The sequence below is a fragment of the Elusimicrobiales bacterium genome, assembly GCA_041651175.1.
Classification (GTDB): Bacteria; Elusimicrobiota; Elusimicrobia; order Elusimicrobiales; family Elusimicrobiaceae; genus JAQTYB01.
The window spans coordinates 1-57,671 of the sequence record JBAZJT010000012.1 but is presented as its reverse complement, the minus strand read 5'-3'; the positions used below and the strand labels follow the sequence as shown (position 1 = coordinate 57,671).

The following is a 57,671-nucleotide window of genomic DNA, read 5'->3' as shown; positions in this document are numbered from 1 at the left end:
CCAGGGCCGCTACGTCTCCTCCGGCACGTATGTGGCTGAGCTTGACGCCGCCGACACCCTGGACCCCACCAAGACCACGATGTCCCATGTCAGTTTCCTGCTGGACCAGTTCAGGCTTACCGACTTGTCGGTGACGCCGCTGCTTGGCAGCGCCACCTCTCAGGCGGGTATTTCCTACATGCCCAGCCAGACGATGAATACCGATATACGGATTTATCCGCCCGGCACGCAAATTCCCACGGATACATGGCCGCCGCCTTATGTGATAAATTCCACCGCGCCGGTCAAGACTTTCAATAACGTGCGCCCCGGCAGGCTCAAGGCCACGGAATACTGGGACGGCATGTCAGGCAACGTGCCGCTGCCGGACGGGCTGTATCCGGTGGTCGTGCTGGCCTACAGCACCGCGCCGGTTGCGGTCTTTGACCCCACCGGCGTAACCAGCGTTTCCGTGCCGTATTATTACGCGACGGACCGCGTGGTGCAGATGATTTCCATAGCGCGCGGGCCGCTGTATGTCCGCGACGTGGCGATGACGTCTTCCGTGGCGGGCTCCTCGCCGGCGATGTCCAACCTCAATCCGTTCACTTTCAGCTACTCCTACAACAGACCCTGCGTGGTTGACCTGCAGATACGCACTTCCACCGGCGCGCTGGTGCGCGACCTGTTAAAGGACTATAAACCGGGCGATACGTACCAAAGCACCGTTTACTGGGACGGCCTTGACGACGCCGGACGGTATGTCTCCTCCGGCACTTATGTGGCGGCCCTTTTCGCCTACGATGTTTTCTTCCCGACTCAAACGGCCACATCTTACACGCAATTCTCGGTTGACATGTTCAGGATAACCGACCTGGAAACCACGCCGCTTCTGGGCGGGACGACGTCTCAGGGAACGGTGTCCTACATGCTCAGCCAGACCATGAATACCGATGTCATCATCTACCCTCCGGGCACGCAGGTGCCGACTGACGGGGCCTGGCCCCCCGCAGTTTCCACCCCGCCGGTGATGTCGTTTAACGGCGTGCGCCCGGAGCGGCTGAAGGTTACGGAATTCTGGGACGGGGTGTCCACGACCACGCATACCTCCATGCCGGACGGGTTGTATCCCGTCGCCGTGCTGGCCTACAGCACCGCGCCGGTGGCCGTTTACGACCCGTTTTCCAACACCATAAGCACGGTGCCGTACTATTATGCCACCGACCGCGCGGTGCAGATGCTTACCGTTTCGCGCGGGCCGGTGTATCTTAACGATTTGTCCATGACGGCGACCACGGTGGGGTCCTCCCCCGCGGTTTCAAACGTGGCGCCGTTCACCATAAAGTTCTCGTACAACAAGCCGTGCTCCGTGGATGTGCGCATAATCACCTCCACCGGCGCGCTGGTGAGGGATTTGATTATCGGCTACAGGCCGGCGGACGCCTACCAAAGTTCGGTCATCTGGGACGGGCGGGACGATTTGGGGCGCTACGTGTCGTCCGGCACATACGCGGCGGAGGTTACCGCCTACGATTCCCTGTTCCCCGCGAAGACTTTCACGGCCTATACCTACTTCCTGGTGGACCAGTTCAGGATCACCGATATATCCGTGTTGCCGCTGCTCAGCGGCGCCACCGCGCAGGGCGCGGTGTCCTACATGCTCAGCCAGACGATGAACACCGATATACGGATATATCCGCCCGGCACACAAGTGCCGACCAACGATGTCTGGCCGCCGGTTATTTCCACCGCGCCGGTCATGGTGTTCAACGGCGTCCGGCCCGAGAAGCTGAAGGTTACCGAATTCTGGGACGGCATTTCCACCTTTACCCACACCATACAGCCGGACGGGCTTTATCCCGTGGTCATAACGGCCTACAGCACCGCGCCGGTGGCGGTTTACGACGCGTTCTCCAACACCATAAGCACCGTCCCCTATTACTACGCGACGGACCGCACGGTGTATATGATGACGGTGGCCCGCGGGCCGCTTTATCTCCATGACGTGGCCATGACCTCGTCGGTGGCGGGTTCTTCGCCGGCGCTTACCAGCCTGGCGCCGTTCACCTTCAATTTCTCCTACAACCGGCCGTGTTCGGTTGATGTGAAGATACTGACCTCCACGGGCGCGGTTGTGCGGGATTTGATAGTCAATTACAGGCCGGCGGATTCATACCAGAGTTCGGTCATATGGGACGGGCGGGACGATCTGGGCAGATATGTCTCTTCCGGCACTTATATGGCCGAGCTTACGGCTTATGATGTCTTTTTCCCGACGCAGTCCGTGCGCTCGTACACATACTTCAACGTGGACCAGTTCCGCCTTGGCGATGTCTATGTCTCTCCGCTTCTGGGCGGCACCACGGCGCAGGGGTCGGTGTCCTATCTGCTCAGCCAGACGATGAACACCGACATACGGATATATCCGCCCGGCACGCAGATAGCCACCAACGATGTATGGCCGCCCGCCATCACCACCGCGCCGGTCATGTCGTATGCGGGCGTGCGCCCGGAACGGCTGAAAATAACCGAATTCTGGGACGGCGTTTCCACCACCACCAACACGACTCTGCCGGACGGGCTCTATCCGGTGCTGGTTATGGCCTACAGCACCGCGCCGGTGGCAATTTATGACCCGCAGGCCAATACAATAACGCAAGTCTCGTCTTATTACGCCACCGACAGGGTGGTTCAGATGCTGACTGTCTCGCGCGGGCCGGTTTACCTGAGCGACGTGTCCATGACTTCCACGGTGGCGGGTTCCTCTCCCTCGCTGAATTATCTGCCGCCGTACACCGTCAAGTTCTCCTACAACCGGCCCTGCGCGGTGGACGCGCGCATAATCACCTCCACCGGCGCGCTGGTGCGCGACCTGGTAATAGGCTACAAGCCGGCGGACACGGCGCAGAATTCCATAGTGTGGGACGGCAAGGATGATTTGGGACGCTACGTTTCCTCCGGCACATACGCGGTAGAACTGAAAGCCTACGATGTCCTGTTTCCGGAGAAAGTATTCACCGCCTACACTTACTTCATAGCGGACCAGTACCGCATAACGGACATAGCGGTGTCCTCGCTGCTGGGCGGTGCAACCGCGCAGGGGTCGGTAACCTATCTGCTTGGCCAGACCATGGCGACCGACATACGGATATATCCGCCAGGCACGCAGATAGCCACAAACGGCGCGTGGCCGCCCGCCATCACCACCGCGCCGGTGATGACATACACCGGCATAAGACCCGGCAAAATGCGCACGACCGAGTTCTGGGACGGCATTTCCACAACCACGCACGTCACTCTGCCGGACGGTTTGTATCCGGTGCTGGTGATGGCCTACAGCACCGCGCCGGTAGCCATATACGACACCGCCGCCAATACCGTGACCCAGCCGGCGCTCTATTACGCCACCGACCGCGTGGTGGAGATGATGACTGTTTCCCGCGGGCCTGTATATCTGAGCGATGTGGCGCTGGCTTCCAGCGTGGCCGGTTCCTCTCCCGCGCTTACCAGCCTGGCGCCGTTTACCATAGGGTTTTCCTACAACAGGCCGTGCGCGGTGGATGTGCGCATAATCACCTCCACCGGCGCGCTGGTGCGGGACCTGGCCATAGGCTACAAGCCGGCGGACGCGACGCGCGGTTCCGTTTCCTGGGACGGACGGGATGATTTGGGCAGATATGTTTCCTCCGGCACATACGGGGCGGAGATTACCGCCTACGACGCGCTGTTCCCGGAAAAAACCTTCACCGCCTATGTGTATTTCCCGGTGGATCAGTTCAGGATAACGGACATCGCGGTTTCTCCGCTGCTCAGCGGGGCCACCGCGCAGGGGGCGGTGTCATATCTGCTCAGCCAGACTATGAATACAGATGTGCGGATATATCCCCCCGGCACGCAGATTCCCACCAATGGCGCGTGGCCGCCGGTCATATCCACGCAGCCGGTGATGGTATTCAACGGCGTGCGCCCGGAGAGGCTGAGGGTAAACGAATTCTGGGACGGCGTCTCCACCTTTACCCATGTCATTCAGCCGGACGGACTGTATCCGGTGGTGGTGATGGCCTACAGTACCGCGCCGGTGGCCATCTACGACCCGGCTTCCAACACTATAACCAGCGTCCCGTATTACTACGCCACGGACCGCGTGGTGCAGATGCTGACCATAGCGCGCGGCCCGCTGTATCTCAATAATGTGGCCATGACTTCCACGGTGGCGGGCGCCTCTCCGACATTGTCCAACCTGCCGCCGTTCAATTTCTCGTTCTCTTACAGCAGGCCGTGCAGCGTGGACGTGCGGATACTGACTTCCACCGGCGCCCTCGTGCGCGATTTGGTCAGCGGCTACAATCCGGGCGACACCTATCAGAGTTCCGTCGTCTGGGACGGGCGGGACGACCTGGGCAGGTTTGTCTCCTCCGGCACCTACATGGCGGAACTGATAGCCTACGACGTGTTCTTCCCCACGCAGTCGGTGCGTTCCTATACGTATTTCATAGCGGACCAGTTCAGGATAAGCGACGTGTCCGTTGCGCCGCTGCTGGGCGGGGCTACCGCGCAGGGCGCCGTGTCCTACCTGCTTGGACAGACCATGGCGACCGACATACGGATATATCCGCCGGGAACGCAGATAGCCACAAACGGCGCGTGGCCGCCTGTGGTCTCCACCGCGCCGGTGATGACCTATTCCGGCGTGCGCCCCGGCAGGCTGCCGGTGAGCGAATTCTGGGACGGCGTTTCCACGACCACAAATATCACCCAGCCAGACGGGCTGTATCCGGTGGTGGTGCTGGCCTACAGCACCGCGCCCGTCGCCGTATACGACACCGCCGCCAATACCGTAACCCAAATGTCTTCCTACTGTGCCACGGACCGGATTGTGGGGATGATGACGGTTTCGCGCGGGCCGATATATCTGAGCGAGATGTCGGTGCTGTCAACGGTGGCGGGTTCAACGCCGTCGCTTGGCAATCTGCCGCCGTATACCGTGAAATTCGCCTATAACCGGGACTGCGCGGTGAACGTGCGCATTATCACTTCCACGGGCGCGCTGGTGCGCGACATAACCGCCGGCTATAAAGTCGCGGACGGATCCCAGAGTTCCGTGGTATGGGACGGGCGGGATGATATGGGCAGATTCGTCTCCTCCGGCACATATGCATTTCAGTTGACGGCTTACGACTCTCTCGCTCCGGCGAAAGTATTCACGGCCTACAGCTACTTTGTGGCGGACCAGTTCCGCATAGTGGATGTGGCGGTGGCGCCGCTGCTGGGCGGGGCGACGGCTCAGGGCTCCATCACTTATCTGATGGGCCAGACCATGAACACCGACATACGGATATATCCGCCGGGCACGCAAATTCCCACAAACGGCGCGTGGCCGCCCGCCATTTCCACCCAGCCGGTTATGGTGTTCAGCGGCGTGCGCCCTGAAAAATTGCGGGTGACGGAATTCTGGGACGGTGTCTCCACCAATACCCACACGATGCAGCCGGACGGGCTCTATCCCGTGCTGCTGACGGCCTACAGCACCGCGCCGGTGGCCGTCTACGACCCGCAGGCCAACACAATCACGCAGGCCGCGTCCTATTACGCTACGGACAGAATTGTGCAGATGCTGACTGTTTCGCGCGGGCCGGTGTATTTAAGCGATGTGTCCATGACTTCCACGGTGGCAGGCTCGTCGCCGGCGCTCAGCTATCTGCCTCCGTATACCGTGAAGTTCTCGTATAACAGGCCGTGCGCGGTCAGCGTGAAAATCGTAACATCCACCGGCGCGCTGGTGCGCGAGATTGTCAGCGGCTACCAGCCGGCGGACGCGACGCAGGGCTCAGTTTCCTGGGACGGGCGGGACGATCTGGGCAGATTCGTCTCCTCCGGCACATACGGCGCGGAACTGACGGCCTACGACACGCTGTTCCCGGACAAGACTTTCACCGCCTATGTCTATTTCCAGGTGGACCAGTTCAGGATTTCAGACCTGGCGATTTCGCCGCTGCTTAGCGGGGCCACGGCGCAGGGCGCCATCTCCTACCTGCTGAGCCAGACGATGAACGCCGACATCCGGATTTATCCGCCCGGCACGCAGATACCCACAACCGGCGCGTGGCCGCCTGCCATTTCCACCGAGCCGGTGATGATATTTGACGGCGTGCGCCCGGAAAAGATGAGGGTAACCGAGTATTGGGACGGCGTCTCCACAAACACCCATGCCGTGCAGCCGGACGGCGTGTATCCGGTTGTGATAATGGCCTACAGCACCGCGCCGGTTGCGGTGTACAACCCGCTTTCCAACAGCATAAGCACGGTTCCCTATTACTACGCGACCGACAGAATCGTGCAGATGCTTACCGTGGCGCGCGGCCCGCTGTACCTGCGCGACGTGTCCATGACGTCGTCTGTAACCGGCTCGTCGCCGGTGCTGGCCAATCTGCCGCCGTTCGGGCTGACGTTCTCGTACAACCGCTCCTGCACGGTGGACGCGCGGATACTGACCTCCACCGGCGCGCTGGTGCGCGACATAATAAACGGCTACAGGCCGGCGGACGTGTACCAGAGCTCCGTTTACTGGGACGGGCGGGACGATGCCGGCAGGTTCGTTTCCTCGGGCACTTATATAGCCGAGCTTATCGCCTACGACGTGTTCTTCCCCACGCAGTCGGTGCGCTCGCAGACCTATTTCATCGCGGACCAGTTCAGGCTGGGGGATGTGTCGGTGTCGCCGCTGCTGGGCGGCGCCACCGCGCAGGGGTCGGTAACTTATCTGCTCAGCCAGACCATGAACGCCGATATACGGATTTATCCGCCCGGAACCAAAATAGCCACCGGCGGCGCGTGGCCGCCCGCGATTTCAACCGAGCCGGTGATGGTGTATACCGGCGCGCGCGCCGGAAGGCTGCGGACAACGGAATTCTGGGACGGCGTGTCCACCCACACCAGAACGATGCAGCCGGACGGCATTTACCCCGTGCTGATGACGGCCTACAGCACCGCGCCCGTCGCCATCTACGATACCGCGGCCAATACGGTAACCGAGGTGAACTCCTATTACGCCACCGACCGCGTGGTGGAGATGATGACCGTTTCCCGCGGGCCGCTCTACATAAGCGATGTTTCCATGACCGCTACGGTTGTGGGCGCTTCGCCGTCCATATCCAACCTGGCGCCGTTTACGTTCAGATTCGCGCTCAACAGGGCGGCGGTGGTGGATTTGAAGATTCTCACCTCCACCGGCGCGGTGGTAAAGGACCTGCTGGTCAGCTACAAGCCGGTTGACTCCTACAACGTGTCCGTCCAGTGGGACGGCACGGACGATTTGGGCCGCTACGTCTCCTCCGGCACATACACGGCGGAAATTTCCGCATACGACGCCCAGTTCCCGGAAAAGACCGCCGCCTCGTACACCTATTTCCTGGTGGACCAGTTCAGGATTATAGACGCATCTGTTACCCCGCTGCTGGGCGGCACGACGTCGCAGACGGCCATCTCGTACCTGATGAGCCAGATGATGAACACCGACATCCGCGTCTATCCGCCCGGGACCGCAATTCCGTCGGCAGGCGCCTGGCCGCCGGTCATAGCCACGGCGCCGGTCAAGACGTTTAGCAGCGTCCGCCCCGGCAGGCTGAAGGTAACCGAGCTCTGGGACGGCTATTCCGGCGACGTGATGCTGGCCGACGGCCTCTATCCCGTGGTGATGATGGCCTACAGCACCGCGCCCGTGGCGGTTTACAATCCGGCTTCCAACATAATCAGCACGGCCACGTACTATTACGCCACCGACAGGGTGGTGGAGATGCTGCAAATTTCGCGCGGGCCGCTGTATCCCAGCGACTTTGCGGTTACGGCTTCGGTGCTGGGCTCGTCGCCGGAGATAGCCAATCTGCCGCCGTACAGCTTCCGATTCGCCTATACCCGCCAGTGCGCGGTGGGGCTGCGCATTCTGACTTCCACCGGCGCAGTGGTGCGCGACCTTACCAACGGCTACAAACCCACCGACTCCTTCCAGGCATCCGTCAACTGGGACGGCATAAACGACAACGGCTATTTCGTCTCTTCCGGCACATACACCGCAGAGCTTGTGGCCTACGACACCACATTCCCGGACAAGGTTACCAAGTTCTACTTCAACTTCCTGGTGGACCAGTTCAGGATAACCGATGTCAGCGCCACGCCGCTGCTGGGCGGCGCGTCGGCGCAGGCGTCCATCACCTACATGCTCAACCAGACGATGAATGCCAATATCTACATTTACCCGCCGGGCACCGCCATCCCGACCGCCGGCGTCTGGCCGCCTTCCATAACTACCGCTCCGGTGATGACTTTTATCGGCGTGAAACCCGGCAGATTCAAGATAACCGAGTACTGGGACGGCATCCGCAACCAGGTGATGGAGCCGGACGGGCTGCATCCGGTGGTCATACTGGCCTACAGCACCGCGCCGGTGGCGGTCTATAACCCGGGCGCCAACCAGATTGTTTCCGTGCCGGCCTATTACGCAACGGACAGGATAGTAGCTATGCTGCCGGTAACGCGCGGCCCGGTGTTCCTCAACGATGTGAACATCCTGCCCACCGTGCCCAATCTGGCCAATTCAAGCGACACGGTCAAGCTGCCGCCGTACCAGGTATCGTTCACCGTAACGCGGCTGTCGTCTGTCACCATAAGCGCCATAGACATCACCGGCGCGCGCTGCACGGCGCCCAAATTCGTCAACAACATCTGCAAGCACATAAACGCGGGCTCGCTATACGACGCCGGAGTCATGAACCGCGAATACTGGGACGGCACAGACGATTACGGCCAGCCGGTTTCCATAGGCGCGTATCAGATTCAGATAGTGGCCTACAACTATCCGGGCGAGAATTTGCAGCAGGCCACCACATACCAGAATCCGATAGACGTAAATCCCTTCCAGGTCTACGACATCGGCATCGGCGACATAACCGCCAGGGTAAGCAGCGGCACGGTGGCTTATCAGTTGTCGCTGCCCATGAAGACGGCGGTGCAGATATTCAAGCCGGGCATCAAGATTGATCCGGCCACCGGCGCGCCGCGCGACCCGCTTGGCAATGCCGCCACGCCGATAAAAGTGCTAAGCGGCATACAGCCGATGCAGAGCGTGGTGCACGACATCTGGGACGGAACCGACACATCGCTGCGGCCGGTTCCCGACGGCAATTACGTGTTTCGCATAGTAAGTTCCACAGACAGCCGGCTTGTGGACTGGGTAACCGGCGATATCTGCAAACTGGGAGATTCGTGCTACAAGGATATCCGCTATGTGGCCGACATCAAGGCCTACACAACGCCGCTGGTGCTTACCGTCTCCCGCGGGGCGGGGGTAACGGGGGACGTGTGCGACTATTTCGGAGAGAACACTGTTTTCTATCCCAATCCGCTGCGTCAGTCCAAGGGCTGCTTTGACTTCGGCAATTTCGTGCCCGTTCAGGGAGATTATTCGCTGCGCATTTACAACATAGCCGGCGAGAGCGTGTATTCCAGGCAGTGGTACGGCGTGCAGCCGTGGACGCAGTTGTGGACGGAGTGGAACCGCGTCAACGACACCGGCAACCAGGTCGCGCGCGGCGTTTACTTTGCGGTGCTGCAGTTAAAGAGCTCAACCGGCAGCAGGCAGGTGTGCCAGGTGGTCAGAAAGCTGTTGCTGCCGGATAATACGGGGCCGACACCCCCGTCCGGCTACAAGTGTCCGAGGTTTACGTATACGCTGCAATAGGGGTTTGGCGGCACTATGGCAAAACCGGTGATTTTAAAAATTGCGGCTGCCGCGGCGGCGGTGGCGCTGGCCTGCCAGGCCGTTATGGCCGGGGGCGGCGCGGGCAGCGGCGCGGGCGCGTTTATGAAGCTGCCCATAGGCAGCGCGCGCGGCACCGCGCTGGGCCATTCCTATACCGCGCTGGCGGAAGGGGCGGACGGGCTGTCCTGGAATCCCGCCGCGCTGGCCACCGTTTCGCAGCGGGAACTGGCGTTTTCGCACATAAGCTGGTTCCAGGATTACGGCGGCAATTACGCGGCTTATGCGCAGCCGATGGGCTCGTGGGTTGTGGGCGTCAATTTCGCGTATCTGAGCATAGACAATTTCGACGTGCGCGACATCTACGGCATGGGCGGCAATACCGAAACCGTGTCGGTCAACAACACGTTCGGTTCGGTCGCGCTGTCGCGCGCGTTTTTCAAGGAAAAATTCATGCTGGGAGGAGCGCTAAAGCGCGTCTCCGAGGGCAATGACGGCAGCAACTATTCCAGCATGTGCTTTGACCTCGGCGCCAAGGCCAGGCTTTTTGACAGGCTGCTGCTGGGCATGTCGCTTCAGAATCTGGGCGCCACCGGAGATGTGGTGCAGATGATGCGCACCGGCGCGGCTTGGGTGATAAACGATTACATCACCGTCTCCGGAGAGATAGAGACGCCCTCCGACAGCAGAACCCGCAAAGGCTTCGGCGCCGAGATAACCCTGCCGGAAAGCCTTATCCAGGTGGGCAAATTCTCTTTACGCGCCGGCTATTTTGACAACGACGACACCGGCGAAAATTACGATGACGGGATGCTCAAGACACTGGGGCTCAACCGCATATCGGACATTTCGCTGGGGGCGGGATTTTACTCCAATGAACTGGCGGGCTACGGCATCGGGATGGATTTCGCGGTCGCGCCCTATGGCGCTCTGGGCAAGGCCACCCAGATTTCGGTGAAGATCGCTTTTTGACTTTATGAGTATAGTAGGGTATATTATAACTGGCCTGCGCGCCGCGGCGGACAGGAGACCGCGTGGGCAGACGACGGTGGAATATCTGCTGACCACCGTCGCGCTTGTGATAACGTTCGCCGCGATGTACCGCTTTTTCGGCTGGTATCTGCTGGGCGCGTTCAAAGGCGGCGCGCGTATAGTTTTGACGATGTACAAGCAGGACCCGTGGTGATTTTGCGGGATATTAACCAGAGAGGTGTGTATGAAAAAATGGCTTAAGAGCGAGCGCGGTCAGAACACTGTGGAATACTTGCTGATGCTTACAGTCATCGTCGGTGTGGTGCTTATCGCCGGAGCTGCCATAAAACGGTTTATGCCCGGTCTGTTCGCGCAGATTCAGAACATGATAACCGGTGCGGCCGGTTCGCTGGGCGCTGGCGGCGGGCAATAGTTGCGGGGGCGGCTGCGCCCCACGGTGGCAGAGCTATTTATGAAAAAGATAGGCAGGCGCGGACAAAACACTGTGGAATATCTGCTGATGCTTACGGTCATTGTCGGCGTTGTGCTTATCGCCGGAGCGGCGCTTAAAAGGTACATACCCAAGCTGTTTCTGGAAATATCGGCGATGATAACCAATGCCGCGGTTACCAACGCCTCGGCCGGGACGGGAAACGCCGTTAGCACGCAGTAACCCGTCCGGCGGGGAGACTTATGCCCGTCGCCGCATTCAATTGCAGTCTCGGCGCGCCTATTACCGGCGCGCTGGCGCGCGCGCGGCGGCGCGGGCAGACGGTGGTGGAACTGCTGCTTATACTGCCGATTTTCGTGCTGATGATGTTTTTCATCATGGAGATAGGCAATATAGCGTTCCAGACCATACTGGTGCATCACTGCGCCTACGAGCTTGCCAGGATAGGCTCGCTGGTGGCGGGGCCGAATCAGGGCTCGTCGCGCGTGGCCTCTTCCAACATAAGCCTGGCGCGCGGCAAAATGTACGCTGCGCTCAAGCAGATGTTCCCCGCCGGCGGAACGCAGTTGGGCGTCAAGACGGAGGCCACCGGAGTGGACCCGCAGGTTACGGTGGGCGCGCATCTTAACGAGGATATAGTGGTTTCGCTGACATATAACGCGAAGCTTGTTTTTCCGGGGCCGAACGTGATTCTGGCCTCTTCGGGCATGAGGGGGCGCAAAAGGATAACCGCGACGGTGCGCATGCCCATAGAAAAACCGGTGTTTGACTGATAAGGGGCGCGCGCGCCTCAACATCAAGGAGCTGGTGATGGAAAAGAAAGGGATGCTGATTCCTCTTATTCTGGCGATTGGCGCCGCGATGATATACTGGATGGTGCTTACCAGCAAGGAAAACGCGCTGCGCCAGTCTTATACCATGAAGAAAGTGATAGTGGCCAACGCGGATTTGCCACCGCGCACCGTCCTCAAGGAAGATTTGATAGCGGTGGAAGACGTCCCGGCCCAGTACATGCAGGCGGACTCGTATGAGGTGGTCTCTTTCGCGGACGTAAAAAAGCTGGTCAACCTCGTTACCGCCGTGCGCATCCCCAAGGGCAACCAGATAACCCAGTACGCGCTGATGGAGCTCAGCCCCGAATCCGGACTGAGCGTGAAAATACCGCCCGGATTCCGCGGCTCCATACTTTCGGCGGACAATGACATTCTCAAACTTGTCAAACCCGGCGACAGGGTGGATGTGCTGGTTACCTTTGACGCCGTGATGGCAGACGGGCGCAAGGAAAAGGTTACCGCCACCATACTTCAGAATGTGCTGGTGCTGGGGGTGGGCAGCAACCTGGGCCAGGGGATGGATGCCAAGCTGGCCGCTTCAAAAGAGAAGAAAGAGGAGACAGAGGCCGCTTTCGCCGAGCGCGGCTCCGTCAGCATTGCCCTTAACCCGATAGAGGTGCAGTATCTGGCGCTGGCGCAGGAAGTGGGCAAAATCGCCATAGTCGTGCGCGGTCTGGGCGACACCGAAATGCACGCCATGGAAATGGCCAGCTTCAAGAAGCTCTTTACGCCCAAGTAACATGAAAAAATACCGCTCCGCGAAATTGCTGCTGCCCGTGCCGCTTATAGCGGCATGGGCGGCGGCGCTTGCCGCGCCGCAGGCATCGGCGCAGGACGCTCCGGGCGCGGACATCGTGGCCGTCAGCGCGGATGTCGTTGAAATATCCGGCTCCGAGCAAACCACAAAGGGCTTCACCTGGAACCAGCAGTTTGATTTCGCCGAAACCTCCATACCCGGCATATTCAGAATCGGCGATTTTGAACGCAAAACCGGCCTTGCCACCTCGCTGAAGCTGATGGAGCAGGAAGGCAGGGCGCAAATCCTCTCCAATCCCAAAGTGCTGACAAAAAGCGGCACGCAGGCCAATTTCGTGGTGGGCGGAGAGATACCGATTCCCTATACCAACAATCAGGGCGTCGGCGCCGATTACAAGAAATACGGCGTCATACTGAATATCCTGCCCGTCGTCATGCCGGAGAAAAAGAACGCCATAGACGTGCAGCTTCAGCTTGAAGTTTCCAACCCCGATTATTCCAAGACTGTTACGGTGCAGAACACCACGGTGCCTTCCATGGTAACCCGCCAGCTCCAGACCGAGGTGGAGCTTAAAAGCGGCGAGACCATGGTGCTGGGCGGCCTCAAGCAGAGCACGCGCAACGTGTCGGTCTCGCGCGTGCCGTTCCTGGGCAAAATACCGCTGCTGGGGCTGCTGTTTAAGCAGACCGACGTGGTGGAAACCCAGACGTCGCTGTTTCTGTTTGTAACGGTGGAGCTTGTGAAATAGTATGGTTGACACGCCAACGCAAAGTTCGGCGGCGCAGTCCAAGATAATAGTTTTCGCCGGTCCCAAGGAGGGGGTGGGCAAGACCACCATAGCCCTCAACCTCGCGCTGGCATGGGCGGGCATACAGCGCAGGACGGTGCTGATTGTCCCGCTGGACCCGCTGGCCCGCTGCGAGCATGCGCAGTTTCTGGGGCTTAACCCGCCTTCGGTGGCGGATCTGGTGCGCAGCCTGGGCGCGCAGTCGCTCACCATAGCCGGCGGCCTGCTAAAAGGCAAAATCCCCATCTCGCAATGGGGGGTGGGCGTGCTGCCGCTGGCCACCAAACGCTCCGACATACAGAAAATTTCGCCCCGCGTGATGCTGCCGATGCTGTCCAAGCTGTCCCAGACTTTTGACATTTTTCTGGACGTTGAATCCAATTTCCCGATGCAGACCTTCGCCTTTGACATCTCCGACATAGTGATGTGGGTGACGGAGCCGTCGCGCGCGCACCTCAACGCCACCGTGGGCATGTTCCAGGATTACCGCGAGATGCATTTCCCTCTGGACCGTTTTGAGGTCATCTGCAACCGCTACGACCTGCCCGGCTCCATAGAGCCGGAGGAGATAGAGAAATTTTTCAACCAGCTCAACAAGAAAGTGCTGGTGTTCCTGCCGTGGGAGGAAAGCATTCCGTTCCTGGCCAACCAGCTCAAGCTGGAGGTGGTGGAGCAGCCGCAGTCGCTGTGGGTCAAGGGGCTGCGGATGCTGCTTAGCCGCGTTCTCAATGTTCAGCCGATAGAAAAAAACTGGGCTTCCGCCGTTTCGGACGAGGATTTTACCCAGGCAGCCAGCGCGCTGTGGGCCACGCCCAAGTCTATCGGCGGGGGCGTGCATGTGGTGCCCCAGCAGTCGCAGAGCGCGGCGCAGGAGCAGGCCCAGTCCGCCTCGTCGGCGCCGCTGGTGGCGGTGCCGGCGTTCTGGGAGGAATTGAAACAGCAGGTGCACCGCGACGTCATCAAGATGCTTGAGATAGAGCATATCAGGATAAGCGACAATGCCGCCGCCAATGCCGAAACCCGCGCCAAAGTCTCCAGCATAGCCGACCAGCTGCTGGGCAAGCAGCCCAATCTCCAGCTCAGCCGCGAGCAGCGCATACGTTTTGTCAGCGAACTGATGGACGAAATCCTGGGACTTGGCCCGCTGGAAGAGCTGATGCGCGACCCGTCCATATCGGAAGTCATGGTGAACGCGCCGGACAGGGTCTACACGGAACGCTCAGGCAAAATAGTCCATACCAAGGTTCACTTCCGCGACGAGGACCATATAGTCCAGGTGATAAAAAGAATAGTCTCGCCGCTGGGCAAGCGCATAGACGAATCCGTCCCGCTGGTGGACGCCCGGCTGGGAGACGGCTCGCGCGTTAACGCCATCATAAGGCCGCTGGCGGTTTCCGGCCCCACGCTTACCATACGCCGCTTCTCGCAGAAACCGCTGGGACCGGAGGATTATTACCGGCTCGGATCCATCAGCCGCGAGGCGATGGACTTCCTGAAGGCCTGCGTGTTGCTGCGCAAGAACATCATAGTCAGCGGCGGCACCGGCACCGGTAAAACCACTTTTCTTAACGCGCTCTCCAGCTATATCCCGGAGGACGAGCGCATCATCACCGTGGAAGACACCGCGGAACTGCGTCTTCAGCAGAATCACTGGATACGTCTTGAAAGCAGGCCGCCCAACATAGAGGGAAAGGGCGAAATCACCATACGCGACCTTGTAAAGAACTGCCTGCGCATGCGCCCCGACCGCATAGTGGTCGGGGAGTGCCGCGGCGCCGAGGCGCTGGACATGTTGCAGGCGATGAACACGGGCCATGAAGGCTCGCTGACCACCATCCACGCCAACAACCCGCGCGACACTTTCACCCGTCTTGAGGCGATGTGCCTGCTGGCCGGCGCGGAACTGCCCATCTGGGCGCTGCGCGAGATGATATGCTCCGCCGTGCACATGGTGGTGCAGCTCACCCGTTTCGGCGATGGCTCGCGCAAGGTTACCTATATCACCGAGGTTACGGGCCGCGAGGAGAACCAGATTCTGACGCACGATATTTTCCGTTACACCCAGGTGGGCGTGGACGAGCGCGGCAAGGTCATAGGCAAATTCTCGCCCACGGGCGACCCGCCCAAGTTCTATCCCGAATTCGCGGCCAAGGGCATACAGGTTCCGATAGACGCCTTCTGGACCGACGAGCAGAAGAAGGTCCGCCGGAGATGAGAATGCAGATTCGGGTTCAGGTCCTGGCGCTGGCGTGGCTGGCCGCGTTTGCTGTCGCCGCCGGAGCGCAGATATTCGGAGCCGACGCCGGACGGCAGGCGCGCTACAACAATGTGGACTGCGCCGCCAAGAAGATGCAGCTTTTCTTCTACTACTACGATCCCGCCCGCAAGGCCGAATTCAACGATTTCACTCTTGTCTGCGGCGGAGGGCAGTACCGCTATCACATTCCCCGCTGGTTTGAGGACAATCTTCCTTCCATGATGTCCAAAAAAGCCTGGCGGGACCCGGTGGAGGGCGATTTGAGCGAAGCCAACCTCTGGCAGACCCCCATTTCGCTGCTTTACTCGTTTTTCGACCTGACAAAACGCACCTTCCCCGCGCGCGACAAGTTTGAAGGCGGCCAAGGCATACCGCCGGGCCTGCTGATAAAGGAATACGCGGACATAAGGGTGCGCTACCAGATGTCGCTGGACCGTATTTACCGCGCGCACCAGCATGACGCGATGAATGGCCGCGGCAGGACGCTGATGTCGTATTACGATTCCATCATGCGCCAGATGGAAGCCGTGGCGGAATCTATTTCCAGCAACAATAACACCCGCTTCAACAATGCCGTGAACATGACCGCCACGTTCAGCCAGGGTGCGTTTTCGCAGCTTTTCGGGCCGCCTCGCCACCAGAAAGTGAAGGTGGAGCCGTCCCCTCTGGACGAATATATTCCCGTCGCGCTCAAGCTGCTGGGCGTGCTGGTTATCTTTTTCGGCGTGCGCAAGGTGATAGGCAAGGACGACGAGGGCTTCAACCGCCTGGCCGAGGATTACATGACCCGCGTTACCGCCTGGACGGACGCTTTCAACAGGCAGTTCCTGCGCGTCAGGGTGCAGTATCTGGTGATGACGCCGGTGGTGGTGTTCATGATAGGCGGCGCGTTTTCCGGCAGCCTGCTGGCGTTTTTCGGCCTTACCGGCATGGGGCTCTATCTGGGGCTGCATATGCCGATGTGGGTGCTGAACTCGCTCAAGCTGCGGCGCGGCAGAAAGATAGACGTCCAGCTCATGGACGCGATAATACTGCTTTCAAACTCGCTCAAATCCGGTCTGGACATAGTGCAGGGGTTTGACCTTGTGGCGCGCGACCTGCAGGCGCCCATTTCCGAGGAGTTCGGGCTTGTCATTAAAAACTACCAGCTCGGCGCCACCTTTGAGCGCGCGATGGAAGGCATGGAGGAGCGCGTCGCCAGCCGCCTGCTGGCCTATATGATACGCGCCATAGTGCTTCAGCGCCAGGTGGGCGGCAACCTCACCAAGATTTTCGAGCGCATAGTGGACTATATTCGCGAGGAAAGCAAGCTGGAGGAGAAGGTGAAATCCCTCACCGCCCAGCAGAAAATACAGTCCATAGTGGTGGGCATAATGCCCTGGATAATGCTGGGCATAATGTTCATGTTCCAGGGCGAGCTTATGTCCAAGTTCTATTTCACCCCGATAGGCGCGGGCGTATTGTTTTTCTGCGCGGTGTGGATAGCCATAGGCATGAAAGTGGTGCAGAGCCTGGGCAACATAAAGGTGTAAATCATGGGGCAGCTTGACGCGGCATATGTGGTGATGCTGGTGCTGGCGGTTATCAGCACGATGGCGGTTTTCGTGCTGGTGCAGCGTTTTTTCGCGCCGCCGCCCAAGGACGAGGCGTCGCTTAGCGACCTGGTCAAGGAAAAAGCCGTAAAAGGCACCTCCGTCTTTGACAAGCTGGATCCCGACGGCGGAATGCTGGACAAGATAGACCTGTTCCTGGCAAAGCGCATGGGCATGCAGACCAAGCTGGAAACCATGCACATGCTGCTGGGCAGCCCCACCAAGCCGGACGCGCTGCAAATGCTGCACCTCAAGGAAATTGTGGGGGTGGTGGTGCCGACGGTGGCGGTGCTTATAACCGGCTCGGCCTATTTTATCGCCCTGGCGCCGCTGGGATTCATGTTCCCGGACCTGATATTTCTTGGCAGGATTCAGAAGCGCCAGGAGGAGATTCTGGGCAACTTCCCGACGCTGGTGGATCTGGCGGCCCTTATCATAGAAGCCGGCATAGACTACATGACCGCTTTTGAGAGGATTATAAAAACCACACCCGTCAGGACCGCGCTTGAATTTGAGGTGGAGATGATGCTGCACGAGGTGCAACTGGGCCGTTCCCGCCGGGAGGCGCTGCGGCGCATGGCGCTGCGCACCGGGCTGCAGGAAGTGCGCTCTTTCGTGGGCCTCATCATACAGTCCGACGAGCTGGGCACCAGCCTGGTGGACCTGATGCGCAATTTCTCGTCCGACATGCGCTTCCGGCGCATCAACCGCGCCGAGCGGCTGGCGGCGCAGGCTTCCACAAAGATGTTAATTCCGCTTTTCGTGTTCATATTTCCGACGGTGTTTATACTCATGCTCGCGCCCATGGTAAGCGATCTGCTAAAGGGAGGAATGCCGTTTTAATATATGGGTTTTCCCCGCTTCGCGCGCGCTGTGCTGATTGCCGCCGCCGCCACGGCGGCGGTTGCCGTTTGCGCGCGCGCCTCCGCGCCCGCGTCCGGCGGCGCTACCAGCATGGAGGGGTTGTTTCTGGGGCTTAGCAAGCTGGGGCTTGGCTCGGTGTCGGGACTTGAGGAAAAGAGGCAGTTTCTCACCACGGTTCAGCTGGAGAAGCAGAAGATACAGCGTAAAATGCTGGAAGGCATTTATGCCGACGCGCTGGAGTATTACCGCCGTGGCGACTGTGCGCGGGCGCAGGAACTGGCGGGCAAAATCGCCGCCATAGATCCTTCCTACACCGATGCCCAGGTGCTTGCGCAGGCCTGCACTGTTATCGGCCCCGTAGGCACGGCGGCGGCCAGACGCGCGCTGATTAAAGCCAGGATGGACGAGGCCACGGCACTCCACGAATCCGGCAGAAAGGTGGAGGCCGCCAACAAGCTGGAGGAACTGCTCAAGCTGTCCCCCGGGGACAAGAAGGCGCTGGAATTCCTTCGTCAGATTCGCGGGGAAATCGCGGCGGATTATGTGGCGCGCGGCCAGCAGTGCTACCAGCGCGGCGACATGCGTTGCGCCCTGAACCACTGGTATAACGCGTTGCTTATGGATTCGGACGACGGAAGCCTGCCCCCCCGCATAGCCTGGGCCGAAAGCGAGCTGCGCCGCCAGATGGCCGACACCAGGTTCAAAGCCGCGCTGGAGCTTTACGGCAAGGGCAAATACCTGGAATCTTATGCCACGCTCAAAACCGTGCTTGATTATTCCCCGGGCGACGGCCGCGCCCAGAAGCTGGTGGCCCAGGTGCGCGACGGGATTTCCGGAACATATGTGGACGAGGGCAGGAAGTTCTACGCCGCGCGGCTTTACACTCGCGCCATCGGCAGCTGGGGCAAGGCCAGGGACTGGGGTTATGATTCGGCCTATGTGGGGCAGCTTATAGCCCGCGCCAGGGAGCAGATGCAGCGTGAGGAAGAGTACCGCAGGGAAAAGGCCGAAAAGGCCAAGCGCGACGCCGAGGAGGCCGCCGAACGCGAGCGTAAGGAAGCGGAAGAGGTCGCCAAGCAGGATATTGCCGGACAACTGGGAGAAAACGCCGCCGGAGTGGAAAAGACGGGTGGCCCGGCCGGGGGCGTAAGCGAGGAGAACAGGCGCGCCTCCTCCCAGCATTTCCAGAACGGCCTGAAATTTTTCCAGGACGGCGATTACGAGAAGGCCCGCAACGAATGGACGCTGGCCAAGCAACTGGATCCCGGCAGTTCCGACGCGGACGCCGGTCTCAAGCGCGTGGACCAGATGTACGGCGGCGGGCAATAGGTGCATAAATGAAGCTTTCCGCGAAATGGTTCGTATGGTTCGGGCTGGTGGGCATTTATGTGATGGTGCTTGGAGGGGTGTTCTATTACAACCTCTTCAAGTGGACTTTTGACGAAAAACTCAAAAACGACGTTATAGAGATGGCGCGCCTCAAGACGGCGGATCTTACCGCCGGGCTCATACGCAGCCCGCGCGTCATCACGCTGGACGAGTACGACGTGATGAACTGGTTCCGCAACGACAACCGCATCGCCGAGATAATCTATATCAGCGGCGCAGGCTCCATACGCTGGCACAAGCATGCCAAATACATAGGCATGATGCTGGATGATTATGAAAAGGAGATAGGGCTGGCAACCAACGCCGTTTCGCAGGCGTATTATTCGGGCAATCCGAAAGTGTATCTGGTGCGCGGGCAGCCGTTTTACGAGATAGCAATTCCGCTGCGCGCGCGCGAAAACGTGATAATCGGCGTGCTGGATCTGCTGGTTTCGCGCGAAGGGTCGGAGCGGATTATAAGCTCCGCCATGCGCAAGTACATAGTGGGCGCGGCGGGGGTGCTGCTTTTGCTTGGCATTCCGCTTTACCTGTTTTTAAGCCATTATGTGATAACGCCGCTGTCCGTGCTGCGCGACAGCATAGACAACATCTCCACCAAGAGCTTTGAAATCAAATTCGCCCGCCGCCGCGACGAAATAGGCGAACTGGCCGAGTCCGTGGCGCTGTTTCTGGACAAGGTGCGCGTGGAGCTAAGCGACATAACCGAGCGGGACCGGCAGCGCCACGCGCACGAGCAGGCCTGGTGGCAGGCGGTGCTGACGACCGCCGTCAAAAGAGGCTCCCGCGCCATAGTGGTGGACGAGGACAACAACGTGCTGTATGCCAACTTTGAAATGTCGGCGGTGCCCGGCCAGAAGCTGCACCTGCTGGATGTAGTTGACAGCCAGCAGCAGGACGTTCTAAAACTTATAGGCATGGCGATGGAGACCACGCAGACCTCCGTTGAAGGCGACACTACCTTCAAGGGAGAGCCGGCCCATGTCCGCGCCGTTCAGGTGCAGTCCGAAGGGACTTTGAAGCGCACGCTGATAATTTTCGAGCCGCTGTCCAAATAGCGGCTTGCGCAGTTCCGCTTCCGCCGGGGCGGGCAGCCGCGGCGGAAACGGCGTTACGGCGGAAAAATTCAGGAGGAGAACATGAAATACGAGATAAAACACCTGCCGCTGGCATCCATAGTGCTGTCGCCCGTGCCGGTGGTGCTGCTGCTTATGGGGCTGGTCGGCGGAGCGCTGGCCTTCCTTGTCGCCCCCAACGAGCTTATGGACCCGATGAGCCTGCGCGCCAGGCTGACGGCGGCGGGCACGTTCGGCGTCATATATATGCTGCTGGTGCTGGCGATGATGCTGGGCGCGGCGTTTATATACAATTTGCTGACCGCGCTGGGGCTGCGCGGCCTTTGCCTGAATTTGGAGGCGGCGGAGGAATCTCCCGAGGCGCCGGAAGCGGCGCAGCCGCCTGCCGCCGAAAGCCGGCCCGGCGACGATTCCGCGCCGGCGCAGGATGCCTCGCAAAACGCGGCGGCCTCCGGCTCCGGGGACGGGACCGGCACCCCGGCCTGATCTGGCCGGCGGCCCGGACAACGCCAAGCCTGCTTATGGATACGAACAAAAACATCGTGCTTGTGGTGGACGACGACGCCAATTTCGCCGAGGGTCTGTGCGAGACGCTGGAGCTGGAGGGGTTCAACTGCGCCCATGCCGGCACTGCGGCAGACGGCATACGGCTTGCCGCGCATCTCGCGCCGGACGCCGCGCTGACGGATTTTCAGCTTCCCGACGCGACCGGGTTCGCCTTCTGCGCCAGCATAAAAAAAGTGGTTCCCTCTGCCTCCGTGATACTGATGACGGGGCGCTCGCTAACCGATGAGGAGAAGAAGCAGGGCTTTGCGCTGGGCGCGGGGGATTATCTGACAAAACCGTTTGACGTGCGCGAGCTTGCCGCCGCAATCCGCAGGCTGCTTTCGCAAAAGGAGAAAAAATGAGAAGACTGGTTTTTGCAGCCGTGTTCGCCGCCGCTGCCTGCGCCGCAGCCGCCGCGCAGGCCCCGGTCAAACCGGCCCATGCCGCAGGGACGAACGGAAGCGTCGTGCGCGCTGAAATTGTGTGGGGCGGGCTGGACCAGAATACCTGGCAGATGTTCATGTTCATGGGCGCGCTCAAGCAGCGGATGGGCGGGAAGCTGGACTTGACAATCACGCCGCTGGCCGCGAAAAAAGACGGGAAATGGTTTTCTCCGCGCGGCGAAAGCGATATCGCGGATTCAAAGCGGCTGGCGGTTGTGGCCAGGCATTTTCCCGGCCAGGTGTGGGATTATATGAACGCCAAACTGTTCAGCTACGGCCCCGGCACCTGGGCGGAAGCCGCCGCCTATGCCGGCATAAATCCGGAAAAACTTGAAGCCCTCTACGCCAGGGAGGGCGAAAATGCGCTGGAGGCGGCCTACAAATCCGTCACCGGCAGAAAAATAACTTCCACGGCGTTGCTTATTGCCGGCAGCAGGTATGACGGCGAATATTCGCTGGTTTCGCTTTTCGGCGAGTTCAACCGCCGGCTGCCCGCCGCGGAAAGGTTTTACGAGGCCAAGGCCGCCAAACAGGCCGCTACGTTGCCGGTGAAGGTATGGGTGGTCGTGTCCAGCGGGGCGGTTTCCGCGCCGGAGGACAAGGAATTTTCGGCCTCGCTGAACAGGGCGCTGTCCGGCATGAAGGTCAATTTTGCGACCGTGCTTTACGAAAACGCGCGTAAAATACCGGGCCTGAAGGAATTGAAAATGGATTTCCTGCCGCTGTACGCGGTTGAGACCAGCACGGCGGTTGAAACCGCCTTTCAATCCGCCCTTGAACGGGGCATGGCCAGGAAATCCGGAGGCTATATAGTTTTCGACCACGGCGCGGGTGAAGGCGTGTTTATCGGCAGGGACAGAAAGCCGGGGCAGCTTGATTTATATGTGATGTCCATGTGCCCCTACGGCGTGCTGGCCGAGCGGACCATAATGGATGCGATGGAAAAAAATCTGCTTCCGCAGGGAACTACCGTGCAGGTGCATTACATCCTTGATGCGGAGAAAGACAAGGATGGCGTTGTGCAATTCTCCAGCATGCACGGCTCCGCCGAATGGGAGGAGAATCTGCGCCAGCTTATCATCGCCAGGGATTATCCGGACAAATTCTGGAAATACCTGGCCGAGCGCAACAAGGATTACCATTCCAGCCTCTGGGACAAAGCCGCTTCTGCCGCCGGTATAGACCCGCAGCGGATAATAACAGCCTTCGACTCTGCCAGGCCGCTGCTGGAGGCGGAAGCCGCTCTCGCGAAAGAAATGAATATAAACGGCTCCCCCACCTTTGTGTGGGAGGGGCGCTCCGTCATAGGCGGGGCGGAGGCGTTGAAAAAAACGCCGGGGTTTGAGAAAATACAGCCTGTGTCCGCCGCGAATGCGGGCAGTTGCGGAAAATAACGGTTTCTGCACCCGAACGGGTGTTGTCGGCTGACGCAAAGACGTCCGCCCGGCGTTAAAGCCGGGCGGACCGCATACGATGGAAACATATCCGGTCCGCGGAAAGCTGTTTTACAAGTTTCTGTTCGTGCTCCTGCTTGTCTCGCTGGGGCCGCTTGTCATTGTCGGCTACTATACCCTCACACAGAGCAAGGATATAGTAAAGGAGGCGCTGCTAAACGACCAGCGCGCTCTGGCCTCCGGCCTGACCGACATGGTCTACAGCTACGTCGCCACCTTCCGCGACGTGCTGGTCAATGCCACGCGGCAGTCTGAATTCCAATCGCAGAATCTGGCCGGAAAACAGGCCGTGATGAACCGGCTTATGCAAATTCACGCGGCGCTGCTGGAGCTTGCCGTGGCGGACGAGGCGGGCCATGAGGTGCTGCGCGTTGCGCGCTTTGCCGAGATGTCGACGACGCCGCTGCGCGATTTTTCAAAGGAGCCGTTTTTCGCCGCGGCAATGCGCGGGGGCGATTACATGGGCTCGCTCAGCCGGTTCAAGGGCCAGTACCCGGAAATGATTGTGGCGGCCCAGCTTTACAACGGCTACACGGGCCGTCCCGCCGGCGTGCTGATGGCCAAGCTGAGTCTTAACGCCATAAGCAGCATTCTGAAAACCGGATTTCCTGAAAACTCCAAATCGCAGGCGGCCATCATCGCGCCGGACGGCTTCCTTGTCGCCCATTCGGATATGGAGACCGCGTTCAAGCCCGGCGCGCAGCTTGCGCCGGAGGTGGCCAACGTGTTGCTGCATAATTCCGAGCGGGAGGGGGGGATGGAACTGACCCTTGCCGGCGGGGAGCGGGTGCTTTGCTCTTATGCCGAGGTGCGTTCGCTGGGCTGGCTGGTGTATTTGCAGCAGCCGGCCTCGGTGGCCGACAAGACGTCCTCGGCCCTGGTGTTCAAGAGCGCGCGCGCGCTGGCGGTGCTGGTGGGGGTGGTGCTGTTTCTGGGGTATCTGGTGTCTTATTTCATAGTGCTGCCGATACAGCAATTGCGCCGGGCCGCCGCCATGCTGGGAGAGGGAAAATTCGAGGACCTGCCGGAAATAAAGATGCCCAACGACGAGATAGGCGACCTGGGCCGCGCATTCGGCCAGATGAGCGATTCGCTGCGCATTAAAACAGCCGAGCTTATGTCCGCCAAGGAGGAGATGGAGCAGCTCAACAGCTCTCTTGAAACCCGGGTGGAGGCCCGCACGCGGGAGCTGAAGGCCGCGCTGGACGAGCTTATCAAGAAGGAGCGGCTTGCCGCCATAGGACAGATGGCCTCCGTCGTGGGCCATGAGATACGCAATCCGCTGGCGGTCATCAACAATTCCACTTATTTCATAAAGACCAAGCTGGGCGCGGCGTCCGGGCTGGACCCGAAGGTGGCCAAGCACATCGGGATAATAGAGTCCGAGATACAGCAGGCCAACGGCATCATAAACGAGATACTGGGCTTTGCCCGCACGCGCGACCTGATGCTCAAGCCGGTCGCCCTTAACAGCTATATGTCGGATTTGCTTGAATCGTATCCGTTCCCGGCGCATGTGGAGGTTGTGCGGAATTTCGCGCCGCAGGACCTGTGGGTCAATATAGACGCGGAGGAGATAAAGCAGGCCGTGCGCAATATAATAGGCAACGGCGTTGAGGTTATGCCGCAGCAGGGCAGGCTTGCGGTGTCCACCTCCGCCGAAAACGGCATGGCGGTCATCGCCATAAGTGATATGGGCCCCGGCATCCCGCAGGACGTGCTGGAAAAGATTTTCGCGCCGTTTTTCACCACCAAGGCGCGCGGCACCGGATTGGGGCTTGCCGTGGTCAGAAAAGCGGCGGATAGGCACAAAGGCCAAGTGGAGGTTGAAAGCGAGCCGGGCAGGGGCACGACATTTCGGCTGTATCTGCCGCTGTGCGCCAGGCCGCAATAACAATATGACAAAAGCCAGGATTTTAATAGTTGACGACGACGCTCATCTGCGCGAAACCCTCCAGGATCTGCTGGAGATGGAGGGTTATCAGGTAACCCAGGCCGCCAACGGCGCGCAGGCGATGAACTGCGTCGCGGCGGAGTTTTTTGAAATCATACTGATGGATTTCAATCTGCCCGACAAGACCGGCATAGACATAAGCCGCGATATAAGGCGGCTGAACCAGGACAGCCAGATTCTGATGATGACCGCGCACGCCTCGCTGGACACGGCGGTGCGCGCCATTCAGGAATCCGTCTACGATTTTCTGATAAAGCCGGTGGATTTCAGCTATCTCAAGCGCGCCATACGCAAGGCGCTTGAAAAACTGCGGCTGGAGCAGGACATACGCGGCCTGGTGGCTGAGTTGCAGAAGAAAAACGAGGAGCTTACCCGGCTTAGCGACATGAAGTCCAAGTTCCTGTCCATGTCCTCGCACGACCTGTCCAATTCGCTGATGACTTTGCAAATCAGCTTTGAGATGCTGGTTTCCGACATAAAGCCCAGCGAGGACCAGCAGAAAAAGATAGTCTTCATAGTCAACGGTATAAGCCAGATTTCCCGGCTTATAAACGACCTGGTGGACTGGGCCTCCATAGAGCAGGGCAAGTTCCGGCTGGAAAAAAACTATTTCTCGGTGGCCACCATGGTTTCCGAGCTTATAGAAGGCCCGCGCGCCCGCGCCAGCCAGAAAGACATCTCGGTAAACGAGAATATATTGCCGGGCATGGAATCCGTCATGGTCTGCGCCGACCGCAGACGGCTGACCCAGGTTCTTCTGAACCTTCTGGAAAACGCGGTGCGCCACACCCCGCGCGGCGGCGCCATAACGGTTACCGTGGAGCCCGCAGGCGCCGACGAGGTCAGCGTCTCCGTGCGCGACAGCGGCGAGGGGATAGACCCCGTAGTGCTGCCAAAGCTGTTCCGCAGCTTCTACCAGGGCGAGCCGGGGGGGAGTTCCCAGAAGGGCAGGCTGGGGCTTGGGCTTTCAATAGCAAAAGAGATAATCACCAGCCACAGCGGCAGGATTTGGGTGGAAAGCGAAGGCTCCGGCAAAGGCGCCGCGTTCAATTTCACGCTGCCGGCGGCTTCCGCCGCGGAAGATGTCAACGCCAAGGAGGGGTCATGCCCAGAAAAATAATCACCGTGCTGATAGCCGACGATCAGACGCTGTTCCGCGAAGGCGTCAAGGACCTGCTGGAAAACGAGAAGTTCATAAAGGTGGCTGGCGAGGCTTCCGACGGGCTGGAGGCCGTCCGCATGGCCGAGAAGACAAATCCCGATGTCATTCTGATGGACATCAAGCTGCCCAAGCTGGACGGCATCTCGGCCACCAGGCAGGTGCGCGAGAAGCTGCCCAACGTCAACATACTGATGCTCTCCAGCTTTGAGGACGAGGCGCATGTGATGGAGGCCATACAGGCCGGAGCCAACGGCTACCTCTCCAAGATGCTGCCCGCGGCGGAACTGGTCAACGCGCTAAAGACTTTTGCGTTTGAAGGCATGATGATCCCGCAGGCGATGATGCCCAGGCTGGTCAAGAGTTTCCAGCAGTACGGCGCGCCGGGCGGGCGGGCCAGCCAGACGCTCACCAAGACGGAGCTGCGCGTCATGGCGCTGCTGGGCGAGGGCAAATGCAACAAGGAAATAGCCGCCGGCATGGGTTGCAGCGTCAAGACCATTAAAAACCATCTCAACAGCTCCTTCCAGAAGCTGTGCGTAACCAGCAGGACGGAGGCCGTGGTCAAGGCGATAGAAAAAGGCCTGATTTCGGCTGAAAGCTCCAGGATTCCGGCGGAAGAAACGGACGACGAATAGCGTGTTCCGGGGGATGGGAGCGCCCGCCTCAACAGAGGGTTGCGGCTCCGTCCCTGTCCTTGAGGCCCGGCGCGATATGGACACCAGGCCGTTGCGGATGTATAACATGAATATCAGGTATGGCGATAAGACAGCCTGCGCGCGTGGTTGAACGTGTTGCGAGACTGGCGGGTTTCCTGCTGCTGTCAGCGGGGAATGGGCCGGCGCGTCCGCGTCGCATGTCCGAGCGGGGGCAGAACACGGTGGAATACCTTCTGATTCTTGCCACCGTGGCGGGGATGTTTCTGATGTTTGTGTCGCTGTTTCACATGAGGATAGCGGGCGCGATATTCACCATAATAGGCGCGGTCATCGGCGCAAACGTGTAGCGGCGGGGGCATATGTCCGGTTTTGCGGCGGCAAAATTCCTCAACCGAAAAGGCCAGCTTCTGATACCGGCCGTGCTGGTGATTCCCACGCTGATGATATTTGTGTATCTGCTTTTTGAAACCGCAAAACTCTCCCGCGAGAAGATACGTCATCAGTTCGGCGTGGACTCCGCCGCGTTTATTGAGATGACCAATGTTTCCGATTATCTCAACCGGATGGCTTATGTTGACGGCCCTTTCCCCGCGCGCATATTCAAGGAGGCCTTCTCCTGCCCGCCAAACGACAACTATGTGGAACGCACCGACGGCGCGCCGCATGAGTGCCTGTTTGACATTCTCTACGAAATGGGCGCTTTCCCCAAAAACACCGGCGGCGACGACGCCAACATGGACTCCCTGGATAAATGGCCGCTGCTGTTCAGCCCGGGGCGCGGCGTAGACCTTAACGTGGAGGACCCGCAGTTCCCCTCGCGCTTTGACCTGTTCAAGCATGCGCGCATGATACGGCTTATTCTGTCCTGGGAGGCGGCGGTGGGCATTTACAAGCTGTGGGCGCAGGTGTACATGCTGCTGGGCTCGGTGGAAGGCTCCCAGAGAGACGTTTACGAGCGGCTTTCCGCGGATTTCAATTTCTTCCGAAAATCCTATTATCTCAACACCAGCGACCCGGACTGCCAGCGCAACCCCTCTACCTGCGGAAGCCAGGGGCTTACCGCCGGCCCGAACCCGTTCGTGGCCAACAGGCTCAAGACCGAAATGAAATATATACACGACGTTTACTTCGCCGCGCGCAAATTCGTGGGCGGGCTGGACCCGCTGAAGGTGGTGGAGACCAATCCGCTCATCCATATGCCGGATCCGGGGCTGTTCCAGCTGGCCGTTATTTCCAACAGGGACGCGCTGGCGCGCATCGGCAATCCGGGAGTGGAGGTGTATCAGGGCTGGCATCCGCCCGGCGGATATTTCATGAAATCGGCGGAGTTCAGGCGCTACGGCTGCGGCCAGACGATGGGCACTCCCTGCGTTCACGCGCGGGTGGCGGCGCAGTGCCCGCGTTTCAGTTCCGGCAACAACTGCGTCTGGCCGTATCCGACGCCGAAATATCAGACGAGGCTTTACCCATGAGATTCAACAGAAAGGGCCAGGCTACCACGGAAGTGGTTCTGTTATTCCCCGTGTTTATGATTTTGTGCTTTTTTATAGCCAAGATTTTCGCGCTGCTTGTGCTGGTGCAGAAACTGGAAATAGCTTCTTACTACGCCGCGCGCCGCTGGCAGCTTGAATCGCACCGCAACATGAACTACTACACCTGGGACAACAGTTTTCTGCGGTCCGACATAGAGCGCAAAGTGCGCGAATACGTCGGGTTTAACAGGTACACCACGCGCAATTTCCTGAAGCTTTACAGGGTGTCGGTGCCGGCGCCGGTGCGCGCGCAGGTATGGAATCTGGTTACCGTGCAGGTTACGACCAGTCCCGCCAGGATAAAATTGCTGTGCCATTATCCGCGCAACAAAGTGTGCGCGCGGCCATACGGGCGCGCCTGCCTGCGCGGCTACGATTTCCTGTGCGTTTCCGGGGCGAAACTTGAGGTCACAAAATATGTTCCCAACCGGGACAGGCCCATTCAGTACCAGTTGCCCGGTCTGCAATAGCCGGAGGGAATGTGTTACAATCTGACGCGGCATTCATTTGTTTTTCGCAGCCGGAGGGATGGATTTGCCGGCGGGAAGCGGGAGGCTTTTTATGGTAACGATGAGCGACTTGTTCATACTGATGCATGAGAAAAACGCTTCCGACCTGCATATCACTGCCGGCGCGCCGCCCATACTGCGGCTTAACGGAGAGCTGGCCCCCACCCAGTTTGAGCGGCTTACCGGCGAGATGTCCCAGCAGTTGGTTTTCTCGCTGATGAGCGACGCCCAGCGCCAGCGCTTTGAAGCCACCAACGAGCTGGATTTCGCCTTCGGCATCAAGGGCATGGGGCGGCTGCGCATGAACGTGTTCCGCCAGCGCGGGCTGGTGGGGGCGGCCATACGCTCCATCCCCTCGCGTTACAAGACGTTTGAGGAATTAAACCTGCCCCCGGTGGTCTACGACCTGATGAAGCTCAAAAAAGGCCTTGTCCTGGTTACCGGGCCCACTGGTTCCGGCAAGTCAACGACGCTGGCCAGCATGATAGATTATCTTAACGAGCATTTCACATACCATATCGTAACGGTGGAAGACCCCATAGAGTACGTTCACGGCCACAAGAAGAGCATAATCAACCAACGCGAAGTGGGGGCGGACACGGAGTCTTTTGCCAACGCGCTGCGTCACATTCTGCGCCAGGACCCGAATGTGATACTCGTGGGCGAATTGCGCGACCTGGAAACCATTCAGGCCGCGCTCAATATCGCGGAAACGGGCCACCTCGTTTTTGCCACCCTGCACACAAGCGATGCGGCGCAAACCGTCAACCGTATCATAGACGTCTTTCCGCCGCATCAGCAGGAGCAGATACGGGTGCAGCTTTCCTTTGTGTCGCAGTGCATAATGGCGCAGCAGCTTGTCATATCCTCCAACGGGCAGAGCCGCGCGCTGGCCTGCGAGATTCTGGTGGTCAATTCCGCCGTGCGCAACCTCATACGCGAACAGAAGGTGGAGCAGATTGTCACCACCATGCAGACCGGCGGCAAATACGGCATGGTAACCATGAACCAGTCGCTGTGCGAATTGTATCTGAAGCAGAAGATAACCTATCAGGAAGCGCTGAACCGCTCCACCGACCCGGAAGACCTAAAGAAATATCTCCAGCGCGGGCTTGCCAGCGGAGGATAGCCGATAATGCAGTTTGCCTATAAAGCCAAAGACGCGGCTGGCCGTCCGGTTGAAGGCGTTCTGGACGCGCCGGACCAGAGAACCGCCGTTGACCGCCTGCGCGCTCTGAAGCTGACCGTTGCCGAGATCTCGGCAAAAAAAGAGGGTGGCATTTTCAGCAAACTCAACCCGTTCAAGCCGGGTGTCAAGTCCAAGGACCTGGTGATTTTCTCGCGCCAGCTTTCAACGCTGGTATCGGCCGGCGTGCCGATAGTGCAGGGCCTCTCCATACTGGAGGCCCAGTCCGACAATCCGGCGTTCAAAAGCGTCATAACCTCTATCAAGGCCGACATAGAGGCCGGCATGGGCATAGCCGACGCGATGAAAAAGCATCCGAAGGCATTCAACACTCTGTATGTTGCCATGATACGCGCCGGCGAGGTTGGCGGCATACTGGACACCATTCTGGAGCGTCTGTCCGCCTATCTGGAGCAGGCGGAGGCCTTGAAGGGCAAGGTCAAGGCGGCGATGATGTATCCGATAGTGGTGGGGCTTATCGCCTCTGTCATCACCATAGGCCTTATGATGTTTGTCATCCCCACGTTCAAGAACATTTTCGCCGGCTTCGGCGCGGAGCTGCCGCTGGTTACGCGTATAGTCATAGGCATATCCGATTTTATAAAGGGGCACTATATCATCGTGATTGGAACTCCTATCTCGCTGTTTTTTGCCATGAAGCATATGTACGCCAAGTCGCCGCAGGTCCAGTTAAAGGCGGATGAACTGTCCCTGAAGCTGCCCGTGTTCGGCATACTGCTCAAAAAAGTGTCCATAGCCAAGTTTTCGCGCACGCTGGGCACGTTGCTCAAGTCCGGCGTGCCGATATTGCAGGGGCTGGAAACCGTCGCCGCCACGGCGGGCAACAAGATAGTGGAAAACTCCATTATAAGCTGCCGCGATTCTGTCAAGGAAGGCGGCAGGCTGATGGAGCCGCTCAAAAAAGCCGGCATTTTCCCGCCGATGGTCATCCAGATGATAGGCGTGGGCGAGGAAACCGGCTGCCTGGATACCATGCTGGTGCGCATCGCGGATTTCTACGACACCGAAGTTGACACCGCCGTCAAGGGACTTACTTCCATGATAGAGCCGCTGATTATAGTTTTTATGGGCGTGGTCATCGGCGGCATAGTCATAGCGATGTTTTTGCCGATGCTGTCGCTGGGCGAGCTTGCCTCCAAAGCAGGGTAATTTCTCCCGCCGCGCGTCGGATGCCGCGCAGCTCTCAGCCGCCTGCCGTTGGCCGCTTTGATTCCCGCTGCCAACTGCAATTTCCTTGCAAATCTTTCCCCGACGGGGATTTTGGCGGGCGGCGGCAAAAAAGATATGATGTAGCCGCCGCCAGTCCGATGCGGGAGGATTTTTTTATGTTCGCAGAAGGCTACATAGGAATCGCCGGAACCATAGGCGTGGGCAAATCCACGCTCACCACCGAGCTTGCCAAAGCGCTGAATTTCGAGCCCATCCTGGAAGAAGTCGCCGGGAACCCGTACCTCGCCCATTTTTACAAGGACATGAAAAGCTACGGCACCATGATGCAGGTGTGGCTGCTTAACCACCGCTTCCGCCAGCACAGGGAGTTCGTCTCGCGCATCAGCCTGGGGCGCATCCGCGGCGTGGTGCAGGACCGGACCATATGGGAAGACACCATTTTCGCCCGCATGCTCAACGAGCATCCCGACAAAATCATCAGCGACCTGGACTACAACACCTATCTGGATTTGTTTGACAACATGGTGCTGCGCGAACTGGTGTTTCCGCAGCTTATGATTTATCTGGAATGCAGGCCGGAAACCGCCATACAGCGCATTCACAGCCGGGGCCGGGTGATGGAGCAGACCATAGATGTGGACTATCTGCGCGCCCTCCAGCGCAATTACGACCAGTTCATCTCCGAAATGGAAGGCGCGGGCGTGCGCGTGCTGCGCGTGAACTGGGAGAATTTCATGCCCATCTCCGAGGTGGCCCGCCTGGTCAACGAGTATTCGCTGAAACCGTCGGGCTTCACCAAATGGGTCAGACCGTTGCGCGTGGACAAGGCCGCCATCCCGCAGGACGCAATAGCCGCAGTCGCAAAATGAGAAAGAAGGGAATTTTAATCGCCATAGACGGCCCCGCCGGGGTGGGCAAGTCCACCGTCGGCATGGCTGTTGCGCGCCAGCTGGGCTACGGCTTTATAAACACCGGAGAGATGTACCGCGCCCTGGCGTGGAAGCTGCTGCGGCTGGGCATATCCCCGTCCGACGACGGGGCCGTGGCAGGGACGGCGCACTCCTCCAAATGGGATTTCGCCGCAGGCGAGGGCGGCGTGCTGCGCGCGCTTGTGGACGGACAGGACCCCGGCGGCGAACTGCGCGGCGAGGAGGTCAGCAAAACCTCCAGCGCAATAGCCAAAAACCCGGCAGTGCGCGAACTGTTCCGCGAAATACAGCGCGCCCTGGGCGCGGACGGCGGCATGGTCATGGAAGGGCGCGATATCGGGACGGCGGTTTTCCCGGACGCGGAACTGAAAATTTATCTGGACGCCGCGCCCGACAAACGCGCCAGACGCCGCGTGCTGCAACTGGAGCGGCAGGGCCTGCCGGCGGATTACGGCGAGATACTGCGCGGCATCATCGCGCGGGACAAAAACGACTCCACCCGCGCCGCCGCGCCGCTTAAGAAAGCGCCGGACTGCGTGGTGGTGGACACCTCGGAACTCACTCTGGAGGCGGCGACCGACGCCGTCGCCGTCATAGTGCGGAAAAGATGCTCGCAAATTTGATAAGATACCTTGTCCGCCTCTACGTGGAAACTTTTTACCAGGTTGAGGCGGAGGGGCTGGAGAAAATTCCGCGTTCCGGCGGGGCTATACTGGCGTGCAATCACCTCTCCAACGCGGACCCGCCCGTATTGGAATGCTGCGCCGGGCGGGTCAGGCCGGTGCGGTTCCTGGCCAAGAAAGAGCTTTTTGACACTCCGTTAATCGGCTGGGTGATGCGCACGGTGGAGGTTATCTGCATAGACCGGCGCAAGCCCGGCGGAGACCTGGGCGCGCTGCGGGCCGTGCTGGACGCGCTTAAGAAGGGGCATCTGGTGGCGCTGTTTCCGGAAGGGACCCGGTCCAGGGACGGCAGGCCGGGCAAGCCGCAGGCCGGCATAGGGTTTCTGGCGGCCAAAAGCGGAGTGCCGGTCATCACGGCCAGAATCATGGGCAGCGATGACATGTTCGGCACGGTGAAGGTGAAAATAGGCGGTGTTTGCCGCTTTGAAGCCGCGGAGAAGGCGGATTACGGGAAGATTTCAGAGAAGATAATGTCGGATATCCTGGCAATAGAAGATTAGATATACGCGCCGCCCGCAGCCGCGCGCGGCGCAAGGGAGACTTATGGACACAGACAACCTGCAGAACGAAACCCAGACCCCGGCGGTTTCCGTTGAAACCGAATCCTCCGAAATGTCCATGGAGGGTCTTTTCGCGGAGCAGGAGGATTTCCGCAAAAAGCTCAACAGCAGGGAAATCGTCAAAGTCAAAGTCATCCAGATAGGCCCGCAATATCTGCTGGTGGACATAGGCGAGAAGAAAGAGGGCCTTATCCCGGTTTCGGAGTTCGTTGCGCCCAACACCGTTCCCGCGGTCGGGGCGGAAATCCCCGCCGTGCTGGAAAAGCGTGGCGGCGACGAGAGGCATACGCTGCTTTCCCATGCCAGGGCGCAGGAGATTGCCGGCTGGGGCGAGGCCGCCAAGGCGCTGGAAGCCAAAACCCGCGTCAAGGGCGCGGTGCTGGAAGCGGTCAAAGGCGGCTATATAGTGGATGTGATGGGAGTGCGCGCTTTCATGCCGCTTTCGCTGTCGGAGTTGCATCCGGCATTCAAGCATCACCTGCCCGCCGGCGCGAAGATAAAGTGCTATATCATAGAAATCGCCCGCGAAAAGCGCCGCATGATTGTCTCGCGCAAGCAGGCGTTGGAAGAGGACGAGGCCGCCCGCCGGACCGAGGTCATGTCCCAGATAAAGCAGGGGGAAGTGCTGCGCGTGGTGGTTTCGCGCGCCGGCAAGGATTCGCTGCTGGTCCGCTATCACGGGATTGAGGGCGTGGTCCGCAACGAGGATATCTCCTGGCGCAATCAGGAAGAGGCGCTGAAAACATTCAAACGCGGCCAGCGGCTCAAAGCCAAGCTGCTGCATATAAGCGAAACGGCTCCGGCCCTGATATTCGGGCTGCGCCAGCTAGCCCCCAACCCCGCAGACGCGCTGCGGCGCAGGTATCAGGCGCGCAGCGTGGTCAAGGGCAAAATTCTGGAAGTCAGCGCCGAGGGAATGAAAATTTCCGTCTCGCCCGACGTGCAGGGCTTTGTGCCCATAGCCGAATTCGGGCACGAGCTTCAGCCCAAGCCCGGCGACACCGTGGCGGCGATGGTGATGGGCGTCAATTCGCAGGCGTACGAGATTAATCTCTCCATAAAGCGGTTTGAGGAAATACAGAACCGCAAAATCATCGCGCATTACCTCAAAGAGGCCCCGCCGCTGACGCTGGGCCAGCTGCTCTCCGGCGGAGATTCCGACTCGCGGGAGAACGGCTGATCTTGCCGCCGGCAATCAGACGCGGTCTTGCCTGGGCGGCGGTTGCGGCCGCGCTGGCGGCGGTTTTAGCGGTTGCGGCGCATCGCGCGCGCGGAACCGGCCCTGCTTCGCTTCCGCCGGTATCGGCCCCCGAAAAACAACTTGAGGACGTGCAGGTCCGCCTTCAGGCCAATCCAGACGATATAAAAGCCCTCGCCGAAAAAGGGTTCGTGCTGTACCAGCTGGGGCCGAAGCATTATTTGCAGGCCATAGCCGCGCTGGAGTCCGCGCGCGACAGAGGCAGCCTGGACCCGCGCATTTTTTATTGTCTCGGCGACATGTACCGGGAGGAGGGCCTCTACGACTATGCCCGCCGCGAGTTGGAGCGTTGCCTGAACAATTTCCCCGATAACCGCGAGGCCCGCCTGATGCTTGGCAAGCTCTATTACCAGAACGGCGATTACGACCTGGCGCGGGACGAGTTTCTCAGGCTCTCCGGCGGAGACTCAGCGGATATCATCGCCATGGAAAATGCCGCGCTGGCGTTTTACAAATCCGGCAAGAACAGGCAGGCGGATAGCATGCTGGATAAAATGCGCGCCCTGGGCCCGCAGGCGGCGCGCCGCGCTGACTTCTGCCGGGCCAATATGGATTTTGATGGCGGGCGCCACGGCGACGCCGCCAAACTGCTGGAAGCGCTGCTGGCGCAGTCATCGCTGGACATGACGCTGGACAAGACACTTCTGCTGCGCCTCTATGCCAAATCTCTGGAAAAGCTGGACCGCCGCGACGACGCGCGCGACGCCTGGAGGCGGCTTGCCGCCATTTCTCCCTCCGACGAGGAAGCCGCGAAAAAAAGCAGGTCCCCCAGAAGAAAATCCAAATAGGATCCGCTGAAAAAGTCTGATTTTATTGCATTTCACGTCGGGGGGGGGGATGCAATAATGTTGTCGTGAAAACGCCGCGGAACTGCACTGGAAATGCGAAAATAGCGCAAAAGCCGTGCAGTTTTTTTATGCGCGGACGACGCTTTTGGGGGCCGTTGGATGGATACTATATGGACCCCCGCGGTTCAGAATGTGATTCTCCTTTTGCCGGAAAATGCTATTATTGACAATAGAAACCCGCAGTTTGCGCCGAGGTAGCTCAATGGCAGAGCAACGGTTTTGTAAACTGACCAGAGCATCTTAGCCGGACTTACCCGCCATCACCCCTATAGTGAGCCAACAGAAAAATCCCCGTCTGAGTTTAGCTGAATTTAGCCGTTTCGGACTCTCACTGGACACCTATATGGACACCAACATCGTCGCGCCAGATTTCCCGAAATTGCCCCGCGATATGCATACCCAATCTCCGGACGATTTGCGGTCTCAATACAGAAAGCCGAAAAGATAGAGCGGTATTTTATTGCCTGCCCCTATTTCAACTTTATCCAAAGCAAGATAAGCGTCTTTTACGTTTTTAATTTGTTCCGTGGTTTTATTCTTCCCGCCGACCTCGAAGACCAATGCGTTGTTTACCGTAAAATCGCCTGTTTCGGCGGCTGTGATGCGTTCGCAGCTTGCTAATTGATTCATGAAGAAGGTCTCCCGCACCGCGCCCTCTTCGTCATCCAGCTTTAACGAGCCGTTGATTGCGGCGAGCAGATTTGTATTTTCAAGAAACAGCTTGGCGGGCTTTCTTAACAGCTTGTAACCCTTTCCTTCGGAATACAGCGCAACGATAATTCCAGCTTGCTCAAGGTACTCCAGATAGTGATAAACATACTCTTTGGAAATGCCTAGTTCCCTGCTCAGCTTGTCTATGTTTGGCGCAAAAGCGGCTGTTCCGGCTATCAGCCACAGGATTTTTTTCATCGCCACGATATTGACGGGTTTTACATTGCCTATCACCGCGACATCCTCGTAGAGGACCTTTTCAATTATGTTGAGAACTTTTTGCGGATAAGCCGCCTCGCTCTCAATAAAGAAAGGATAATAGCCGCCGCTCAAGTATTTCCTGAAATCCTTAAGAACGGCTATCTCCCCGGAAATTGCCTGCGCGTGCTTCACATGGCCGCGCAAAATATCATCCAATTTCAGCGCGGGAAATGTTTTGCCCTCTTTCAACGTCAGATATTCCCGGAAAGAAAGCCCTCTAAGGTCATAATAAACGAAACGGCGGGAAAGGTCCGCCTTGCCCTTTTTCAGATTCAGCGAGGAACTGCCCGATACCAGCAGCTTCTTTCCTTTGAATGTGTCCACGATATTTTTAAGCTCAACCTGCCAGTTCTGGTATTTGTGAATTTCGTCAACGATAAGCGCCTTCCCGCCAAAATTGAAATATTCCGAAGCTATATTGAACAGGCCGGTAGCCGTCGCCTCCACGTTATCGGCGGAGACGTAAAGACACTTTTCCACGTCGTCATATTGCTCGTGATAATATTGCAGGAGCATGGTGGTCTTGCCCACGCCCCGCGCCCCGGTGAGGCAAATGGCGTCGGATTTCCAATCCATGTGTCCGTAAAGATAGCGTTTAAAGGCGCGCGGGGTATTTTTGACTGTGCTATTGTGTATTGCGAAGAGTTTTTCAAGCATTGGGTCTGCCTCCCCTTATCAAATCGTCAAGTCCAGTTTACTAAATATTCGACAAATCGTAAACTCCAGTTTACGATACAACAATGCCAACAGATGAGAACCATATCACCGGCAAGTGTGGGTTGTGCGTATTTTGAATAAGTTGGCGCAAACGCAGGTGATTGATTGTTTATCCAGCAAATCAATATCCCGAATTCTCACAAACAATGGAGTAGCGGTTTACTTCACTCCGATTTTGGTTTTAACGGTCACGCCGCCGGATTTGACAAGACAGATATATCCGCCGGCAGCCACATAATTACCGCGACCGTTTTTACCGTCCCAGACGATTTCATTCGGTCCCGTTGAACCGCCGGGGAAATCGCCCGCTGAAAAATTCCATTCATAAACCAGCTTGCCCAGCAAATCATATAGTCTGATTTGCACGGCGGCATTGTTACTCAGAGAATATCTTATTTTGGTTGCTCCGCCTCCTCCGGCTGCGAAAGGATTCGGATAATTGCTCAAGCCAAAAATAGCCTCGTTACTGGTGGAAGAACCAATAATTGCAAACGCCGTTAAATGGTTTACGATAGCGGTAACGGTTTTTGCCGCAGTGTCCACAACGGAATTATTGATGACTTGCCAGTTATGAGCAACCGTATCATAATAAGCGATTTTCAGGCTTGCCGGTTTTAGCCCCCCGATGGCAGCGTCTGTATATTTCAAAGTTATCACAATACCCTGATTCAATTGATGCGTTCCGTCGGCCAGTTGAATTTCCTTGACGAATGGCGTAACCGTCCAATTGGGGTCGTACACGCCGGCGGGAATTTCCGTGGAACCGAGCTGCCGCACTAAAAGGAAGGTCGGCGTTAATACTGCGCCGGACGGAAACACTATACTGGAGCCGTCGCCCATTGTATAAGTATGACCCGCGGAAGGATTGACAGCCGTCTGGAGAATGAATTTGTAATGCCCTGCTTGCGTTCCCACATTGCCGGCATCGTCTTTAGCAACAGCATGGAAATACCATGTTCCGTCGGCAAGCGGACTGTTTATCTGTATTGTAGCTGCCGCCGCATAATCATCCGATGCGGATGGAACGGTATTATTGTTCTGGTCCACTTTCCAATAATACCCCGCGACGCCTGAAAAATCCGAGATACCGGACAGCGCAAAAGAAGGATTGCCTTCACAATAAGATAATTCGTGTTCCGGATGTGTGGGCGAGGTTATAATCGGCGCAACAGGCGCGCTTAAATCAACCCCGACTTGCGCGCTCCAATCCGAATATGCGCTGCAGATACCAGCGGCGTTCTTGGCGCAGACACGCGCGTAGTAATACGTGCCATCCTGCGCCGTCAGAACGGATGTGGACAGCACAAGACCGACATCACTATTAAACAGGCTTGCGTCATTTGACTGCGGATTAACCCCAACCTCAAGATGATACCCCGTTATTCCGGTAAGTAAATCCGCCGCAGTGCCTTGAGACCATGTCAGGACAAGGCTTTTGACAAACGCGGAACCGGCGGAGGGCGTTCCGGGTTTCCCTGTCGGCGGAATAAATGCGTTCTGCACGGCAAAACCGTTTGAAAGGGTATTGGTCTGATTATCCGAATTTACCACCACCACATTCCATTGCCCCGCCTGCGCGCCGGTTATAGGCAATGCGCAGGTCAACTGTGTTGAATTAATAAAAGTAACAGAGGACACGACTATATCCAACTGTCCGCTTTTGGTCAGCTTAACGGTCGGGGTGGGCATGAAATTGCTGCCTTCAATCAAGGCATTCAGCGGTCCGATATTTATTCCGGAAGCCGGTGTTATCTGTGTTATCAGCGGGGGCTGATAGGACCGCGTAGTCGTTGAAATTCGGTTATTGCCATAACCGATATCCGTTTCCGTAGAGAGTTTCACCTCAAAGTAGTACCCCGTATTCGGCGTCAATCCGGTAAATGTGCTTGTATTTCCTGTTTGTGTTCCGGATGCGACAACGTTCGCATAGCCGCTATCGGTGGTCAGCACAGGAGTATAGCTTACACCAGCTATCGCATCCCACGTTACCGTCGCGCTGGTCACATAAACCTGCGAGAACTGCGGGTGCAGGCTTGTCGCTGCCAGAATAGTGAAACCATTTGTTAGCGCAACAAATTGTCCATCTGAATTGGTCACCACCACATTCCACTGACCGGGCGCCGCGCCGGTTATCGGCAATGTGCATGTGATTTTCGTTGCGCTGATATAGGTGACCGATGACACGGTTATATCCACTTGTCCGCTTTTGGTCAGTTTAACCGTCGGCGCGGGCAGGAAATTGCCGCCGTTAATTTGAACATCCAGCACGGCACTGTTTACGCCGGAGTCCGGGGCCAACCCGCTTATGCCGGGGACAGGATACGACAATGTTTCTGTTGAAATACGGTTATTGCCATAGGCGATGTCCGTTTCGGTGGACAGCTTCACCTCAAAGTAATAGGTGGCGTGTTCCGTCAATCCGGTAAATATCTTTGAAGCGCCGGACTGCGCGCCGCTGGAAACGACTGTGCCGAAACCGTCGTCGATCGCCAGCACAGGCACGTAGCTCGCGCCGGACACGCTGTCCCATGTCACCGTCGCGCTGGTTATATAAACCTGGCTGAACTGCGGATGCAGGCTTGTCGCTGCCAGAATAGTGAAACCATTTGTTAGCGCAACAAATTGTCCATCTGAATTGGTCACCACCACATTCCACTGACCGGGCGCCGCGCCGGTTATCGGCAATGTGCATGTGATTTTCGTTGCGCTGATATAGGTGACCGATGACACGGTTATATCCACTTGTCCGCTTTTGGTCAGTTTAACCGTCGGCGCGGGCAGGAAATTGTCCCCTTCTATAATCACCGGCAGCGAGCCGGTGTTTGCCCCGAACGCCGGCGTTATGCCGGTTATGTGCGGCGGCAGGTAAGCCATTGTCAGCGCCGATGTACGGTTGCCATAATAAGCAATATCCGTTTCGGTAGACAACTTCACCTCAAAAAAGTAGACGGTTGCGGGAGATAATTTGGTGTACGTCGCCGAATGCCCGCTTGACGCCGCGGACGATATCGCGACATACCCGTCAGAGGCCAGCACTGGCATATAAACCGCGCCCGGCACGTCGTCCCAGGTAACCGTCGCGCTGGTTACAAACACTTGCGAAAACCGGGGATGCAGATTGGTCGTAGCCAGCACGGTAAACCCGCCCGCCAGCGATGTTCCCTGACCGTCTGGATTTGTAACCGTTACGCTCCATACCCCCGCCTGCGCACCCATTATCGGTAACACGCATGTGAGCTTGGTGGCGTTCACGAAAACAACGGACGTCGCATTTATATCCGGTAAGCCGTTCATGGTCAGGCTGATTGTCGGCGTGGACACAAAATTATTGCCGTTTATCTGTACAAACACCGAGCCGTTGTTTATAGCCGAGACCGGCGCAACTGATGTTATCGCCGGCAACGGATAAAGTAGCGTCATCGTTGAGACTTGGTTGGCATAATATGCGATATCTGTTTCGTTGGCCAGTTTCACTTGGAAATAATAGGTGGTATGCTCCACCAATCCAGTGAAAAACCTTGATGCGGCAGTTTGCGCGCCGGAGGAGATTATATTGCTGAATGCATTGTCCAGCGCCAGCACCGGTATATAGCTGGCCCCCGGCACAACATCCCATGTCACAGTCGCACTGGTCACAAACACCTGCGAAAATTGCGGATGCAGCGGCGATGACGCAACCGTTACATCAAAGGCGGCTGCCGCCGTTGAGGCGCGGACATCCGGATTTGCAACCACAAGCGACCATTGCCCCTGCGAGGCATTGATTATCGGCAATGTGCAGTTAATCTGCGCCGCGCTGACAAATGTGACGGGATTGGCGGTTATATCCGCCTGCCCTGTCTTTTGCAGCTTGACCGACGCGCCGTATAGGAAATTCGCACCATTTACCTGCACTGCTGAGGGCGCGTTGTTGTTGGCCGTGCCCGGCGAAAGCGAGGTTATCGCCGGAGGGGGATAATACAATGTCGCAGTGGAAATCTGGTTGCCGGCGTATGCGACGTTCGCTTCGGTGGAGAGTTTTACCTCGAAATAATATGTGGTATGCTCCGATAATCCTGTGAAGCTCTTTGACGTGACGCCGACAGCCATCGTTGCGGCGTCCAGTATCGTGGTATAGTCGCTGTCGGTTGCCAGAACCGTGGTATAAGCCGCGCCCGACACGGCGTCCCATGCCACGGTCGCGCTGGTTACGGACACCTGAGAAAAACGCGGGTTCAGCGGCGTCATAGTCAGCGTTACTGTAAACGCGGCCGTGGCCGACGACGCCCGCACATCTGGATTTGTCACCATCAGCGACCATTGCCCGGACTGTGCCCCGGTTAGTGGTAATGTGCATGATATCCGCGAGGCATTGACAAAGGTTATGGACGAAACCGCAATATCCGTCTGGCCGGTCCTAGTCAATTTTACGGTGGCGCCGGACAGAAAATCCGCGCCGTCAATCTGTACATCAACGGGCCAGCCGTTGCTGGCCGATGCCGGCGATATTGAAGTTATTGTCGGCGGCGGATAATACAATGTGGCGGTTGAAATCCGGTTGACGGCAAAAGCGGCGTCCGTCTCGGTGGACAGCTTTACCCCAAAATAATGGGCGGTATTTGCCGAAAGATCGATATATGTCGTGGTTGCCGCCGTTAATGTGCCGGAAGAGATGATATTGCCAAACCCGTTGTCCGAAGCCAGCACGGCAACATAGGTTACGCCAGGCACAGTCGTCCAGTTAACTGTCGCAGAGGTAACATAGACGTTGGAGAATTGCGGTGAAAGCGGAGTTCGTGCAATTTGCGTTTGCGCGGAGAGGGTGTTGCCCGAGTACGCCCCATCAGTATCGGTAGATAATTTCACCGCAAAATAATAATTGGTGTACGCCGAAAGACCGGTATATGTCGTGACTGCAGTTGTTAATATGCCGGAGGAGATTATATTGCTGAATGCATTGTCCAGCGCCAGCACCGGTATATAGCTGGCCCCCGGCACAACATCCCATGTCACAGTCGCACTGGTCACAAACACCTGCGAAAATTGCGGATGCAGCGGCGATGACGCAACCGTTACATCAAAGGCGGCTGCCGCCGTTGAGGCGCGGACATCCGGATTTGCAACCACAAGCGACCATTGCCCCTGCGAGGCATTGATTATCGGCAATGTGCAGTTAATCTGCGCCGCGCTGACAAATGTGACGGGATTGGCGGTTATATCCGCCTGCCCTGTCTTTTGCAGCTTGACCGACGCGCCGTATAGGAAATTCGCACCATTTACCTGCACTGCTGAGGGCGCGTTGTTGTTGGCCGTGCCCGGCGAAAGCGAGGTTATCGCCGGAGGGGGATAATACAATGTCGCAGTGGAAATCTGGTTGCCGGCGTATGCGACGTTCGCTTCGGTGGAGAGTTTTACCTCGAAATAATATGTGGTATGCTCCGATAATCCTGTGAAGCTCTTTGACGTGACGCCGACAGCCATCGTTGCGGCGTCCAGTATCGTGGTATAGTCGCTGTCGGTTGCCAGAACCGTGGTATAAGCCGCGCCCGACACGGCGTCCCATGCCACGGTCGCGCTGGTTACGGACACCTGAGAAAAACGCGGGTTCAGCGGCGTCATAGTCAGCGTTACTGTAAACGCGGCCGTGGCCGACGACGCCCGCACATCTGGATTTGTCACCATCAGCGACCATTGCCCGGACTGTGCCCCGGTTAGTGGTAATGTGCATGATATCCGCGAGGCATTGACAAAGGTTATGGACGAAACCGCAATATCCGTCTGGCCGGTCCTAGTCAATTTTACGGTGGCGCCGGACAGAAAATCCGCGCCGTCAATCTGTACATCAACGGGCCAGCCGTTGCTGGCCGATGCCGGCGATATTGAAGTTATTGTCGGCGGCGGATAATACAATGTGGCGGTTGAAATCCGGTTGACGGCAAAAGCGGCGTCCGTCTCGGTGGAAAGTTTCACTTCAAAATAATAGGTGGTATACTCTGACAGGTTGTAGCCGACTGAGTTTCCCGTCTGCGCTGCCGACGATACGATATTTCCAAATCCGCTGTCGGACGCCAGCACGGCCACATAGCTTGCGCCCGGGACGGAGTTCCAGGAAACTGTCCCGCTGGTCACATACATATTGGAAAACTGCGGCGAAAGCGGAGTTCTTGCAACCTGCGTCTGCGCGGAAGCCGTGTTGACCGAATACGCGCCGTCAACATCGGTTGACAGTTTCACCTCGAAATAATAAGTGGTGTTGGCCGAAAGCCCGGTATAAGTGGTCGTATTCGCTGTCAGCGCGCCGGAGGAGACAATGTTTGAATACCCGCTGTCCAAAGCCAGCACGGCGTTATAGCTCGCCCCCGCAACCGCCGTCCAGTTCACAGTCGCGCTGGTAACATAAACGCCGGAGAAGGAGGGGGATAATGAGGTTACGGGGGTGTATAATTCGGCGGAAGAAATAGCATTAGCAATGTTATATCCTCCCGCAATAAGTATTTTGCCGTTGGGCAAAAATACGCTGATATGATTAAACCTTGCCGTGAACATTGGACTATCTGTTGTCCACTGGCCTGTTGATGGGTTATAAATCTCGGCAGTATTCGTATACCCATTGCTGCCGGATCCACCAGCAACTAATACTTTGCCATTTGGCAAAAGCGTGGCGGTGTGAGCATCTCGGCTGGTGGACATTAAACCAGTTGGGGACCATTGCCCTGTTGAAGGATCGTAAACTTCTGCGGCATTACTATCATAACTTCCACATCCACCGGCAACAAGCACCTTGCCATTTGGCAAGAGTGTGGCAGTGTGAAACTCGCGTGCTTTGGACATGGAACCAGTTATGGTCCATTGACCTATTGATGGATCATATATCTCGACAGAACTAGCAGGAGCAGAATCAAAAGCCCCACCAGCAACAAGCACTTTCCCATTCGGCAAAAGTGTGGCGGTGTGGTGAGCGCGCGCTTTGGACATAAAACCAGTTGAGGTCCACTGACCTGTAGCCGGGTCGTAAATCTCCGTTGATGAAAGTATGTTGACATCACCGTATCCTCCCGCAACAAGCACTTTACCGTTAGGTAACAGCGTAGCAGTGGAATGTTGCCGCGCTACAGTCATTGACCCAGTTACCGTCCATTGGCCTGTTAGAGGATCATAAATCTCGGATGAAGAGAGACCATTTCCTCCAACAGCAAGTACCTTGCCGTTTGACAAAAGGGTGGTTGTATAACGTTGCCGTGCGGTCGTCATTGACCCAGTTACCGTCCATTGACCCGTTGACGGATCGTAAATCTCCGCAGAAGATACCCAACCACTACTATTAGCCCATCCACCAGAAACCAGCACTGTACCATTTGATAAAAGTGTGGCAGTGTGTTCGGCGCTTGCCATCAACATTGCCCCGGTTCCTGTCCAAGCCCATGCGGTTGCATTTGGAGTTATTATGAATCCGCTTGAAAACGTGGCGGTTTGGCCGTCGGGGTTGGTTACTATTACATTCCATTGGCCCGCAGCAGCGCCGATCAGCGGCAGCGTGCATGTGAGTTGCGAACTGCTTACAAAAGAGACATTTGTCGCCGCAATGTCGGCTTGTCCGGATTTTGTCAGTTTCACCGTCGCGCCGGAGGCGAAATGAGAGCCGGTAATCTGCACATTATTCAACACCGCAGTATTCAACCCCGAAACAGGCGTTATCTGAACCACAACGGGAACAGGCAATGTAACTGTGGAAATAACGTTGAGTGGATATGCCCCATCCGTGTCAGTGGAAAGTTTTACCGCGCAATAATAGCTTGTGTCCGGCAACAGCCCTGTATATGTGGTGGAAGCCGTCGTCAACGCGCCAGAGGAGATGATATTGCCGAACCCACTATCCGAAGCCAATATGGCAACGTACTGAGCGTCGTTTATTGCGTTCCACGTCACCGTTGCGCTGGTTGAGTAAACCTGCGTAAACTGAGGAATCAATAGTGTTGCGGGCAACGGCATAAAGATTTTGCGAACGCGATGGTTGTAAACATCCGCGATATAAACATTTCCCTCATCATCAAGAGCCACGCTGCCTGGCCCATACAATTTCGCGCTGGGTGCAGGACCGCCATCGCCGCTATAGCCGTTGGTTCCGTTACCAGCCACGGTGGTTATTATCCCAGTAGCATAGTCAACCTTGCGAATGCGGTGATTGCTGCGATCCGCGATATACATATTCCCACCAGAATCAAAAGCCAGACCATAGGGCCAATATAATGTTGCGTTTGTTGCAAGCCCACCGTCACCACCATAACCGCTGGCTCCATTGCCAGCCACCGTGGTTATTATACCGGTGGCATGATTAACCTTACGAATGCAATTATTGCCTGAATCTGCAATGTAGATATCCCCTGCGAAGTCAATCGCCACCCTGCTAGGCCATTGAAATGTTGCGCTTGTGGCAGGACCGCCATCGCCGGTATAGCCGCTGGCTCCGTTACCAGCCACGGTGGTTATTATCCCAGTAGCATAGTCAATCTTGCGGATGCGGCGATTGCTGTAATCCGCGATGTAAATGTTTCCCGCTGAATCAACCGCTATTCCCCTGCAATCCAAACCCGCATTAAGCGCTTGGCCCCCATCACCGCTGTAGCTACTGCTTCCATTGCCGGCAACCGTGGTTATTATGCCGTTTGCACGGGTTACTTTGCGAACACGATTATTGCCGGAATCTGCAATATAGATATTCTCCTCAGAATCAAGCGCAACACCCATAGGAGATGCTAAATGCGCGTAAATTGCCTCCCCGCTATCGCCGTTGTAGCCATAGTTTCCGTTGCCGACCACAGTGGTTACCACCCCAGTTGCATGATCAATTTTGCGAACCCGATGATTGTCTTGATCCGAAACATAAGCATTCCCCGCGGAATCAACCACCACGCCAACGGGATAATTCAACTCCGCATTAAACGCCTGTCCGCCATCACCGCTGTAGCCGCCAGTTCCATTTCCGGCTATAGTGATTATATTTCCGACATGGGGAGTGTATTGCGCTGTTTGTGTAGATATCTGATTCCTTATAAAAGACACGTCAGTTTCAGTGGATAGTTTGACTTCAAAATAGTAGGTAGTTACCCCGAGCAAATCCGCAAACATGGCAGAGTTGGATGACAGCGTCAAAGAGGAGACAACAGTTGAGAATCCGCTGTCCAAAGCCAGCACGGCGATATAGCTTGCGCCGGTTACAGAATCCCACGATATCTGCGCATTGGTCGCATAAACTTGCGAGAATTGCGGGTGTAGATTGGTCGCCGCCAATATGGTGAAACCATTGGTGAGCGGGGCAAACTGTCCATCCGGATTAGTCACCACCACATTCCACTGTCCGAGGGCCGCGCCGGAAATAGGCAACGAGCAGATAAGCTGTGTTGCGTTGACAAAAACGACATTTGTGGCCATGATGTCGGATTGTCCTGTTTTCGCTAATTTTACTGTCGCGCCTGAAACGAAATCCGTTCCGGTAATCTGGATATTGTTCTGTGTGGTAGTGCTAATACCAGTTGACGGGGAAATAGCAGCGATGGTGGGCGCCGGATAAAGCATTGTTGTGGTTGATGTGTGATTGCCGTAGTAAGCAATATCTGTTTCGGTGGAAAGCTTGACCTCAAAATAATAGGTTGTGTTCGCCGACAAAGACGTGAAGGTCCTCGTGTTGTTGCCGCTTGTCGTGCCGGAGGAATTGGCGACAATATTTTTGTAGCCGTTATCCGTAGCCAGTACCGCGATATAATCTGCAGCCGGAACGGATGTCCATGAAAATGTCAGACTTGTATTGGTGCGATTGGTGATGGTTGGATTTAGCATTGTGGATGTAAGTCCAGAATTATATTTGACAACCCGATTGTTTTGTTCATCAGCCACATAGAGATTTGCATAATTGTCTAAAGTTATCCCTGAAGACTGGCGTCCCCCAAAAGATAGTGCATTGGAATCCACGCGGCTTCCTCGGTTGGCTGTATTGGAGTTGAAATTAGCTTGGCCTATAACTTGACTAGCTGGCATATTGGTAGTTGAGAATGGGGGAGCATATTTCAAAACTCGGTTGTTGGCACTATCTTTCACCCAAATGTTTCCCAGAGGGTCTGCGGCAACTCCACTGGGATGCGCAAGTTTATATTGTCCAATCCCACCGGTTGCTACATTGAAACCAGTTTGTCCCAAAACTACATTTGCGGCTTGCCCATGTGCTGATGGAGAAATAAATTCCAATATTCTATAATTTGCCACATCTGCCACCCAAAGGTTTCCAGTACTATCAATGGCTAAACCTCGGGGGCCATATAGTGTGTTATTCGCTATTGTCCCTCCTCTGTTGGCAAGATAATCGGAAAAATTTGCTTGCCCCAATACAAGACTCGCATTCATGCCTGTAGCCAGATTATTGCCCACAAATTTCAAAATACGGTTATTTGAGGTATCGGCAACCCACACATTGCTGTTTGTATCTACTGCCACGGAATATGGATAATTCATGGTACTCGCCGAGGTGCCCGAACCCTTGGAAGCAAAATCTTGCTGGCCCAATACCATATCTGCATTCATATTGTTGGCAAGTGTTGCGCCTGGGAATCGCATAACGCGATTATTTTGAGAATCGGCAACATACAAATTTCCTGATGAATCAACTGCCAGCCCGGCAGGCGCGGATAGAGTGTTCTGCCCCAACCCATGCAATAAGTTGTCTGTAAAATTCGCTTGTCCCAATACTCCATCGGCAGCTTTGCCTATCGCAAGCGATGACGCGCTATTCCACCAAAGAACACGGTTGTTGTCCGAATCTGACACGAATACGCGTCCATATTTCGGGTCAAACACAACACCGGTCGGAACACTCATTCCTGTTGCTTCAGTGGAATTCCAATACACGTGTTGGAAATCCGGTGATCCCAAAACTCTCGTAGAACTTGCGTTTATAGTATTTAAGTCATCGAATCGCAAAACACGCTCCCAGTCAACAACCCATAACGCAATCCCACCATAAGTACCAACGCTAACGCTTGACGGGTGCCCAAAACAAGTACTTGAGTAGCCAGAACAATTATTGGTAGTGAAATCAGATGCTCCCAGCACAATTGATGCATTTTGGCCCGTTGAAAAAGGATAAGTAAATTTCAACACCCTCCGATTACCGGTATCGGCAACCCATACATCACCGCCGCTCGATACCGATACGCCAGACGGCATATTTAATTTGTTTGCAGCGAGTCCGGTAGAATTGGACCCGAAATCAGTTTGACCTAAAACCACATCGGCTTGCGCACCGTCGGCACTCGGGGATGTGAAACGTAAAACACGGGAGAAAGCAATATCCGCAACCCATACAGCATCGCCTTGAGCGCCTATTCCTGATGGCAAACCCATACAATAATTCGTAATCCCATGTATCGAGTCACAATCGGTAGCAGTTTTTGTGAGTTGGCCCAATACGAGGCTGGCATCCATGCCTGTAGCTAAACTATTGGCGGGATATTTCAAAACCCTATGGTTGCCACTATCCGCAACCCATAAATCAGGCGAAGTTGTATCAGACTTCATGGCTAGAATTGAATAGTGATCTCCGTTTTGATCCTCTAGATTCAACGTGTTGGCGGCAACGCCGCCGCCACGGTTAGCAGTAGTAGAATAGAAATCTGCTTGTCCCAACACAATATCCGCTGTCGCGCCAACAGGAGGCGGATTTTTGAAACGCAGAACACGATTGTTGCCACAGTCCGCTACCCATACATACATATCACCATTTACTGGAAAGTTCACAACGCTGCAAGGTTTGTTTAGCGTATTACTTCCGGCAACTCCGCCGCGGTTTGGCATTCCGGACTGAAAATCCGATTGACCGATAACACCATCAGCCCCTTGCCCGTTTACTGACGGTCCGCCTGCCCAGTATAGAACACGGTTATTGTTCTGGTCAACAACCCAGACACCATTCGCTGATACACCGACGGGGGTATCCACTTTATCGCTTTCAATGACATTCCTGTTTGAAACCGTAAAAGTGGATTGTCCTAATACTATGTCCGCCTTCCCGTCGTATATTGTGGCATTTGCTATAACTGCTGCAAAACACAGGCAAAATACTGTCAGTGAAGTATGCAAAACCCATGACATTGGTTTTTGACGATATATCATTGTTGCGTAAACCTCAGACATTCTATATCCTCTCGCAGAAACTTCGTTGCCGGTCCCGGCCATCATCCTGCATGGTGTTTATTATGCGCCGGCGCGGCTTTAACACGCCGGCGCATGTTCACTTCAGCCTCTTATGACTGCAGCATTGCAAAAACCGTTTACGGCTGCATCACTCCTTGTCTGGCTATGGCGGCGCCGCCTTCCTGTTGCGCCACGGTAGCGGGTTTAAGTTCGTCTGCGGGCATCTGGTCCGCGAGGGGCATGCTCTCGTTGATGTATTTCTTGACGAATTTGGTCACATCCTCGGAATAGGTGGATGTGATGGCGTCAAGCAGCGGCTGGGCTTTCAGCGCGCCTTCGTAATAGCAGCCCGCTTTGTCGGTGAAGCCTATTCTTATGTCACAAGGCGTCCACTGCGGCAGCCGGGAAATTATCGTGTCGGCGTATACCTTTGCCGTGGCTTCCTTGCCGGTCAGCGCAAGCACGCCCTGGCGTATGCCGGGGGCTATCCGGTTCACCAGCAATGCGCCGGCCTGCGCGCGCGCTTTGGTCATGCAGTTGTTCAGCCGCGCCGCCGTCGGGTCGGATACCTTGCTTTCGTCTATCACATCCGCCGATTGTATCTGCATTATGCGCATATACTCGGGGCTTTCGTACTGCTTGGCGTCGGGGGCCTCATAAACCCATTTCACGGCTTCTATGGATTTCACATTCCGCGCCGTCCCCGAACATCCCGCCAGCAACACCGCGCCGACCGCCGCAACTGCAATTTTAACTTTCATTTTGCCTCCGTTTTGATTTCCGGCTGCGCCGCTTCCAGCACAACCGTCCTGAAATTGACCTGCTTTATCTGGAATTTGCGGCCATCCCCGGCCAACTGCCTGTCAATGGCCTGCGCCAGTTCAAAAGCCGTTCCTTTCCAGTCAACGCGGAAATAGTTTTTATCCTGCAAGGGCGTGATTTTCGGCTCGCCCCAAAAGCCGGAATTGACGCCCTTGACGGTTTCACTCAACTGCCTTGAAAAATCGGAGAATTGCTCAAACGGAATCTTGCCCGTGAATGCCACGATTTTCGCGCTGTCGGACATGATGCGGAGCATGAACCGGTCTATTTCCTCAACGCACCGTGCGGCGGCATTGTTAAGTGCCTTGTCGTATACAACAGCCCTGCTTGTTCCGCTGTGATACGCGGAGACAGAGGGAACCGAAAAGGGGAACTCCCCGGCGGGGCCAAGTTCCGGCTCGTAGAATTTGAGGTTGCCTATCCTGATTTCCAATGATTTTATCTTGCCGGGGATTTCGTCCGTATCCAGGCCGTCAAGCGCCACCAGAAAATCCGCCTTTCCGGTATTTGCGGACACCGCCTCGGCTGTGGATTTATAAAATCCGGCATCGGGGGCTTCGTCCGCTGGAAGCCGTATGCCGGAACCATACTTTTCCTTTAGCTTTGCGCGCATGGTGTTGAGCGTATCAACGCCGGTCTCCCTGCTCGCGGTTCCGGTTACAACAGCAAGCACAAATCCGGGCGGATTCTTAACCAGCGATTCCGTAAGGTCAAACGCAACCTGGCGGACCTCGGCTTCAACGCATACCGACGCCAGCATGCCGCTTCCAGTAGACTTGAATTCAGGCTCGCCCGCGAGTTTATAGGATTTCACAAACCCTTCCCGCTGGATTTGGATGAAGTGCTCGGCTAAAACAGAATTTTCTATTTTCAACCGCTCCTGCAGCTTGCCGACTATCGCGGCGCTAAGGGCGTTGTTGACCGCGTGTTCAAGCGCGTCGTTTCTGGCTTGCGGCGAATCACCGGAGTACCAATACTGGCCCATCCGGCGGACAAATTCCGCGCCGTTTTTGACCTCGCCGAAAGTTTCCTCGCACCCGCCTCTCGCCGGACGATAAGCGGCGCAAAGAATAACCGCCAGCATAAACGCCGGCTTGGCGCACGATAGGATGTCTCTCTGTTTCAGTTTCATTTTCCAGACCATTCCATAAACTTTTTCACGAGTTCTCGCGCGTACTTCCTGAAATCAATCTGCTTCGGGTCTGTCTCGTCAATGGCGACCTCAAGCCGCGCATTCCGTCCGGTTGAATCTGCGGCTTCCGTTGCCAGCGTGTACCTGGAACCAACGAGTTTCACCGACGGCTGGAGTATAGAGACCTCCGGGAATTTATGCTTGATTTTTTCAGGGGTATCCGCGCCGCAGACATTAAATCTGGAATCCTCAACGAGATGGATAACGGATTTCTCGGCTTCATAATTCTTGAATTCCTTACGCAGGTCAACGCTCCATTCCGCGGAGCGGAGCGTCTCCGCAAATTCCACATTGCAGACGAATACGGCGTTTCCTTTAATCAGCTCGTTCTTTTTGTCTTCGCATTTGTTTCTGAGTTCGGAAAATTTATCCTTGCCATCTGTGTTTTCGCTAAGATAGGTGTCAATAAGGTTTATGGCCACGTCGCAATCCTGCCGTTTTTCGTTTCTGGCGCAGGAATGGTATCTATTTTCCGCCTTACCGTATTCTTCGCGGCATTTAGAACCGCATTCCTCCAACGCGCGGGTTAGCTGCCCGAACCGCATCGTCAGCGAAAATTTGGAGCTGGAACCCAAGTCTTCCTTATTAATGGCGGCATAATCCAGTTGAAGGGATTTGCCGATACTGATACCGCCGCCGAATGTCATGTTGCCGTCGTCAATTCCGGCGCGCAGCGACGCTAAATCATAGAAGGTGAATTCCGTTCCGGCGCGGAACCTGTCCGCCTGCGCCGCGCTTTTGTCCATGTCAGCCGTAACAACAAAGCGTCCGGAATTGGCCAGTTTATACCCCACCGCGCTGCCTACCGAGATTATATGCGGAGCGGTGTCTGTCAGGTTCTCCCGCTCCATCGCCGCGCCGTACATGTTTCTGAAAACTGCGCCTGCGGAAACCAGAAATTTTGAGTTTGAAAAATCCATGGGCCTGAACATGAAGCCCAAATCATAGTCGTAAGCGGATTTGGACCAATCATCAACGCTTTCGGACATAAACCGCCCGGAAAGACCCATGACCAGCCCCCACGCGATGGGTTTTGCCAGGCTCACTATCGCCGCTCTGTTTGTGTTTGAAAATGTGCCTATGGGGTTATTGTTTGAATCCCGCCTCGTGAAGTCGGATGACGCTATTTGCATCGCCCCAATTCCAAAAAATAAATCGGAAAAAAGCGGAACTTTTCCGGCGAAACCGGCTGAATCAAAATTGGTGTTTTCATAAAGTATTGAGCGCATCATCTGGACTTCATAGCGATTCAGTTGAGAAAGTCCGGCGGGATTCCAGTATATAGAGGATACATCCTCCGCAAGACCAACATAAGCGCCGCCCATGCCAAGCGGCCTTGCGCCGATTCCCTGCGCCATAAAGTATCCCGGCTGGCCGCCATCTGCGCTGGCCGCAAACGCAGATGGTTTACCATACGCAAAGCAACATGCCGCCGTCAAACATCCCAGCAGCCGCTTGCACCCCATTATAGGTTTATTACCCATTTTGCTTTTTATAGACATCCAGCTAAAATTTAGTCTGCCGGATAAGTCAGCATCCCCAACTGGCCAGAGTCCGCGCGATTCCTCGACATAATCAAGGACAGCATCAAACTTGCCTTATCTTAATGATACCCCAAAACCGCGCCGGTTACAATGTCAATTTGGTCACATCGTCTAAACATCTCTCGTCGGGCGGGGTCCTTATATGTCGTGCCGTCGGGCATGTAGCCGACGAGACTCATGCCGGTTTCGGGGCCTTGTCCCATTCTGATTTCAACGTTTACGGATAATCTGATTTTCATAGCGTCTCCGTTAATATTCCGCGTTTTTGATTGCGCCGGTTTCGGCGTCGCGGACGGTGTAATAGCGTTTGTTGCTCCGCCAACTGCCGTCGGTGAATTGCTCCTCAATGGTGATGCTCCAATTCGCCTTCGGCAGGGTTTTGCGGACCGCTTCCAGCTTTTCAAGCGCGGCGGGGATATGGTCCTCGGTTTTGCCGGTCAGCGCGACGTCTTCCACGTACATCTCCGCGCCGTCCTGCTTGAGGCTCAAGTAGCGCGATTTCAGCGTTTTGCCGGTCATATTGCCTCCTGTACTTTTATCTGCGCGATTGTTTTGCCGTTGTGCCGGATTATAAACCGTATGCGGCTTTTGCCGTTGCGGACTTCGGGGCGGCGGGCTTGCGCTTCGGCGAATGCCTGCGCTTCGGCTGCCGTGTCAAACTTGCCGATTGTGCGGCGTATCGTGCAGCGGAATTCCGTCCCATCTAACACCGTCGAGACCACTGTCACGTGGTATTTGGCTTGTCTGCCCGTCGTTGCCGTCGTCGTTTTCATATCATCCTCCTCACCTGAAGGGTACAAGGACTTCCGCCGAACATCAAGGCCTTTCTGACGCTGTTTCCCGTCTGAAAAACAGGCGAATAAATGCCTTGATTTCCGCGCGAAGTAGCTGTACCTTCAGTGGTGACGGGAAGCAAAATTCCAAACCGGGAGGCGACATTATGAAAGCGCGCGACGCGAAAGTCGGACACAAATACCTGACGCAAAAAGGAGCGACCGTCACTATGACCGGCGAGAAGGACGGCAAATTCGTGATGACGCTGGCCAGCGGAATCGTGTTCCGGTGCGGTCCCGATTACGAACTGAAGCCGGTAAAAGGCAACACCGGTGCAACTGCCGAATCGAAGGCAAAAATTGAAAAACCCACGTCGAAGCAAAAACCCGCCGCCAACGAGCCACGCGTATCGCTGGCGTCCATCATAGACCCGTTCCTGCTCGGCGGCGGGCATACTGTGCGCGATATTGCCATGGAATTGTCCAACAAGGCGGGCGACGTGGCGCAAGGCAAAGACATTGAGGCAAATGTCCGCGCGCGGCTTGTAACATATACCCGCAAAGGCTGGTTGGTCGTCAAGGACGAGAACAAGCGCATCAAAGTTGTTCAGGGTAAAATGAAGTCCGTATAAAATCATAAGGCGTCCCGCCCGGTTTTTCGGGCCGGGCGGGATGGATTAACGCAAAGCTAAATTTACCCACCACATCGTTCCAAATATTTAATGAGCAGGACTATTGCGCAACCGGCACTCGGCTGGATTGCCCTGAACGAAAGGAAGCGGTATCATATTTGGGAAATATGCCTTCAGAAAACAATTTCTATTTGCCGATACCCGAGCTAAAAGCCGATATCGAGAGCTATTCAAAAAAGCTGGCGGAACGAGTGGGCGTTCCCAAACAGTCCGCTCGGATTCAGGGGATAACCGAAAAACTATACCGCAAGCCATATTGCCAGAATCCATTCACCGGTCATGGCCTTGCTTTGTCGCTTGAAGAAGCTTTCTGTAATCTGGGCAAGGATGAAGCACTTGGCTTGTTTGAAAAAACCGACCTTGATGCGCTGGCAAATCGCGTATCCCTGATGCGCAACTGGGCTGGCGGATTAGAGCCGTTTTATACCCGCAGCGAGCTTGCCGCAGAGATTCGCGGATTTGATGGTTTTTACTACGAAAAACGCAATATGCTGCTTGCTTACGGCTATCCCTATGTTTATTTTGCTTTCGATAGTTTCTTTATGAGGTTTACCTTTCTCAATCCGACACTCGATCCGGGTTGGAAAGTGCAAGGTGAGAATAGCCCATTCGCCAATTCAGTGAATCAATGGGATAATTTCGGAGCGCTTAACTTCAGCATTGAGGAAAGCACATTTCTGGACGATTCCCGCATAAAATTGCACCGCATAAAATCCGAACTTTGCTTGCTGTTTTATCATGCGGTAAAACATAAGGAACACACGCCGCAAACGCTTTGTGATGAAGCCGGCAAATTAATCGCAAAGCATCTTGACCGCAACGAGGCGAATCGGCTACTGCAGTTGGAGCAACGATACAAAGAGCTATTCCAGTATAAGGCCTGCGTTAGGAATGAGCAGGTCGGCAAGCAAGCCGAATTATTGCTGGATATCGGTTCCGGCGGGCTAACTGCCATGCTCAACGCAGTCCTTTTTATCGCCGAGGAAATTGACACCACCCGTCTGCATAAAACTAAAACTACGCTTATGAAATTGTTGGAGGGCCGGGAGCTATCGTCCTATTATCGGTGTTTGCAAATAATGGCCCCTCAAGCCTTAAGGAAGCTCAATAAATTTCTTGATGAGAACAGCGATTATTTTAACGTGCTGGCAAATTACGGGAAGCGGTTCGAGCCTTTGCTGATAGACAGCATTAAAAAGCATATAACGATACCGATAACCGTCAAGAAAGAGCATGTTGATAAAATCAGCCATGCCGCCAAGCATCTGGAGCAAGGCGGCGAACTCCGCCTGGGCGAGTTGGCGTATACCGCTACTGGCGTTAAAAGCGCAAAACCAAGCGCACCGAAGGGAAAACCACAGCCCATCGTACCCGGCAAATTAAAAGTCAGTATTACCGGATTAAAGAGGCCGTCAAATGTGGTCATTATCGATGGGCACGAATTGCAACTGACTGATGCAAACTTCCTGCTTTTCCTGAGGCTGGCCGTCGGTCTCAAAGAGGGCAAGGACGGTTTGGTGTTAATGAAACATGACACTACAGTCCCTGACTTTTCCCATCAGAAAGTGAACCGCCTTAAACAGGAACTGGCCTATGGGTTGAAGTGCAAAGCCGATATTATTACAAACGATTGGAAGGGCAGTTACGGCATCAATACCCGCGCAAATCTGGTGAAAATCAACAGCAAAGCCCTGCGTGTCCAAGATGACGGAAGGATTGATGCAATTCTGAATTTGATTACCGTCCGAAAATAAAGCCAAGTCCTCAAACATTTTAGGACTTGGCGGACATTTTCCCCGAATTGATACCAAGTGCATATAAAACTCGCCTGCAGTCATGGATAAATCTGATGTCATAAATCATACCGTTTTAGTTTCCATGATTAAACAAGCTCTAAAACTATCTTTGTCGGTTAGATTTCGGTAAAATTTGGATAATGGACGACAATCCTACACCGAGGGATATTATCGAGCGGCAGATACGGGAAATAGAGGGCCAGATTGCGCGCTTAAGCGAGCAAAAAACTCGCCTCTTAAACCAGTTGTCCGCAGATGCGGTAAATGCTCCCGTTGTAACAAATCACGCACCGCAAAATCTTACGCCGGATGACAAGATAAAAGTATTTAAAAGCTATTTCCAAGGGCGTGAAGATGTTTATGCCAAACGCTTGAGCAGCCAAAGCGGCAAAAGCGGTTATAGCCCTGCCTGCACGCATGAATGGGCGCGCGATATTTGCGGCAAACCCAAAATAAAATGCGCCGACTGCCCCAACAGGACATTTATGCCGTTTGACGATATCGCCGTTAAAAAGCATTTGACCGGAACGCAGATTTTAGGTTTATATCCATTGCTTGAAGATGATAGCTGCTATTTTCTTGCGATGGATTTTGACGGCAAAACATGGCGTGAAGATATTTTCGCTGCAAAACGCACCTGCGCCGAAGCCAACATCCCGGCGGCTATAGAACGCTCGCGGTCAGGGGACGGCGGACACCTTTGGATATTTTTCGCTGATAAAATACCCGCGATTACCGCGCGGCGGTTGGGTAGCTTTCTGATAACAAAAACGATGTCGCAGCGCTATCAAATGGACATGAAAAGTTATGACCGGCTGTTTCCCAATCAGGATACTTTGCCCAAGGGCGGCTTTGGCAATCTGATAGCTTTGCCATTTCAGAAAGAAGCCATAGCCAACGGAAACAGCGTTTTCATAGACGACAAGGCCGTTGCGTATCCCGACCAGTGGGGTTATTTGGCGTCTGTGCGGAAAATGTCCGCCGCAGTCCGATTGACGAGCAGGACAAGCCGTGGAACAGATTGCCTACGGGCAAAAGTTCTCCTGTAGTCAAAATTGATAATCCGCCAGACAGCATTGAAGCTGTTCTTGCCAACAGGATTTACATAAAGACAGGGCAATGCCCTTCCGTTTTGCTCAACCGGATTAAGCGACTGGCGGCGTTTCAAAACCCGGAGTTCTACAAAAAACAAAAGATGCGCTTTTCAACGCATGCTACACCGCGTGTTATCTGCTGCTCTGAAATTGTAGACGATTATCTCTCGCTTCCGCGCGGCTGTCTTGACGACCTCCGAACGGTGCTAAAAGCGTATCATATCGGCTTGAAATTGAAAGATGAGCGGAGCTCGGGCGAAGTAACGGACTTTACATTTCATGGCAAGCTGACAG

Annotated in this window: 41 protein-coding genes (1 of these 41 running past the window's edge); 33 read left to right on the top strand and 8 right to left on the bottom strand. The window is 56.2% G+C overall.

Annotated elements, in window-relative coordinates; translation table 11 throughout:
• From WC421_07910 to WC421_07770, 29 genes are all read left to right on the top strand, one after another.
• On the top strand, positions 1-9,712 hold the 3' portion of the coding sequence (locus WC421_07910; protein MFA5162157.1) for a FlgD immunoglobulin-like domain containing protein. The gene continues 2,414 nt to the left of window position 1, outside the view; 9,712 of the gene's 12,126 nt are visible here — the last part of the coding sequence; its start codon lies beyond the left edge, outside the window; it ends in the stop codon at positions 9,710-9,712.
• A gap of 15 nt (positions 9,713-9,727) precedes the next feature.
• Entirely contained in the window at positions 9,728-10,702 is a 975-nt protein-coding gene (locus WC421_07905) for a UPF0164 family protein (GenBank protein MFA5162156.1), read from the top strand.
• Positions 10,703-10,706: 4 nt separating this feature from the next.
• Entirely contained in the window at positions 10,707-10,916 is a 210-nt protein-coding gene (locus tag WC421_07900) for a hypothetical protein (protein ID MFA5162155.1), read from the top strand.
• Positions 10,917-10,946: 30 nt separating this feature from the next.
• Positions 10,947-11,135, top strand: coding sequence for a hypothetical protein (locus tag WC421_07895; GenBank protein ID MFA5162154.1), 189 nt, complete (start codon positions 10,947-10,949; stop codon positions 11,133-11,135).
• A 39-nt stretch (positions 11,136-11,174) separates the two neighbouring features.
• Positions 11,175-11,375 (top strand): hypothetical protein, encoded by a 201-nt coding sequence (locus WC421_07890; protein MFA5162153.1) that lies wholly within the window; start codon positions 11,175-11,177, stop codon positions 11,373-11,375.
• A 20-nt stretch (positions 11,376-11,395) separates the two neighbouring features.
• On the top strand, positions 11,396-11,926 hold the full coding sequence (locus tag WC421_07885) for a TadE family protein (GenBank protein MFA5162152.1): 531 nt from the start codon (positions 11,396-11,398) through the stop codon (positions 11,924-11,926).
• Positions 11,919-12,725 (top strand): Flp pilus assembly protein CpaB, encoded by an 807-nt coding sequence (gene cpaB / locus WC421_07880; GenBank protein MFA5162151.1) that lies wholly within the window; start codon positions 11,919-11,921, stop codon positions 12,723-12,725. The genes WC421_07885 and cpaB overlap by 8 nt, the downstream gene beginning before the upstream one ends.
• Position 12,726: 1 nt before the next feature.
• Complete coding sequence (locus WC421_07875; GenBank protein ID MFA5162150.1) at positions 12,727-13,491, top strand: type II and III secretion system protein; 765 nt, start codon at positions 12,727-12,729, stop codon at positions 13,489-13,491.
• A 1-nt stretch (position 13,492) separates the two neighbouring features.
• On the top strand, positions 13,493-15,745 hold the full coding sequence (locus WC421_07870; GenBank protein MFA5162149.1) for an ATPase, T2SS/T4P/T4SS family: 2,253 nt from the start codon (positions 13,493-13,495) through the stop codon (positions 15,743-15,745).
• Positions 15,746-15,747: 2 nt separating this feature from the next.
• Entirely contained in the window at positions 15,748-17,319 is a 1,572-nt protein-coding gene (locus WC421_07865; protein ID MFA5162148.1) for a type II secretion system F family protein, read from the top strand.
• Positions 17,320-17,322: 3 nt separating this feature from the next.
• Positions 17,323-18,222, top strand: coding sequence for a type II secretion system F family protein (locus tag WC421_07860; GenBank protein MFA5162147.1), 900 nt, complete (start codon positions 17,323-17,325; stop codon positions 18,220-18,222).
• A 3-nt stretch (positions 18,223-18,225) separates the two neighbouring features.
• The gene (locus tag WC421_07855; protein MFA5162146.1) at positions 18,226-19,572 is read left to right on the top strand and encodes a hypothetical protein; all 1,347 of its coding nucleotides are present in this window, start codon (positions 18,226-18,228) and stop codon (positions 19,570-19,572) included.
• A gap of 8 nt (positions 19,573-19,580) precedes the next feature.
• Positions 19,581-20,687 carry a hypothetical protein gene (locus WC421_07850; GenBank protein MFA5162145.1) on the top strand — a complete coding sequence of 369 codons (1,107 nt, stop codon included), beginning with the start codon at positions 19,581-19,583 and terminating at the stop codon, positions 20,685-20,687.
• Positions 20,688-20,768: 81 nt separating this feature from the next.
• Positions 20,769-21,191 (top strand): hypothetical protein, encoded by a 423-nt coding sequence (locus WC421_07845; GenBank protein MFA5162144.1) that lies wholly within the window; start codon positions 20,769-20,771, stop codon positions 21,189-21,191.
• A gap of 35 nt (positions 21,192-21,226) precedes the next feature.
• Complete coding sequence (locus WC421_07840; protein MFA5162143.1) at positions 21,227-21,613, top strand: response regulator transcription factor; 387 nt, start codon at positions 21,227-21,229, stop codon at positions 21,611-21,613.
• Positions 21,610-23,088, top strand: coding sequence for a hypothetical protein (locus WC421_07835; protein ID MFA5162142.1), 1,479 nt, complete (start codon positions 21,610-21,612; stop codon positions 23,086-23,088). The genes WC421_07840 and WC421_07835 overlap by 4 nt, the downstream gene beginning before the upstream one ends.
• Positions 23,089-23,167: 79 nt before the next feature.
• Positions 23,168-25,042: an ATP-binding protein gene (locus tag WC421_07830; protein ID MFA5162141.1), complete on the top strand. Its 1,875-nt coding sequence runs from the start codon at positions 23,168-23,170 to the stop codon at positions 25,040-25,042.
• Positions 25,043-25,046: 4 nt separating this feature from the next.
• Positions 25,047-26,222 (top strand): hybrid sensor histidine kinase/response regulator, encoded by a 1,176-nt coding sequence (locus WC421_07825; GenBank protein ID MFA5162140.1) that lies wholly within the window; start codon positions 25,047-25,049, stop codon positions 26,220-26,222.
• On the top strand, positions 26,207-26,899 hold the full coding sequence (locus WC421_07820; GenBank protein MFA5162139.1) for a response regulator transcription factor: 693 nt from the start codon (positions 26,207-26,209) through the stop codon (positions 26,897-26,899). Before WC421_07825 ends, WC421_07820 begins: the two co-directional genes overlap by 16 nt.
• A 119-nt stretch (positions 26,900-27,018) precedes the next feature.
• Positions 27,019-27,267, top strand: coding sequence for a hypothetical protein (locus WC421_07815; GenBank protein MFA5162138.1), 249 nt, complete (start codon positions 27,019-27,021; stop codon positions 27,265-27,267).
• A gap of 12 nt (positions 27,268-27,279) precedes the next feature.
• Complete coding sequence (locus tag WC421_07810) at positions 27,280-28,392, top strand: hypothetical protein (GenBank protein MFA5162137.1); 1,113 nt, start codon at positions 27,280-27,282, stop codon at positions 28,390-28,392.
• On the top strand, positions 28,389-28,922 hold the full coding sequence (locus WC421_07805) for a TadE family protein (GenBank protein MFA5162136.1): 534 nt from the start codon (positions 28,389-28,391) through the stop codon (positions 28,920-28,922). The genes WC421_07810 and WC421_07805 overlap by 4 nt, the downstream gene beginning before the upstream one ends.
• Positions 28,923-29,013: 91 nt before the next feature.
• On the top strand, positions 29,014-30,090 hold the full coding sequence (locus WC421_07800; GenBank protein MFA5162135.1) for a type IV pilus twitching motility protein PilT: 1,077 nt from the start codon (positions 29,014-29,016) through the stop codon (positions 30,088-30,090).
• A 6-nt stretch (positions 30,091-30,096) separates the two neighbouring features.
• On the top strand, positions 30,097-31,317 hold the full coding sequence (locus tag WC421_07795; protein MFA5162134.1) for a type II secretion system F family protein: 1,221 nt from the start codon (positions 30,097-30,099) through the stop codon (positions 31,315-31,317).
• A 176-nt stretch (positions 31,318-31,493) separates the two neighbouring features.
• Complete coding sequence (locus tag WC421_07790) at positions 31,494-32,207, top strand: deoxynucleoside kinase (protein MFA5162133.1); 714 nt, start codon at positions 31,494-31,496, stop codon at positions 32,205-32,207.
• Entirely contained in the window at positions 32,204-32,890 is a 687-nt protein-coding gene (gene cmk, locus WC421_07785; protein MFA5162132.1) for a (d)CMP kinase, read from the top strand. The genes WC421_07790 and cmk overlap by 4 nt, the downstream gene beginning before the upstream one ends.
• Entirely contained in the window at positions 32,887-33,450 is a 564-nt protein-coding gene (locus WC421_07780) for a lysophospholipid acyltransferase family protein (GenBank protein MFA5162131.1), read from the top strand. Before cmk ends, WC421_07780 begins: the two co-directional genes overlap by 4 nt.
• 43 nt (positions 33,451-33,493) lie before the next feature.
• Positions 33,494-34,690, top strand: coding sequence for a S1 RNA-binding domain-containing protein (locus WC421_07775; protein MFA5162130.1), 1,197 nt, complete (start codon positions 33,494-33,496; stop codon positions 34,688-34,690).
• A 2-nt stretch (positions 34,691-34,692) separates the two neighbouring features.
• A complete protein-coding gene (locus WC421_07770; protein MFA5162129.1) occupies positions 34,693-35,556 on the top strand; it encodes a tetratricopeptide repeat protein in 864 nt (287 codons plus the stop codon).
• A 483-nt stretch (positions 35,557-36,039) separates the two neighbouring features.
• Here the strand turns inward: WC421_07770 and WC421_07765 are convergent, their stop codons facing one another.
• The 8 genes from WC421_07765 to WC421_07730 form a co-directional block, all read right to left on the bottom strand.
• Entirely contained in the window at positions 36,040-37,245 is a 1,206-nt protein-coding gene (locus WC421_07765) for an ATP-binding protein (GenBank protein ID MFA5162128.1), read from the bottom strand.
• A 219-nt stretch (positions 37,246-37,464) separates the two neighbouring features.
• Entirely contained in the window at positions 37,465-49,464 is a 12,000-nt protein-coding gene (locus WC421_07760) for a kelch repeat-containing protein (GenBank protein ID MFA5162127.1), read from the bottom strand.
• Positions 49,465-49,601: 137 nt separating this feature from the next.
• Positions 49,602-50,225 carry a hypothetical protein gene (locus tag WC421_07755; protein ID MFA5162126.1) on the bottom strand — a complete coding sequence of 208 codons (624 nt, stop codon included), beginning with the start codon at positions 50,223-50,225 and terminating at the stop codon, positions 49,602-49,604.
• Positions 50,222-51,418, bottom strand: coding sequence for a hypothetical protein (locus tag WC421_07750; GenBank protein ID MFA5162125.1), 1,197 nt, complete (start codon positions 51,416-51,418; stop codon positions 50,222-50,224). Before WC421_07750 ends, WC421_07755 begins: the two co-directional genes overlap by 4 nt.
• A complete protein-coding gene (locus WC421_07745) occupies positions 51,415-52,962 on the bottom strand; it encodes a hypothetical protein (protein ID MFA5162124.1) in 1,548 nt (515 codons plus the stop codon). Before WC421_07745 ends, WC421_07750 begins: the two co-directional genes overlap by 4 nt.
• A gap of 119 nt (positions 52,963-53,081) precedes the next feature.
• On the bottom strand, positions 53,082-53,261 hold the full coding sequence (locus WC421_07740) for a hypothetical protein (protein ID MFA5162123.1): 180 nt from the start codon (positions 53,259-53,261) through the stop codon (positions 53,082-53,084).
• A gap of 10 nt (positions 53,262-53,271) precedes the next feature.
• Positions 53,272-53,541 carry a hypothetical protein gene (locus WC421_07735; protein ID MFA5162122.1) on the bottom strand — a complete coding sequence of 90 codons (270 nt, stop codon included), beginning with the start codon at positions 53,539-53,541 and terminating at the stop codon, positions 53,272-53,274.
• A complete protein-coding gene (locus WC421_07730) occupies positions 53,538-53,795 on the bottom strand; it encodes a hypothetical protein (GenBank protein MFA5162121.1) in 258 nt (85 codons plus the stop codon). The genes WC421_07735 and WC421_07730 overlap by 4 nt, the downstream gene beginning before the upstream one ends.
• A gap of 167 nt (positions 53,796-53,962) precedes the next feature.
• Between WC421_07730 and WC421_07725 the strand changes: the two genes are divergently transcribed.
• From WC421_07725 to WC421_07710, 4 genes are all read left to right on the top strand, one after another.
• Positions 53,963-54,427: a hypothetical protein gene (locus WC421_07725; GenBank protein ID MFA5162120.1), complete on the top strand. Its 465-nt coding sequence runs from the start codon at positions 53,963-53,965 to the stop codon at positions 54,425-54,427.
• Positions 54,428-54,594: 167 nt separating this feature from the next.
• Positions 54,595-56,241 carry a hypothetical protein gene (locus WC421_07720; protein ID MFA5162119.1) on the top strand — a complete coding sequence of 549 codons (1,647 nt, stop codon included), beginning with the start codon at positions 54,595-54,597 and terminating at the stop codon, positions 56,239-56,241.
• 182 nt (positions 56,242-56,423) lie between these two features.
• Positions 56,424-57,332: a hypothetical protein gene (locus WC421_07715; protein MFA5162118.1), complete on the top strand. Its 909-nt coding sequence runs from the start codon at positions 56,424-56,426 to the stop codon at positions 57,330-57,332.
• Positions 57,305-57,671 (top strand): hypothetical protein (locus WC421_07710; protein ID MFA5162117.1); only part of this gene is annotated, 367 nt, incomplete at its 3' end. The genes WC421_07715 and WC421_07710, both read left to right, overlap by 28 nt.

What these genes read in the sequence shown, in the direction of transcription:
- WC421_07835 (MFA5162142.1), top strand. Translation starts at nt 21,610, where the DNA reads ATGAGAAGACTGGTTTTTGCAGCCGTGTTCGCCGCCGCTGCCTGCGCC.
- WC421_07860 (MFA5162147.1), top strand. Translation starts at nt 17,323, where the DNA reads ATGGGGCAGCTTGACGCGGCATATGTGGTGATGCTGGTGCTGGCGGTT.
- WC421_07830 (MFA5162141.1), top strand. Translation starts at nt 23,168, where the DNA reads ATGGAAACATATCCGGTCCGCGGAAAGCTGTTTTACAAGTTTCTGTTC.
- WC421_07755 (MFA5162126.1), bottom strand. Translation starts at nt 50,225, where the DNA reads ATGAAAGTTAAAATTGCAGTTGCGGCGGTCGGCGCGGTGTTGCTGGCG.
- WC421_07715 (MFA5162118.1), top strand. Translation starts at nt 56,424, where the DNA reads ATGGACGACAATCCTACACCGAGGGATATTATCGAGCGGCAGATACGG.
- WC421_07885 (MFA5162152.1), top strand. Translation starts at nt 11,396, where the DNA reads ATGCCCGTCGCCGCATTCAATTGCAGTCTCGGCGCGCCTATTACCGGC.
- WC421_07720 (MFA5162119.1), top strand. Translation starts at nt 54,595, where the DNA reads ATGCCTTCAGAAAACAATTTCTATTTGCCGATACCCGAGCTAAAAGCC.
- WC421_07850 (MFA5162145.1), top strand. Translation starts at nt 19,581, where the DNA reads ATGAAGCTTTCCGCGAAATGGTTCGTATGGTTCGGGCTGGTGGGCATT.
- WC421_07760 (MFA5162127.1), bottom strand. Translation starts at nt 49,464, where the DNA reads ATGTCTGAGGTTTACGCAACAATGATATATCGTCAAAAACCAATGTCA.
- WC421_07765 (MFA5162128.1), bottom strand. Translation starts at nt 37,245, where the DNA reads ATGCTTGAAAAACTCTTCGCAATACACAATAGCACAGTCAAAAATACC.
- WC421_07840 (MFA5162143.1), top strand. Translation starts at nt 21,227, where the DNA reads ATGGATACGAACAAAAACATCGTGCTTGTGGTGGACGACGACGCCAAT.
- WC421_07740 (MFA5162123.1), bottom strand. Translation starts at nt 53,261, where the DNA reads ATGAAAATCAGATTATCCGTAAACGTTGAAATCAGAATGGGACAAGGC.
- WC421_07890 (MFA5162153.1), top strand. Translation starts at nt 11,175, where the DNA reads ATGAAAAAGATAGGCAGGCGCGGACAAAACACTGTGGAATATCTGCTG.
- WC421_07895 (MFA5162154.1), top strand. Translation starts at nt 10,947, where the DNA reads ATGAAAAAATGGCTTAAGAGCGAGCGCGGTCAGAACACTGTGGAATAC.
- WC421_07730 (MFA5162121.1), bottom strand. Translation starts at nt 53,795, where the DNA reads ATGAAAACGACGACGGCAACGACGGGCAGACAAGCCAAATACCACGTG.
- WC421_07875 (MFA5162150.1), top strand. Translation starts at nt 12,727, where the DNA reads ATGAAAAAATACCGCTCCGCGAAATTGCTGCTGCCCGTGCCGCTTATA.
- WC421_07845 (MFA5162144.1), top strand. Translation starts at nt 20,769, where the DNA reads ATGAAATACGAGATAAAACACCTGCCGCTGGCATCCATAGTGCTGTCG.
- WC421_07870 (MFA5162149.1), top strand. Translation starts at nt 13,493, where the DNA reads ATGGTTGACACGCCAACGCAAAGTTCGGCGGCGCAGTCCAAGATAATA.
- WC421_07745 (MFA5162124.1), bottom strand. Translation starts at nt 52,962, where the DNA reads ATGGGTAATAAACCTATAATGGGGTGCAAGCGGCTGCTGGGATGTTTG.
- WC421_07820 (MFA5162139.1), top strand. Translation starts at nt 26,207, where the DNA reads ATGCCCAGAAAAATAATCACCGTGCTGATAGCCGACGATCAGACGCTG.
- cmk (MFA5162132.1), top strand. Translation starts at nt 32,204, where the DNA reads ATGAGAAAGAAGGGAATTTTAATCGCCATAGACGGCCCCGCCGGGGTG.
- WC421_07735 (MFA5162122.1), bottom strand. Translation starts at nt 53,541, where the DNA reads ATGACCGGCAAAACGCTGAAATCGCGCTACTTGAGCCTCAAGCAGGAC.
- WC421_07750 (MFA5162125.1), bottom strand. Translation starts at nt 51,418, where the DNA reads ATGAAACTGAAACAGAGAGACATCCTATCGTGCGCCAAGCCGGCGTTT.
- WC421_07795 (MFA5162134.1), top strand. Translation starts at nt 30,097, where the DNA reads ATGCAGTTTGCCTATAAAGCCAAAGACGCGGCTGGCCGTCCGGTTGAA.
- WC421_07810 (MFA5162137.1), top strand. Translation starts at nt 27,280, where the DNA reads ATGTCCGGTTTTGCGGCGGCAAAATTCCTCAACCGAAAAGGCCAGCTT.
- WC421_07805 (MFA5162136.1), top strand. Translation starts at nt 28,389, where the DNA reads ATGAGATTCAACAGAAAGGGCCAGGCTACCACGGAAGTGGTTCTGTTA.
- WC421_07900 (MFA5162155.1), top strand. Translation starts at nt 10,707, where the DNA reads ATGAGTATAGTAGGGTATATTATAACTGGCCTGCGCGCCGCGGCGGAC.
- WC421_07790 (MFA5162133.1), top strand. Translation starts at nt 31,494, where the DNA reads ATGTTCGCAGAAGGCTACATAGGAATCGCCGGAACCATAGGCGTGGGC.
- WC421_07725 (MFA5162120.1), top strand. Translation starts at nt 53,963, where the DNA reads ATGAAAGCGCGCGACGCGAAAGTCGGACACAAATACCTGACGCAAAAA.
- WC421_07855 (MFA5162146.1), top strand. Translation starts at nt 18,226, where the DNA reads ATGGGTTTTCCCCGCTTCGCGCGCGCTGTGCTGATTGCCGCCGCCGCC.
- WC421_07865 (MFA5162148.1), top strand. Translation starts at nt 15,748, where the DNA reads ATGCAGATTCGGGTTCAGGTCCTGGCGCTGGCGTGGCTGGCCGCGTTT.
- WC421_07815 (MFA5162138.1), top strand. Translation starts at nt 27,019, where the DNA reads ATGGCGATAAGACAGCCTGCGCGCGTGGTTGAACGTGTTGCGAGACTG.
- WC421_07905 (MFA5162156.1), top strand. Translation starts at nt 9,728, where the DNA reads ATGGCAAAACCGGTGATTTTAAAAATTGCGGCTGCCGCGGCGGCGGTG.
- WC421_07800 (MFA5162135.1), top strand. Translation starts at nt 29,014, where the DNA reads ATGGTAACGATGAGCGACTTGTTCATACTGATGCATGAGAAAAACGCT.
- WC421_07825 (MFA5162140.1), top strand. Translation starts at nt 25,047, where the DNA reads ATGACAAAAGCCAGGATTTTAATAGTTGACGACGACGCTCATCTGCGC.
- WC421_07775 (MFA5162130.1), top strand. Translation starts at nt 33,494, where the DNA reads ATGGACACAGACAACCTGCAGAACGAAACCCAGACCCCGGCGGTTTCC.